Consider the following 56,446-nt stretch of genomic DNA (forward strand, 5'->3'; position numbering starts at 1 on the left):
TGCTCGCTCAAACCGCCGTCGACGACTTCGACCCTGTTGCCAGCGCTGCCTTCCGGCGTGCTGTTGTCGAGGGCCAGTTCCAGCCCGAGGGCAAAACGTTCTGCCGCATTTTGCAGCTCGCGCACGTTGCCGGGCCAGGTGTGGCGCAGCAGCAAGGCACGTTGCCCCGGTTGCAGTTCGTGGGGCGGTAAGCCGTGGCGGGCACTGGCTTCATCGGCAAAATACTGGAACAGCATCAGCGCATCTTCGCCCCGTTCGCGCAGCGGTGGAATCCGCAGCGGCGCAACGTTCAGGCGGTAATACAGGTCGGCACGGAAACGCCCTTGATCCGCTGCCTGGCGCAGGTCTTCCTTGGTGGCGGCGATGATGCGGATGTCCAGCGGGATCAGTTGATTGCCACCCAGGCGTTCGACTACCCGCTCTTGCAGCAAACGCAGCAATTTGACCTGCACATCCAGGCTCATGCTTTCGATTTCATCGAGGAACAGCGTGCCGCCATTGGCGAATTCGAACTTGCCGATGCGGCGTTTCTGCGCGCCGGTGAAGGCGCCGGGCTCGTGGCCGAACAACTCGCTTTCGACCACTGATTCGGCCAGTGCACCGGCGTTGATCGCCACGAACGGACCGTTGCGACGGCTGGATAAATCGTGCAGCGCCCGGGCCACGACTTCTTTGCCGGCGCCGGTTTCGCCGAGGATCAGCACGTCGGCCCTGGTTGCCGCCAGGGCACCGATCTGCTCGCGCAGGCGCAGCATCGAAGGTGAGTGGCCAACCAGCCGCGTGCTTAGCTCGTTGCGGTCGCTCAAGGCCAATCGCAGGCTGCGGTTGTCCAGCACCAGCTGGCGCAGGGCCAATGCGCGGCGCACGCTTTCGAGCAGGGCGTCGCTGGCGAAGGGTTTCTCCAGAAAGTCATAGGCTCCGGCGCGCATGGCCTGCACCGCCAGCGGCACATCGCCATGGCCGGTGATCAACAGCACCGGTAGCTCAGGGTCCTGGGCGTGCAGTTCGGTCAACAGCTCAAGACCGTCCATGCCGGGCATGCGGATGTCACTGACCACCACCCCTGGCCAATCACGTTCAAGTTGCGCGGCCAGGCCCTTGGCTTCGGCCAGCGGCAGGATTTTCAGGCCGGCCAGATCCAGCGTCTGGCTCAAGGCCTGGCGCAAATGAGGGTCGTCGTCGATCAACACGACCTGAATGCGGTTGTCGATGGTCATGCACTTCGGTCCTCGGACGGTTGCAGGCTCACGCCCGGTGCGCCTGCGCGCAGCTTCAGGGTAATCAGGGCGCCGCCCTCCTTGTGGTTGGCGAACGACAGTTCACCGCCGAAGGCGCGCATCAGGGTTTCGCAAATCGCCAGCCCCAAACCGAGGCCCTGGGTGCGGGTCTTGGTGGTGTAGAACGGCTCGCTGGCGCGCCCGAGGGCTTCCATGCAAAAGCCGGGGCCGTTGTCGCGAATGTACAGGTTGACGCCATCGGCCGTGGATTGGGCACTGAGCCAGAGTTTACGTGGCGGGCCTTTTTCCGTCAGGGCATCCAGGGCGTTGGCCAGCAGATTGCCGAGTACCTGGCGCAGGCGGGTTTCCCCGGCTTCGACCCACAGGGTGGCGGCGGGCAAGTCGCGGATCAGCTCGACTTCCATGCTGCGTCGACGCTTGGCCAGCAAGGCCAGGGCATCGTCCAGCGCCGGTTGCAGGGCGACGCTTTCCGGGGCATGCCGGTCGCGCCGGGCAAAGGCGCGCAGGTGGGCGATGATCGAGGCCATGCGACCGGTCAATTCGCTGATCAGCTTGAGGTTGCCACGGGCATCGTCGGTGCGCTGGTGATCGAGCAACACTTCGGCGTTTTCCGCGTAGCTGCGAATCGCTGCCAGCGGCTGATTGAGTTCGTGGCTGATGCTCGCCGACATGGTGCCCAGTGCCGACAATTTGCCGGCCTGCACCAGATCATCCTGGGCGCGTACCAGCTCCTGCTGGGCCTGTTCGCGTTCCAGCACTTCCTGTTTCAGGCGCCGGTTCAGGCCTTCGAGATCGCTGGTGCGCTCGGCAACCCGGCCTTCCAGTTCGCGGCGGGCCTTGGCTTCGAAAGCAATGCGCTCGAGGTAATGGCGGCGGCGCTGCATCATCAGGCCGAGCAGCAGCATCAACACCAGCAACGCTGCGCCACCGATGGCCACCACCGTACGTACCGGGCGGTCGATCAAGGTGCGCGGGGCGAGGATGCTGACGTCCCAGCCGGTTTCGGCGATCTGCTGGGTCTGGGTCAGCCAGGCGTCCGGGTTGAGCTTCAGCGGTTTTGGATCGCGGGTTGGATAGGGCTGGATCGCAGTGATGGCCTTGCTTTCGTCCTCGCTCAACGGGCGGGTCGAGCGGAATCGCCACTCCGGTCGCGAGGTGAGAATGACGACGCCGTTGTGGTCGGTCAGCAGCAGTTGTTCCGGGGTTTTGCCCCACAGGCTTTCGGTGTGGTCGAGGTCGACCTTGACCACCAGCACACCCACGATTTTTTCACCGTCGCGCACGCCAGCGGCGAAGAAGTAACCGCGCTTGGCAGAGGTCGTGCCCAGGCCGAAAAAGCGCCCGAGCCGCCCGGCCATGGCTTCGCTGAAATACGGCCGGAAGGAAAAATTGCGCCCGACGAAACTGTCGTGTTTGTCCCAGTTGGAGGCGGCCAGGGTCTTGCCGGTGGTGTCCATCAGGTACATGACTTCGGCACCGGTCTGGGCGGCGATGTTTTTCAGCAGGCGGTTGGCGTTGCCTTGGGTGACGCCATCGTCCGGTGCGCCGAGCACGGCGCGCAGGGCCGGCAGGTCGCCGAGGATCTGCGGCAACACTTCATAGCGATGCAGGGTACCCAGCAGGTTGGCGACGTAGAGGTCGAGGGTCTGACGATTCTGACTGGCCAGCTCGCTGCGGTAGTAACGCTCGGCGAGATGTTCCAGCGGCCACAGTAGCGGCGCCAGGCACAGTGCCAGCAGGGCCAGGCTGCGCCAACGGGGTCTGGGAGGGAGGGTCGGTTTCATGAGCAGCATGCGCCTGTGGGTACAGGCGCATTATGCCTAGGCTTGCCCGCCTTGGGTCAGCTGCATCTTGATCGGCGAGCTTCAGTCGACCTTTCAGGCAAAGACGTCGGCATCCTTGAAAAATACCCCGGCCTGATCTTTCGCCGACAGCTGCGGCGTGCCTTGCAGTTGCCAGTCGATGGCCAGGTCCGGGTCATCCCAGCGAATGCTGCGCTCGGCGGAGGGCGTGTAGTAGTCGGTGGTTTTGTAAAGGAACTCGGCAAACTCGCTCAAGACCACGAACCCGTGGGCGAAACCTTCCGGAACCCAGAGTTGGCGATGATTGTCGGCAGACAGGCGCACAGCGACCCATTTACCGAAGTGCGGTGAGCTGCGACGGATGTCTACGGCGACGTCCAGCACTTCACCGACCGTGACGCGAACCAGTTTTCCCTGGGTATTTTCCAGTTGGTAATGCAGACCGCGCAGCACGCCCTTCTGCGAACGGGAGTGGTTGTCTTGAACGAATTCAGTGTCCAGTCCGGTGGCCTCTTTGAAAGCCCTGGCGTTGAAGCTCTCATAGAAGAAACCACGTTCGTCACCAAAGACCTTGGGTTCGAGGATCAGAACACCGGGCAGGTCGGTGGTCACTACATTCATGGCGGCTCTCCAGCATCGTGCGTTTAATGGCCGCCATTCTTGCGCAAAGCGCCGACCGGGGCGAGTGCTCAAGTAAAAATCTACCGGCCTGTTCCAGCCCCTGCAAATGACCATTACCGGTTCCTGGGGGGTTGCGTATCGCCCGAACCAGTGGCGATATAGGCGCCTAATAAAATTTCAGGGGTTGTTGTATGCCGCTCGCCACGTTGATTCATCGCGCCAGTTTGCCCAGCCCGCAGGTGTCTGCGGAGCAAGCGCTAGAGCTGCTGGAAGAATATTACGGGTTCAGCGGCAGGTTGCAGGCCCTTGGCAGCCAACAAGACCTGAACTACCGCGTCGACAGCGAGCAGGGACGTTTCGTCTTGAAAATCTGCCGTGGCGACTACTCGGTACTGGAGCTTCAGGCACAACATGCCGGGCTCAAGCATCTGGGGGAGCACCCCGATGTACAGGTGCCGCGTGTTATCGAGGCGAAAAACGGTGCAGACCTGCTGTCGCTGGACGTGGGTGGCCAGGCGGTGCACGTGCGCTTGCTCGACTACATCGAAGGCCAGCCACTGACGAGCCTGGGCCATTTCAACCCGACGGTGGTGTCCGGCTTCGGCCGCCTGTGCGGTGAAATGGACCTGGCCCTGGCGGATTTCGATCATCCGGGGCTGGTGCGAACCCTGCAATGGGACGCCCGCCATGCCCACGCCCTGATCGCGCATTTGCTGCCGGTGATCAAGGATGAAGCCCAGCGCAAACTGATCGTCGAAGCGTCCGGGCAAGCCGAGCGGCATTTGCAGCCACTGCAGGACAAACTGCCGGTGCAGGCCATTCACATGGACATCACCGATGACAACGTGGTGTGGCAGCGCGATGCGCAGCGCCATTGGCAGCTGCAAGGCGTGATCGATTTCGGCGACCTGGTGCGCACCTGGCGCATTACCGATCTGTCGGTGACCTGTGCCGCGCTGCTGCATCATGGCGAGGGCGATCCGTTCTGCATTTTGCCGGCAATCCAGGCGTATCACGCGGTCAACCCGTTGCAACACGAAGAGCTGCTGGCGTTGTGGCCGCTGATCGTCGCCCGCGCGGCGGTGTTGGTGCTCAGCGGCGAACAGCAGGTCAGCATAGATCCGGGCAATGCCTACAGCCGCGACAACCTTGTCCATGAATGGGAAATCTTCCGTGTGGCCACGTCGGTGCCGTTGGCGCTGATGGAAGCAGCGATCCTCACCGCCGTCGGCCAGAACCTGCCCATCATCGGCAGCGAAGGCTTCGCGCCGCTGTTACCGAGCCTGGTCGGGCGTGAGTTCGCCTTGATCGACCTCGGTGTGCTCAGCCCGCATTTCGAGGCCGGGAACTGGGAGCAGGAGGGTGTCGATCAGCGCCTGCTGGATGAAGCGGCCGCGGCACATGGCCTGGCGGCCAGTCGTTACGGGCAATACCGCCTGTCCCACACCCGCCCGGACAGCGCCGCTGAACCGGACACGTGCCCGCTGCACGTCGAGTTGCGTGTGCCTCAAGGCACGGCGGTCGAAGCGCCGTTTGCCGGGGTGGTGCACCAGCCATCGGCGGGCGTGCTGCAACTGGATGGCCCGCAACTGAGTGTGCGGCTATGGGGTGTCACGCCGTCGCTGCACAGCGGCGCGGCCCTGGTCAAAGGCCAAGTGCTGGGTTCGGTCAGCGGGCCATTGATCGTGCAGTTGTGCCGTGGCGCGTCGATCGATGCGCCGTTGTTCTGCACGCCATCGCGCGCCGCCGCCTGGCAGGCGTTGTGCCCGTCACCTGCGGCGCTGCTGGGGCTGGCCTGTGATGCCGAAGCCGAGCTCGACGGAGCGACCTTGCTGGCCCGGCGCGATGCCAGCTTCGCCCGCACACAAAAACACTATTACGTTGATCCACCGCGCATCGAACGCGGCTGGCGCAACCATTTGATCGACATGCAGGGCCGCTCCTACCTCGACATGCTCAACAACGTAGCGGTATTGGGCCACGGCCATCCACGCATGGCGGCAGTCGCCAGCCGCCAGTGGTCGTTGCTCAATACCAACTCGCGCTTCAACTACGCAGCCGTGGCCGAGTTCTCCGAACGTTTGTTGAAGCTGTCCCCTGACGGCATGGACCGGGTGTTCCTGGTCAACAGCGGCAGCGAGGCCAACGACCTGGCGATTCGCCTGGCGTGGGCCTACAGCGGCGGTCGCGACATGCTCAGCGTGCTGGAGGCCTATCACGGCTGGACGGTGGGCGCGGATTCGGTGTCGACCTCGATCGCTGACAATCCCAAGGCCTTGAGCAGCCGCCCGGACTGGGTGCACCCGGTGACCGCGCCAAACACCTATCGCGGTGAGTTCCGTGGCCCAGACAGTGCGCCGGATTATGTACGCAGCGTCGAACACAACCTGGCGAAAATCGCCGAGCAGAAACGCCAACTGGCCGGTTTCATCTGCGAACCGGTGTACGGCAATGCCGGCGGTATCTCGCTGCCACCAGGTTATTTGAAACAAGTCTATGCCATGGTCCGGGCCAGGGGCGGTGTGTGCATCGCCGACGAAGTGCAGGTCGGCTACGGGCGCATGGGCGATTTCTTCTGGGGCTTCGAAGAGCAGGGCGTCGTGCCGGACATCATCACCATGGCCAAGGGCATGGGCAACGGCCAGCCACTGGGCGCGGTCATCACCCGCCGGGAGATTGCCGAGGCGCTGGAGGCCGAGGGTTATTTCTTCTCTTCCGCCGGCGGCAGCCCGGTCAGTTGCCAGGTCGGCATGGCCGTGCTGGATGTGATGCAAGAGGAAAAACTCTGGGAGAACGCCCAGGTCGTTGGCGGGCACTTCAAGGAGCGACTCGAAGCGTTGATCGATATTCATCCGTTAGTGGGCGCGGTGCACGGTTCCGGTTTCTACCTGGGCGTCGAGTTGATCCGCAACCGCGAAACCCTGGAGCCGGCCACCGAAGAAACCACCGCACTGTGCGATCGCTTGCGTGAGCTGGGGATCTTCATGCAACCGACCGGCGATTACCTGAACATCCTCAAGATCAAGCCGCCGATGGTCACTTCGCGCCAGAGCGTGGATTTCTTCGTGGACATGCTGTCGAAGGTGCTCGCAGAAGGGCTGTAAACACATCCCCCTGTGGAAGAATTTTAGTTCGATTGATATCGGCTTTTAATCGATTGTTTTTGTAACGGTGGATGTAAGGTGCTTTAAAAGCCGATATTTATCGGATATAAAGTCGCCACAGCCCACGGCGTTTACACATACGCTTCCATTTCTGTCAGGTATCAATGTCACTCCGGAGTCCTGAGCCATGACCACGTTGAACAGCACCCCTCGCGCCGACGGCTTCTATATGCCAGCCGAATGGGCACCTCAAACCCAGACCTGGATGATCTGGCCCGAGCGCCCGGACAACTGGCGCCTGGGTGGCAAACCGGCACAAGCCGCTCACGTGGCAGTGGCCAAGGCCATCGCCCGTTTCGAACCGGTGACCGTGGCGGTTTCCGCCGGCCAGTACGAAAACGCCCGTGCCCGTCTGGACGTGCCGAATATTCGTGTGGTGGAAATGTCCAGCGACGACGCCTGGGTTCGCGACTCCGGTCCTACCTTCGTCATCAACAACAGTGGCGAAGTCCGTGGCGTGAACTGGGACTTCAATGCCTGGGGCGGTTTTGACGGCGGCCTGTATTCGCCGTGGAACCGTGACTCGCAGGTTGGTGGCAAGATCCTCGAGATCGAGCGCAGCCCCCGCTATCGCACCGAAGGCTTCGTGCTGGAAGGCGGTTCGATTCACGTCGACGGCGAAGGCACCCTGATCACCACCGAAGAATGCCTGCTCAACCGCAATCGCAACCCGCACATGAATCGAGCGGAAATCGAAGCGGTCCTGAGTGCAAACCTGGCTGTGGATAAGATCATCTGGCTGCCGGATGGCTTGTTCAACGACGAAACCGACGGCCATGTGGATAACTTCTGCTGCTACGTGCGCCCGGGTGAAGTGCTGCTGGCCTGGACCGATGATCCGCAGGACCCGAACTACCCGCGCTGTCAGGCGGCGATGAAAGCGCTGCAAAGCAGCACCGATGCCAAGGGGCGCCCGTTCACGGTGCACAAGATGCCGATCCCGGGTCCGCTGTTTGCGACCGAGGAAGAGTGTGCCGGTGTCGATCCGGTTGATGGTACGCAGGAACGTAATCCTACTGTTCGTCTGGCCGGTTCCTACGTGAACTTCCTGATCGTCAACGGCGGCATCATCGCGCCGAGCTTTGACGACCCGCAGGATGGTCCGGCAAAGGAAATCTTGCAGAACCTGTTCCCACAGCATGAAGTGGTAATGGTGCCTGGTCGCGAACTGTTACTGGGGGGCGGCAATATTCACTGTCTTACCCAGCAACAACCCGCGCCACACAAGGAGTGAGTGAGGTCGTAACAGCTTGAGTTGATTACGAAATCCCTCAGGCTGTCGATCAGCCTCCCGCAATGCACGGAGCCCGCGGCCCTACAGGCCTGCGGGCTTTTTTGTATCTGCCAGGCCACATTCAGAAACCTTGGCACAGCTCTTGTATCTCCGCTGTTGTAACTCGGGGGAGGGAGGACTTCTATGTTCTGTCATAAACCTTGGATAAGTTAGCCGCTCACAAACCGGGAGAGAGCGCTGAAATGAACGCCGAAGTGAACGTAGTGAGCGACAAGGCGTTGCATCCCCTGGCAGTAAATAGCGAATCGCTCCAGATCCTGGCGCACTGGTTCAAGTCCAATGGAATGCGTCAGATCAGCGATACTGATCCGCGCCGGACAATGATCGAGCGTTACCCTGCTGGTTTATTCAGCGAAGCGGAACTGGATGCGTTGTGGGATGTGATGGAAGGATAAGAAGAACAACAACGGATTGAACAAAAAAAGCGCTGCCGGGATGGCAGCGTTTTTTTTTGCGCGCAGATTCATGCAATCACCGCGATCCCCTGTGGGAGCGAGCTTGCTCGCGATGGCGCCCGACCAGTCAGCATTTATATTGACTGACCCACCGCTATCGCGAGCAAGCTCGCTCCCACAAGGGAATGGTGTGAACCAGTGTTATTGGTTCACACCGGGATAAGTGGTGTTTAGAAACTGTAGGTGCCCGTCACCACCAGGCTACGCGGTGCCCCCGGCTGGATCTGGAATGCACTGGTTGCCGATTCGTAATACGTCTTGTCGCTGATATTGTTCAGCGCCGCGCGCAAATCCCAATCCTTCTGGCGGAAGCCTGCCAAGGCGTCCCAGCGGCCATAACCCGGCAACACAGTGGTGTTGAGGTTATCGGCATAGCGGTCGCCAACCAAGGTCAAGCCGGTTTCGGCGTACCAGCCCATTTCCGGTTTCCAGGTCAGGAACAGGCTGCCGTTGTGCTTGGCCACGTTGTTGATGCGCTTGCCTTCCAGGCCGTTGTTGTCCTTTTCGATGGTTGCGTCCTGCAGACCCACGCCACCGCGCATGTACCAGTTGCCGGTAATCCTGCCAGCGGCGGTCAGCTCGACCCCGCGAGAGCGTTGCAGCCCTGAAAGCAGGGTAATGGTCGGGTTGTTCGGGTCGCTGGTGCGACGGTTGTAGAGCTCCAGCTCATAGATGGCCAGCGTGGTGCTCAGGCGATCGTCGAGCCAGTCGCTCTTCACCCCGATTTCTTTCTGCCTGGTCCGCTCCGGGCTCAGGTCATTGCTGTTACCTGCCGCGCCCGGGGTGATGCCGATCAAGCCACCGCCGACCGGCGAGAACGTCTTGCTCCAGGAGGCGTAGAAGGAGTGATTTTGCAGCGGCGTCCAGACCACGCCAACGCGAGGGCTGGTGCTATGACTGTCACTGTCTTCGGAAATGTTGCGCACCTTGTTGGTCGACTCGATATCGAACGTGTCGTAACGCAGGCCGGCGAGCAATTGCCATTGATCGTTCAGGCGCAATTGATCCTGCACATACACCGCACGGCTCTCGACCTCGGTGTGGGTGTTGCTCGACACCACCATGCGCCCGGTATGACGCAAATTGCGGTCCGGGTTGTTCAGGTCCAGCGCCGGCACCGGTGAACTGCCCGGGCCGGAAGTGGCGGCGGTGTACAGCAGTGGGTCGCGGCGCTGGCTGCCGATTTCGATGCCGGTGAGCAAGCGGTGCTCCAGGCCGAAGGTATCGAAACCACCTTCCAGCTCGACGTTGTTGTAGACATTGCGAGTGTTCAGGTCCTGCTGCCAGTGCTGGCGCGTAACCTTGTTGGTGGCCGGGACATAGCCGGTCAAGTAAGTATTGTCGAAATCGCTGTCGAGCTTGAAAACACCCAGGGTCTGGCGCAGTTGCCAGTTGTCGCTCAGTTCATACGTGAGTTTCGAGCGCAGGGACTGCGCCTTGTCGTCGATGAAATCGTTTTCGCTGCCGTAGGTCGTATCGCGTCCCACGTCTGCCGGGCGACCGTTTACGCCGGGGATGCCACGATCCGGCGTGCGGTTGTAGCGGCTGTATTCGTACTGCACCAACCAGTTCAGGTCGGGTGTCAGCTGCCAGCTCATCGAGGGCGCGAACAACTGGCGATTGCCACTCACACCATCACGAAAGCTGTTCTCGTCCATGTTGCCCATGTTCAGGCGCAGGCTGATGTTCTCGGAAGGGTCGGTGCTGAGGTCGGCATAGAGGCTGCGCAAGTCCTCGCTACCGCCCTGGGCTTCAATGGTCGAGCGGCGACCGAACTCGGGCAGTTTGCTCACCCGGTTGACGATGCCGCCCTGGCTGCCACGGCCATACAACACGGCAGCGGGGCCTTTTAACACGTCGATGCGTTCAATGTTGTGCAGGTCGCGAACGTACTGGCTGTCGTCGCGGATGCCATCGAGATAGAAGTCGTTGCTGGCGTCGAAACCGCGGATGCGCAGGCTGTCGAAACGAGTATCGGCGCCGCTGCTGACGTTGGGGATACCGCTGAGCGCCGTGCCCAGATCGTTGGTGCCGTAATCCATGACGTTCGAGGTTTTGATCGAGTCGATGGCTTGTGGCACGTAGCGCACCGGTGTCGCGGTCCGGGTTGCTGTACTGGTTTGGGTTACGCGCGGGTCGTCGGCTTCAGCTTCGGCGCTGATCGATGTGGCAGGCAAGGTAGTCGGTGCAGCGTAGGAAAAACCGGCAGACAACAAGGCAGAAAGCCCAAGGCTGTAGGGCGCAAGGCGAAAAGGGGCAGACATTGAAAAGCGCATCCGTAGAATTTTCAGGTTGAAGCGTGCAAGGGGCGCGAATAGTAATGCTTGTCATTTGCTGCCGTTAGATGTAATTGAGAATCTATATCATTCGATTGTTTCGAGTTGTGTCTGAGTTAATACAAATGCCGACGCATTCATTCGACCGATTCAAGCAACAGACTGAAAGCCAATCCGGCGTTTTTCCGGAGCCGCTGCGGCACTAACCTGCCGACATCGAATTTTCCTGAATTTCTGTCGGAGCCTTCCCATGATCCTGCATTACATCTACGACCCATTGTGCGGCTGGTGCTACGGCGCCAAACCGCTGGTGCAGGCCGCCCAGGCTGTGCTGCCCGTGATTGCCCACGGCGGCGGCATGATGACGGGTGCCAATCGGCAAAAGGTATCGCCACAACTGCGCAGTTACGTCATGCCCCATGATCGGCGCATTGCCGAATACAGCGGACAGCCGTTCGGTGAAGGCTATTTCGAAGGTTTGTTGCGTGATCACACCGCCGTGTTCGACTCGGCGCCACCCATCGCTGCGGTGCTGGCTGCCGAGCAAATGGGAGGTCGCGGGCTGGAGTTGTTGGGGCGTTTGCAAAGTGCTCACTACGTGGAGGGGCGCCGCATCGCCGACGAATCGGTACTGTTTGAACTGGCCCACGGCATGGGGCTGGCCCCTCAAACCTTCGAAAGAGCCTTCAGGACGGCCGACACCGAAGGCCATATCAGGAACAGCCGGGCGCTTTTGGCCAAGGTTGGCGGGCAGGGCTTTCCGACCCTGGCGCTTGAGCACAATGACCAATTCACCCTGATCGATATCGGGCCGTGGCTGGGCAAACCCCAGGCATTTGCGCAGTGGCTGAGTCAGTCGCTGCCCGATCAGGGATCATCCATTTCCGTGGCAGCCTGCGGCCTCGATGGCTGCAGCGATTGAATATTCCTGCTGCGTGAAGCAATTTCTTAGACGTTTTTCGCCTAATTTTAGAAGATTCATGAAATTGACACATCGTTAAGGGCGCAGCTACGATTCGGCCCAACGCCTGTGGCCAACCGCCACGATCAAAAATTATAAAAAGGCCCGCCGCGAGAAATCGTGGGCGGGCCTTTTTGTTTTCGTCATGAAAAAAGAGCGCGATAGCGCCGTTTCGGCCGTTCGGCACAGCGCGTATCAACCGGAAATAAGGAAAAGAACAAAATGTTGAACAAGCGAATCAGCCTGATCGCTCTGGGGATGTTGAGTGCGACACAGGCCATGGCGAACGACCAGGCCGAATCCAAGGGTTTTGTTGAAGACAGCAGCCTCAAAGTGCTGCTGCGCAATGCTTACATCAATCGTGACTACAAAGACGGCAACCCGGACAAATCCGAGTGGGGCCAGGCGGCCATCGGCACGTTCTCGTCCGGCTTCACCCAAGGCACCGTGGGTGTGGGTGTGGACGCTTTCGGGTTATACGCTCTGAACCTGGAGCGCAACGAAGACCGTAGCGGCGCGCAAGGCATCGATTTCTTCAAAAAGGGCGACAGCGGCCAGCCGGCTGACGATCTGTCCAAGGGCGGCGCGGCGATCAAGTTCCGTCTGTCCAGCACCACCCTGACCTACGGCGACCAGATGCCGGCCCTGCCGGTGCTGAACTACGACAATTCGCGCCTGCTGCCGGAAAGCTACACCGGCACTCTGATCACCTCCAAGGAGATCAAAGGCCTGCAACTGGACGCCGGCCGCTTCACCGCCGAATCGCGCAAAAGCGCCGAAGGCCGTGACAGCGGTGGCTTGAAGTCGATCAACGTCTTGGGCGGTAGCTACCAGTTCACCGAGCAATTCAAGGCCGCGCTCTACGCTTCCGACGTCGAAGACGTGCTGAAGAAACAATACGTGAACGCCAACTACGTGTTCCCGATCGACAAGGACCAGTCCCTGACCCTGGACTTCAACGGCTACCGCACCAAGCTGGAAGACTCCTACGTCCGCGAAAACGGTATCACTGGCGACGACAACAAGATCTGGAGCCTGGCGGCCACCTTCATCACCGGTCCGCACTCGTTCACCCTCGCACACCAGCGCAGCACCGGCGACAGCAACCTGGGCTACGCCTACGGCGGTTACCAGAAAGATCAAAGTCGCGTCGGCGACGGTGGCAACACCATCTACCTGGCGAACTCCTACTGGTCCGACTTCAACGCCGAAGACGAACGCAGCTGGCAAGTGGGCTACGGCCTGGACTTCAGCACCTTCGGTGTACCGGGCCTGAGCTACAACGTGGCCTATGTGCGCGGTGACAACATCACCACCTCCACCAGCGAAGGCGGCACCGAGCGCGAGATCTTCAACCAGATCAAATACGTCGTCCAAAGCGGCCCGGCCAAAGACCTCAGCGTGAAACTGCGCAGCTCGGTCCTGCGTGTGTCGCAGAAGTCGAGCGAGTACAACGTCAGTGGCAACGAAGTGCGTGTGTTTGTGGATTACCCGATCAACATCTTCTGATGAGCGGTTGCGGTTTCGAGGCCTGATGAAGGGCTGAGAAAGGAAAAGCCCCGACTGGTTCGGGGCTTTTTCACAGCACAATCATTACACCACGTAACGAATGAAGTTCCCGCTCCCACCTTTATCCCTTCCAGCAAACTCCATAAATTGAGCTCCAACGCCTCTCCCATCATCCCGACGGGAAGGTCACTGGAGTTTCCCTCATGCCTTTCGTAACCGTACGCATCACCCGCGATGGCGTTACCTCTGAGCAGAAAGCTCAGGTGATTGCCGAGATCACTGAAACACTGGAACGCGTCCTCAACAAACGCCCTGACCTGACCCACATCGTGATCGAGGAAGTCGACACCGATAACTGGGGTTACGCCGGCATCACCACCACCCAGTACCGCAAGCAACTGGCCGAGGCGGAAGGGCAGTCATGACGTCCTCCGTCACCATCGATTTCATCTCCGATGTGGTGTGCCCCTGGTGCGCGCTGGGGGCGACGGCGCTGGAGCAGGCGATCGAGAACGTGGCCGGGGAAGTCTCGGTCGAGCTGACCTACAAGCCGTTCGAGTTGAACCCGGACATGCCGGCCGAAGGTGAGCAAGCGGTCGAGCACCTGATGCGCAAGTACGGGAGAACAGCCGACGACGTCGCTGTCGGCAAGGCCATGCAGATCGCTCGCGGCGAGGCCATCGGCTTCAAGTTCGATCTGGAGAAGCGCACGCATTTTTACAACACCTTCGATGCGCACCGTTTGTTGCTGTGGGCGTTGCAGGAAGGGCGACAAGTCGAGTTGAAGAAGGTGCTGCTACGGGCCTACTTCAGCGAAGGCCAGAACCCGAGCGATCACTCGACGCTGGTGCGTCTGGCGACTGAAGCGGGGCTGGATGCGACAGGGGCGAGAGAGGTGCTGGCGTCCGACGCATTCGCCAGCGACGTGCGTGAGCTTGAAATCTATTACCGCCAGCACGGCATCAACTCGGTCCCGGCCATGGTGCTGAACGGTCGCCACCTGGTGTCCGGTTCGCAATCGGTCGAGTACTACGAACAGATGTTGAGACAAATGGCGAACGCCCCGGCCGAAGCCTGATTACAGATTTCTACCCCACTTTTAATTGTCAGAGGTCTTCATCATGAGCATTTCGAAAAAAGTCATCGTTATCACCGGCGCATCCCAGGGTCTCGGCGACGGTATGGTCAAAGCCTTTCGTGAACTCGGTTACCGGATCGTCGCCACTTCGCGTTCGATCAAGCCGTCCACCGATCCGGACATTCTCACCGTGGCCGGTGACATCGGCGAGCCGGAAACCGCCCAGCGCGTCATCCGTGAAGCGATCTCCCGTTTCGGTCGCATCGATACTCTGGTCAACAACGCCGGGATCTTCATCGCCAAGCCGTTCACCGCGTACACCGCAGAAGACTACGCCAATGTGCTGTCGGTGAACGTCAATGGCTTCTTCTACATCACCCAACTCGCCATCGCCGAGATGGAAAAGCAGGGCAGCGGCCACGTCGTCAACATCACCACCAGCCTGGTGGACCACGCCATCGACGGCGTGCCATCGGTGTTGGCTTCACTGACCAAGGGCGGCCTCAACGCGGCAACCAAATCCCTGGCCATCGAATACGCCAAGCGCGGGATCCGGGTGAACGCGGTCAGCCCCGGCATCATCAAGACCCCCATGCACGGCGAAGAAACCCACGCAGCACTGGGCAATCTGCACCCGGTCGGACACATGGGCGAGATCGATGATATTGCGCAAGCGGTCGTGTATCTGGACGGCGCCAAGTTCGTCACTGGCGAAATCCTGCACGTGGACGGTGGTCAGAGCGCGGGACACTAAAGGCGCGTTTTCAAACCCCGGAAACAACAAAGCCCCTGCATTTCTGCAGGGGCTTTGTTTTGTATGGTGCAGCACTAGGAATCGACCCCGGGAACTACTGATTACAAGAATCAGGCCTTCAATGTGAGAGCACCGCAGGGGTGTGAGTTTCGCCAACACCCGCCCACGACTGAAAAAGCACGGTGAATCAATTCGCCCTCTACGAGGAGCGCTTCACCAGACCGTACATCTAGATTATGATCGCGCTGCCGCCTGACCGTAATCCTCTATACCACGGGCCATTCCCCCGATCGCTACCCGATTCTACCTCGTTTGGCAGCAAATGCCGCGTTGGGCCTCCCGTACTGGCACCAATTATCCCAAGCGTATTGCGAATACTAGAAAAGATGATCTTTATAAAAAATAATAAACTTTTCTCCTGCTTATACTTGCTGGCAGTCATCATAACCATCGGCGTGGTGTACTCACTGGGCTTCCGGGAAGCGGCAAGCCAGATTGCGATCGCGCCCGAGCGCCTGAGAAACTTCACGTTCCCCATCTGGGAGCAACACGCTTTTTCGCAGCACGGTTTCCTCGTCTTCTATTCGATGGAGGACTATGCAAATAAGATCGCGTATTCCAACCACTCCACTGCTTATCTGTTCTACATGTACGCCCTCTATAAAGTGGAAATGTATGTGCAGGCATTACCGATGAGAGTGACAGGGGCTTTCCTGAACATCATTTCATTGGCAGGCGTTACGTTCTTTTTTCTGTCCCGCCTGGTGGAAAAGCGCCTGGCATTCGGTCAGGGCCTGCTGATTCTGTTATCGGTCGTATTCATGGTGTCGATGCCGGGATTCTGGATTTCTTCGGCCAGATTCAACGTCGACAATACGTTCCCATTGATATTTGCGTTCCAGGCGCTGGCTGCGTTCTTGATCTGGAAAAATCGGGAACGATCCGGAGCGGTCATGACAGTGATCGTGTTGTTTGCCGTGTTTTCTCCGATCTCGGCGGCGTTGCTGGGCGCCGCCTTACTGGTTTGGGCATGCCGCAGCGACGGTCTCGACAGACGGATGTGTCGTCTGGCATTGGTGGCCCTCGTTGCGGCCGTTGCCTTCTATCTGCCGTCCCCACTGATATCGAAGGCACTGGGTTTCACCTCGTCCAACAGCGGCTGGCTGTTTCGCGCTGGTCTGGATGGCGACACCACTTATTTCACCAACATCGTGAAGTCGGTACTTGTTCCGCAGTTCCCACGGCCATTTCCGACCATTGCCGTGCCGATCCTGTTCCTGGTAGCCCAGTTGGCCTGTTTGCGCATGATCAAACGGCGTGAACCTGCCGGCGTTGCGGCACCGGCGGGGACCTCCCCGTTGGTCGGCGTCAGCATGTTCTACTACCTGCTTTTTTCGCAATACGTGATGACCAGCCTGCTGTGGCCGCAGGCCGTTGCCATTCATCCGTACCTGTATGACTACCTGCTGATGGCACCGGTTTTCGTCGCGATTGTTCTGAATTTTGCGTTCAAGCCCTCACCGGCTGCGTTGCGTTTCTGGGCGCTGGTGCTGTTGTTCTGCATTTCCTTCCATCTCCAGCAGGTCGCGCAGGCAAAATGCCAGGGGTGTTACTACCCGGGCGCCTGGGACGCGAGCATCAAGCAGCCATGAAGACCGTCGCCATTCTTCAGTCGAACTACATACCCTGGAAGGGCTATTTCGACATGATCGCTGCGGTCGATGAGTTCATCCTCTACGACGACATGCAGTTCACCAAGAACGACTGGCGCAATCGCAACCTGATCAAGACGCCGCAAGGCGTCCAGTGGCTCAGCGTGCCTGTCGGGCAAGGCATCAGTCGCCGCATTCGCGATGTCGAGCTGGCCCCTGCCTGGCAGGCCAAGCACTGGAAAACGCTGCAGAGCAACTATCGGCGAGCGCCTTTCTTCGATGAGGTCGCCCAGTGGCTCGAGCCGCTCTATCTGGTGGAGACCCACACGGGTCTGTCGTCGATGAACCGGAAGTTCATGGAAGCGATTTGCCGATACATCGGTATTGAAACCCGCATTACGAATTGCTGGGACTATGTGTCTGCCGGCGACAAAACCCGGACTGCCCGCCTGGTGGACCTTTGTCAGCAGGCCGGTGCGACGCACTACCTGTCGGGGCCGGCGGCAAAAGACTACATTGAGGCGCCGCTGTTCGACGCCGCCGGCATTGCGCTGCAATGGTTCGATTACGCCGGCTTCCCCGAGTATCCACAACTCTGGGGGGAATTCACCCATGGCGTCACCGTCCTGGATCTGCTGTTCAATGGCGGCAAGGACGCGCGCCGTTACATGAGGCATGTCAAAGCATGAGGCTGTCCATCGTCGCCACGCTTTACCGCTCGGCCAAGTTCGTCGAGGAGTTCCATCTCCGTGCTAGCCAGGCGGCACAACAACTGGTCGGAGACGATTACGAGATCGTACTGGTCAACGACGGCTCGCCCGATTCAAGCCTGGAACTGGCCGTCCAGTTGAGCGAAGCCGATCACCACGTGGTGGTCGTCGATCTCTCGCGCAACTTCGGCCACCACAAGGCCATGATGACGGGCCTGCGACATGCCCGCGGTGAACGTGTCTTCCTGCTCGATAGCGACCTGGAGGAAGATCCGGCATGGTTGCTCTCGTTCAGCGAGCAGATGGAGCGCGAAAAGGCCGATGTGGTCTACGGTGTCCAGCAGCAGCGAAAAGGCAAGCACTTCGAACGCTGGACCGGGCAGGTGTTCTACAAACTCTTCCGTTTCCTCAGCGGGCTGGATATGCCCGACAATATCGTCGTCGCCAGGCTGATGTCGCGCCGCTATGTGGATGCGCTGATTCAGCACGACGAACGCGAGTTGTTCATGGCGGGTCTGTGGGTCATCACCGGTTTCGATCAGCGCGCGCAGGCCATCGACAAGCGCAGTCGTGACGAGACGACCTACACGCTGGGAAAGAAAGTGGCGCAACTGGTCAATTCGATTACTGCCTTCAGCAGTGCACCGCTGGTGGGCATCTTCGGCGTGGGCTGCGCGATCTTCCTGCTGTCGGCCGCCTACACGAGCTTTCTCGTCGTCAACTGGCTGCTCCTGGCGAACCCACCCAGCGGCTATACGTCGCTTATGGCTTCGATCTGGCTGCTCGGCGGCCTGATCATCGCATTCGTCGGCGTGGTCGGGATTTATCTCGCCAAGATCTATTCCGAAGTCAAGCAGAGACCCTACACTATCGTCCGGCACGTCTACCGTCAGGCTGAGGCGCGGAGCATCGAATGAAAAAACTCATTATTTTTGGTCTCACCGACGCCGCCGAGCTCGCACTCTATTATTTTTCCAACGACTCCGGCTATCAGGTCGAGGCGTTTGCCGTCGATCCCGCCTACATGCCGACCGACAAGAGCTTCAAGGGGTTTCCGGTGGTGGCATTCGATGAAGTCACCCAGATCTACCCGCCAGACCGGTATGTCTTTTTCGTCGCGCTCGGCTATTCCAAGCTCAACCAGATCCGCAAGGAAAAATATCTGGCAGTCAAGGCGCTGGGCTACGAAATGGTCAGCTACATCAGTTCGCGAGCCTCGGTGCTGACAGAGGACATCGGCGAGAACTGCTTCATCCTGGAAGACAATACCGTTCAGCCCTTCGTGCGCATCGGCAACAACGTGACCATGTGGAGCGGCAATCACATCGGACATCATTCGCGTATCGAGGACCACTGTTTCCTGGCCTCGCACATCGTCGTATCCGGCCGTGTGACGATCGGGGAAAGCTGTTTTCTCGGCGTCAACGCAACCCTTCGCGATCACGTCACCATCGGCGAGAAATGCATCATCGGCGCCGGCGCGCTGATTCTTGGAGATGTCGCTGCCGAAGGCGTGTACGTTGGACAAGCCACCGAACGGTCGCGCGTGCCGAGTACCCGCGTCAGGAACATCTGAAGAACCTCATAATTGGCGTGAAGACATCCCATGTGGAAAAAACTAGGAAAGATATTCTGCGCAGAAGGGCAGAGCGATTGGTTGTATTCTCACGCGATGATTCCCATTGCCGAGCAGGTGGATGGCGACCTGTATCGCATCTATTTCTCATCGCGCGACAAGACTAATCGCGGACACGGCGGCTTCCTCGAGATCGACATGCGGGACCCGACCAAGGTCTTGCGCGTCCATCCGGATCCGGTCCTCGAACCGGGCGACCTCGGATGTTTCGACGACAGTGGCGCCTTGCCCAATTCGATCGTCAACGTCGGTGGCCGCAAGCTGCTGTACTACACCGGGATCAACCTGGGCGTGACGGTGAAGATCCGCAATTCCATCGGCCTGGCCGAATGGAACGAGGCCACCCAGCGCTTCGAGAGGCTGTTCCGCGGCCCCGTCATCGACCGCACCCGCGATCTTCCTCACTTTGTCGCCACCCCCGAGGTGCAGTTCGAGGCCGGACGATTCAGGGCTTGGTTCACCTCCTGTGTGCGCTGGGAGCAAGGCCCTTCGGAAGCGAAGCACTTCTATCATCTCGAGTATGCTGAGTCCGCCGACGGGATCGAGTGGGAGCGCAACGGCACGGTTGCCATCGGGTTCCGTGACGAACACGAGTACGCCCTGGGTGTGCCGCGCGTGCTCAAGGATGCGGACATGTACCGGATGTGGTTCTGCTCCCGGGCCACGAAGGACTGCCCCACCTACCGGATCCGCTACGCGACCTCGTCCGATGGCGTGCAATGGACGCGACACGATGAGCAGGTGGGAATCGACGTATCGGAATCGGGTTGGGATTCGGAGATGATCTGTTACCCGTTCGTCTTCGATCATGCCGGTCGACGCTACATGCTTTATAACGGCAACGGCTATGGCAAGACGGGTTTCGGGATTGCTGTCTGGGGAGACGAGTGATTCTAATGCAGCGCTGGCGGCCCGTGATCAGGCCCATTCTCCGTTACGCAGTCGTCGGCGTCGCCTGCAATGCCATCGGTTATGCGGCCTACCTGGCATTGACGTGGCTGGGCATCCCATTCAAGCTGGCCATGAGCTTCCTGTACGTGCTTGGCATCTGCATCAGCTTCCTGGGCAACCGCAACTGGGCGTTCGAGCATCGCGGCAATGTCGTGGGGACGGCATGGCGCTTCGGCCTGGCGCACGCTGCCGGCTACTTGCTCAACCTGGCCTTGCTAACCGTGTTTGTCGACAAGCTGGGATATCCTCATCAGTGGGTCCAGGCCGCTGCCATTTTCGTTGTAGGAGGTTTCTTGTTCGTCGTCTTCAAGCTATTCGTCTTTCGTCATGATCAACCGGATGGGAACCAAGCGTGAAGATCTGTTCTGAATGCGAGACGCCGTACGCCTCGGAGCAATGGACATGCGTCCAGTGTGGACATCAGGTGGCTCGAAAGAACGGTTTTGCCGCGTTTGCGCCAGAACTCGAGGACAAGCAGGAGGGCTTCAAGGCCGACTTCTACGAGACCTACGCGCATCTTGAAAGCGGCCATTTCTGGTTCCGGGCGCGTGGCAGGTTGATTACATGGGCGCTGACGAAATATGCGCCGCGCATGCGTTCATTTCTGGAAATCGGGTGCGGTACCGGCTTCGTTCTGAGTCGGGTCGCCGTGGCGTTTCCGAAGGCCAGATTGCTTGGCAGCGAGATGTTCTCGACCGGGCTGAAGTTTGCCTCCTCTCGCTTGCCCGGTGCGGAGTTCGTGCAGATGGATGCGCGCGATATCCCTTACATCGACGAGTTCGAAGCGATTGGCGCGTTCGATGTCATCGAGCACATCGAGGCGGATACCGTGGTGCTCCAGCAGATGCACCGTGCCCTGAAGCCCGGGGGAATCATGCTGTTGACCGTGCCCCAGCATCAGTGGCTGTGGAGCCAGGTGGATGAATATTCCTGCCACGTGCGGCGCTACGATGCCGCCGACCTGCATCGCAAGGTGGAAGAGGCGGGGTTTTCCGTCGTGCGCAGCACATCGTTCGTCTCGTTACTGCTGCCGGCGATGATGATTTCACGCGGCGCCAAGAAGCAACAGCGGGGCGATACGAGCGAGACCGCCGAATTAGCGGTACCCAAGGCGCTCAATGTGCTGTTTGGTTTCGTGATGTGGCTGGAGTGTTTGCTCATCAAGGTGGGAGTGAGTTTTCCGGTCGGTGCTTCCAGGCTGCTTGTCGTCCGGAAAAAGAGTTGATGCCCCCCGACTTTGCATAACGACGTGAGTCTAGTTCGACCCGATTAAAATTTGCGTGCGAAGGCTCAAATGATGGAAGACAAAACGATCCAGTTCAATCGCCCCTACATGACGGGGAAAGAACTTTATTACATCGCTGAAGCCAAGTTCGGCAATATCCTCGCCGGTGATGGCCCGTTCACCAAGCGGTGCCATGAGTGGATGATCGAACGTACCGGTTCGAGCAAGGCCTTGCTGACCCACTCGTGCACGGCAGCGCTGGAAATGTCCGCGTTGTTGTTGGACATCCAGTCGGGCGACGAGGTCATCATGCCCTCGTTCACGTTCGTTTCCACGGCCAATGCCTTCGTTTTGCGCGGCGGCGTTCCCGTGTTCGTCGATATCCGTCCGGATACCCTGAACCTGGATGAGACGCTGATCGAGGCGGCCATCACGCCGCGCACCAAGGCAATCGTGCCGGTTCATTATGCGGGCGTGAGTTGCGAGATGGATACGATCATGGAGATCGCCCAGCGTCACAACCTGAAGGTGGTCGAGGATGCGGCGCAGGGGGTCATGGCCGCTTACAAGGGGCGGGCTCTGGGCAGTATCGGGGACTTCGGCGCCTTCAGCTTCCATGAGACCAAGAACGTCATTTCGGGCGAGGGCGGCGCATTGCTCGTCAATGATCCTGCGTATGTGTTGCGCGCAGAAGTCATCCGCGAAAAAGGCACTGACCGTAGCCGTTTCTTCCGCGGCGAGGTCGACAAATACACTTGGCAGGAAGTCGGGTCGTCATTCCTTCCAGGGGACGTGACTGCCGCGTTTCTCTGGGCGCAGTTGGAAGAGGCCGAACACATCACGCAGGCGCGGCTTGCCATCTGGCAGCGGTATCACGAATTGCTGGCGCCGCTGGAAACCAGCGGGGCGCTGCGCCGTCCTATCGTGCCAGCCGACTGCCAGCACAACGCGCACATGTACTACGTGCTGCTGCCCGCAGACGTGCCGCGACAACCGGTGCTCGATGGCCTCAAGCGAGAGGGAATCAATTCGGTCTTCCATTACGTGCCCCTGCACTCCTCGCCGGCTGGCCAGCGTTACGGCCGTGTCCATGGCGCCATGGACAACACGGTGAACCTCTCGGAGCGCTTGCTGCGACTGCCGTTGTGGGTAGGTATGTCGGTCGAGCAGCAGGAACGTGTGGTGGAAGTCTTGCGGGACGAACTGTGTCGCTGATTCGACAAGCACTCTTGCCGGAGTTCGGCACGATCCCGAGTCCGGGTTTTATCGCAGCAGCTTTCGGCTCGGCGCGTTCTTTGTAGCCCAGGAAGGCCAAGCACTGCGCCAGTGTGTGTGCTTGTCGCGTGGGAAACCGCCTCGGGCAAGTTGCTTTTCGTTCAGTTTGAACAGCAGGGAGGGTGCAGCGAGGTGCCAGTCAAAAAGGCTGCCGCCACCTCCAGTCAACTGAGAAGCTGTGACCAAATCCGGTGTGAAACCCCAGAAACGAAAAAGGCCCACCGTAAGGTGAGCCTAAGTCGTTGTTCTGTATGGTGCCGGCACCAGGAATCGAACCCGGGACCTACTGATTACAAGTCAGATATATTTAATAGTAAAATCAATAAGTTATGATGATTTGTCTTGCGTCATACCTAGGCCTGAGACCCTATAAGCAGCAGGCCGGTATGACCTTATTACGCTTGCTGCTCAAAGTCATAGGTGCAAGATAGGGGTCAATGTTCTTCAGCAATTTTCTCTAGGATTTCTTTTTGTAGCTGAATGATGGCGCGTTCGTCATCGTCCGAAACGGCGCCTGTCAGGTACTCAGTTCTACTATGAAATCTGGTCAGTACCTGTCTGTAAAATGCGAGTTCTTCGCCGATTGCTGACTGCATAGGGATACAGATTTCGAAAAATTGCTGTCTTGCATACGTAAGCTGCTCGTTGAAATCCCCTGGGAACCCAAAAAAAATTTCACATCCCGTATGTGTCACTTCACCGCCGTGCTCGGCTATGCGAATGGCTGCGGCATTTAGAGTGAGCAGTAGCGCATAACCTGAAGATCTTAATTTATCATTTGCGGTCGCTGGATATACATGGAGGAGTGGGCTGTAGTTCATGGATCTTATATGCCCAGACACTCTTTGATCAGCTAACGAAATCGGTTGCCAGCTGTGCGCAAAATAATTTCTAATTTTGCGCAACTGCTCTAAATCGCTGAACTGCTCCTTGGTGATAAGGCCGAGCGAGTAAACTGCTTTGATGCGTGATGAAAAATTACCCAGTGGAGCATTGAAGCCGTCCACTAGCTGATTTGATGTAGCAGTCGGAAGCATGAACGCTTTAAGCAAAGTACCAAGGGCTTCCTCTGCGAAAGCTGCTAAGGATAAAACTAATCCACGATCATCTAAGTTGTGAAGAGTATTCCCCAACGAATTCAGATCTCGGAAGATGTCGTCTTCCATCGCTTCCAATCTTTCTTCTTCCTTGCCTTCCATCAAAACAAGCTCCTGGTTGTGCTGTCATTTAACTGAGTCCGCAGAAGTGATCGGACTCGTGTATTCAATCGGCTGCTGGGGACACTATCGAAATACTTAGGTCATAGACGTCCATCATTTTCGGATCCCTGTGGCCGCTGGCTTCCTGTTTGTTTGCCCTGGTGCCGGTCGTGTCAGCGATGCCTCGCCGCTTCAAATCATGTAACGCGAAGCGATCCTCAGGATCAATGTTCCCATCCGCAATCGCCAAAGTGATGAATCGCTGTCATGCAGTGTCGAGGCTCGTTTTTCGAAGGGGGCCACCGTGGTTGGCCACGATGATAAAGCGCTTCGACGGCGCGATTGGGATTGGCGTTTTCCGACGTTCCCAAGTTCTGGCGCGTAAGGCCATTGCGCCATCCCACACCGCACGTAGGCTCGGTGTCCATCGGACAATATTGTCTAGACTGCCCTTGCGCCGGTTAGTCAGTATTCCTTCTTCCAGCTCTCTGGAGTCCGTGAGTGTCACGACCTCGATGCCACGTAGTCTGCATAGGTAGGCCAGTTCCATTGCGCTGGCCAGATACTCGGGACAACCACCTGGCTCGTTGCGGGCCAATCGCCCGCGTGCTGTGGCGCGATCAATCAGGATATGGATATGACTCGGCGCGCGCAGTCGTCCCCCCCACCACGTCTGCGGGCTAAATGTGTCGTTTTTTCTGCGTACCTGCACCCAGCCCAAACCGGCTCAGGCTGGGGGCTGTGTCCGCGAATGTGGGGTGGAAAAAGCCTGCGGATCCCTGCACGAGTGGGATGAATGCCAAGGCTTGTCACGGCGGTCTCAGGTGGCGATTTTCAGAGGTCGCTCGGGAAAGTGGTTAGTTTTTCAAAATGGGGCGGGAGGCATTCTGCAGACCCTGTATTTACTGGGGTTGCGGGATAACTTTGGGGGGGGGGTTATGGTTAGGTTGAGGGTTAGCAAATTTTAAGTTATTGATACATAAGGAATTTATTTACTGTATTTTAACATCTATAAAGGTTAGGAAATAACCCAGTGCTAACCAAAACCTAACCTACGGCACTCGTCGCAAAGCCAAGCAACACAAGGCTTTCAGGGCAGTCAGTCAAAAACTAACCGTCCTAACCGTTTTCCGATGGGTCAACATGAAAAGCCGAAAGCGCCTAGGGGGTGGGCGCTGGCACAGGTCCGTCAGATGTTGTGCACTCATGCTGGTGCGCAAACACTTCCGGACTTCAGTCACTGTCACCAAAACTGTCACCAGTTCTACGCAACGTCACCTCGATACCGCTGGAAGCCTTGAAAATAGTGGAGTGGGTGATGGGAGTCGAACCCTCGTTATCAGCTTGGGAAACTTGGGGTGGTGGGCAACAGCTCAGGTTCAAAATAATCTAGGTTGTTTCTCTTTCTGCGAAACACCTTGGAATTTCGGCTCGGGCGGCGCGCTCAGCCCAATCGCACCAATTTCAACAATCATAGGAGCCAAGCTCCTATTCTGAAAAATTGTGTGATCCTTTCCCCAGTGGATCGAAATAACGCGTGCGCCAGGCGGTGCTTTTAGTTCATCTGGTGCTGGTTGGATTCTGGTCGACCCTGCCGCTGTATAAACAATAATCCAGTCGCCTTCGTTCACATGTTCATAGCCGAACCAAAGCATGTGATCTTTAACTGGTGTCGTCTGACCTTCCAAGCCTGTTAGGCCGATAATTAGGAGAAAATCTGCAAGGTTGCAATTTTGTTCTACGAAGATCGCAATGTGCTCTTCGTTCGGAATTCCATGGTCGGCCACATGAACGATATCAAGGCTTTCAACCTGTCCAATACTCATTCTGATTTACCTCGAAATCCGAAAAAATTGACTGCGAGCAGAGCAGTTGCAGCAATGGCGATAACAACCGAAAAGTTTAGGTTGCCTTTATAGAGATCAATCGCTACTGAGAAGAGAATGGGACTCAAAAACGCGCAGGTCTGTTTAATCTTGCTTGTACTGCGCAGGCTTTCCAGTCGTTCGTCAAGCTGAACTTTCTGAATTTTGAGAGCGTTGAGTTCTTCTGTCACCGCTTCAAATTTAATCTGGATTGCAGACGCGGAAGACTTTGCCTGTTCTTTTTCATGCGAAAGATGATTCACCATCGCAGTGAACATTGGAGCGCCCAGTTCACCTCCGAACTTGTTCGGTCTAGCAGCTGCTAGACCGATCATTGCCCGTTCCATGTACTGCCCAGTTAAGGGGGGGGTCGCAGATTCCCCGATATCCTCAACGCGGCCGGCTTTTTGGGTGCCACTTACACCATTATCGGAAGCGATCGGCGCTAGGTCACTGCTGTCCATGCATTCACCTGAAAGGTTGCGGACCTGCCTATATAAATGCAGGAGGATCGAAGAAGATCTCTGACCGTGCACCCTAATGCTAATGGAAGGTGATGGGCCGTTTAGACAAGCTTATTACGTAGCTTGTTACGTTATCCACAAACGACAAGGGCCTGCATTTCTGCAAGCCCTTGTTTTGTATGGTGCCGGCACCAGGAATCGAACCCGGGACCTACTGATTACAAGTCAGTTGCTCTACCATCTGAGCTATACCGGCGTGTCAGGGCGACGATTATAGCGATTGGTTGGCTTCTGTAAACCCCTGAATTATGACTATTTTTGCGCTGGCTTCAGGTCAGGCGCGCAGCAGGGTTTTCTTGAGTTTCTGGATGGCTTGCCAGGTTCGACTGTTTTGCATCGCGCGCAGCTGTGCTTCGGCCTGTTCGGCGCGTTGCAGGGCGGCGGCGAGTTGGTGTTCGATGTCGCCGACAGGGTGGCTGAAGTTGTGGCCTTTGCAGAACTGGAACTCGTCCAGGTTGCACGGCGGGATGTCGAAGGCGGGTTTGAGGTTCAGGTGTTCTTCGGCGAGGTAGTAGGTGTTGATGCCGTCGAACAGGATGGAGTGGTAGCCGGCGTCGGTGACGAGGGTTTCCCAGGCCTGGTCGCGGGCCCAGGGGGTTTCGATAAGGATCACCCATGGCCGCCATTGGCTGAAGTCCATGCCGCGCAGGACGGTTTCTTCGTGGCCTTCGACATCGATTTTCAGGAAGTGAATGGCGCGGCCCTGGGCGTGTTCTTCGCAGATGGAGGCCAGGGTGCGGGACTTGATCGTTTGGCTGCGCACGTCCATGCCGGCGTCTCGGTGCAGTTTGGCCATGGCCGGGTCCAGGGTCGAAAGGCCGGTGCCGGCGATGCCGTAGAAGGTCAGTTCGTCAGCACTTTCCCCGGCCGCGCACTGCAGGTTGGTGTCTTTGGGGCGTTGCTGGCTCAGGGCTTCGAAATAGTTGGGCATCGGTTCGACGTTGATGCCGGTCCAGCCGTTGTCGTAGAACGCCTTGGTGACGGAGTCATGGGTGGGATCGTTTGCCCCGACGTCGATGTAGAAGCCGTTCTCGACGGTTTTGAGGGCGCGCCACAGGCGTATGTCTTCGAAATTCTGTGCGTAGGAAATGAACGTCACTGGCGCATCCTGTCGGAGGAATGTTCTTGTTCGTGGCCGCGCTGCCGGCGCCCTTGCGTGTGTGTATATCAAGAGTAATGAAAGGGTGCAATTTCCTCTGTCTGCGATCCGGGATTAGGCATTTATGTCGTTTTGATTAAATGCTTATGCACAATGCCATTGGCAGCGCACTGGGTTTAGGTCGAAATTGTGGATCCGTTCTCGTTTGTTCGCAAATACCTGTTTTTTCGATTTTTTATGCGAGTGTATAAAAAATGAACAGTGTGGATTTAGCCCTGAAACAGGCGTGGATATTGGATCCACGATTATTTCATCAACAGAGTTATCCACAGGTCGGATGTATTTAAGCGCGTTCGGCCAGGAGCAGGAAATTACGCGGCGTGAGCGGAGTTTCGCAGAAGGTGCCGACACGGGCGCTGTAGCCCTGCTCGGTGAGGAAAAGTGCCCGGTCAAGGACCAGCCAAAGCTCCAGTGGGCGTCGGAAAAGTCCGCGTAGTAGTTCAAGGTTGCGCACTTCGGCCAGTCGCTGCCAACCGGCGGCTTCGAGGGCTGGCCAATCTTGCGGGCCGATTGTGGATAACTCTTTGAGAGTGGCCAGATGATGGCAGTAATCGGCGAAGGGTTTGTCCAGCCAGGCGCTGGGCAGGGAAGGGGTTGGCAGGTACTCGTCAATGCCGCGTAGTTGCCGTTGCAGCAAGTCGAAGCCCAGGCGCCGGGCCATGGAGGTGTCGCGTTGACGTCGCACGCGGGCACCGGCGGTAACGGTTTCGCTCATGGGCAACGCGAGGTCGTCGAGGGAAAGCTGTAAGCCGGAGCCTTGGGCGGCCGAGGAAATCGGTGAGTATTGGGCAAGACTGATCCGGTTGTAGCAACACGGCGCGATGGCGAGCTGTTTGCAGCCTGTGACGCTGGCGAGTTGAATCAGCCGCACATGCAAATCACCGCAGGCGTGAAGCGCGACGGGCGTGTGATACGCACCCAGTAAACAAGCTGCGTCTGCCGCGAGCACATCTTGTTCGATATGCAGCGCATGCAGGTGATGGCGCTGGCTGAGTGCCTGGCCGCTGGTTACCAGTGCCGGGTCGTATTCCAGGCACGTCAGTTGTTGCCCCGGTTGCAGTAGGCGGCGGCCCAGATGTCCTTTACCCGAGCACCAGTCCATCCAATGCTGCGGTGCTTCAGAAAACTGCAACCGACTGGCGAAGGCTTCGATCTGTTGCCATTTGCGCCCCGGTACATCGACGTTCAACCGATGGCCCGCCGCTTCGAGTGTGCGAGCCGGCAACTCATCCACGGTACTCAAGGCAGCGGACATTGTTGCCAGGGAAGCAAAGGGCTCCGGTGCATTCAGAAGGGCAGGTTGGTTGTGAGCGTTTTCCGCGTCTTCCAGCGACCGCTTGCGTAGCCATGCGGCCAGCTCCGGGTAGGACGCTTCCCAGGGAAGATGCCGATGAGTGAACGGTCGGGGTTTCCACAGTGCCTGATGCTCTGTCAGAAAAGCATCCAGCGCAGTGAAACGGGCGAGCAGGGCCTCGCCCGTCAACACGCCGGTATCAACGCCCTTGGCAGGCATCGACGCGCAACCAGCGCTCCAGCAGCTTGAAGCCACGCACCAGCACGTAAGCCATTACCAGATAGAACATGCCCGCGGCGAAGAAGATCTCCACCGGCAGGTAGGTCCGGGCAATGATGGTGCGGGCCATGCCGGTCAATTCCAGCAGGGTCACGGTGCTGGCCAGGGCGCTGGCCTTGAGCATCAGGATCACTTCGTTGCTGTAGGCCGGCAGGCCGATGCGCGCGGCGCGCGGCAGCATGATGTAGAACAGCGCTTTTGGTTTGGACATGCCCAGTGCCCGTGCCGCTTCGATCTCGCCCGGTGGAATCGCCTGGATGGCGCCCCGCAGGATTTCCGCAATGTAGGCCGCGGTGTGCAAGGTCATGGTCGCCGTGGCGCACCAGAACGGATCGCGCAGGTACGGCCACATCGAACTGTTACGGATCGCGTCGAACTGCGCCAGGCCGTAGTAGACCAGGAACAGCTGAACCAGCAACGGCGTGCCACGGAAAAAGAAGATGTAGCCGTAGGGAAATGCCCGCACCCACCACAGGCGCGACGAGCGGGCGATGCCCAGTGGAATGGCCAGCAGCAAACCGGCGATCACGGCGATGGCCACCAGTTCCAGGGTCAGGGTTGCGCCCTGGGCCAGTTTCGGCAGCCACTTGATGATGACTTCCCAGTTCATTGGGTGCTCCTCGCGAAGCCGCGAGCGGCACGTTTTTCCAGGAAGTGCATGCCGGTCATCGCCAGCACCGTCAGGCTCAAGTACATGAACGCGGCCACCATATAGAAGGTGAACGGTTGCTTGGAGACGGTCACGCCGATTTGCGCATGACGCATGATTTCTTCCAGGCCGATCACCGACACCAGCGCGGTGTCCTTCATCAGGATCATGAACAGGTTGCCCAGGCCGGGCAGGGCGATGCGCCACATCTGCGGCATGATCAGCCTGGTGAAGATGCGCCATTTCGACAGGCCCAGGGCCACGCCGGCTTCACGATGGCCTTTGGGGATGGCGAGGATCGCACCGCGAAACACTTCCGTGGCGTAGGCGCCGAAGCACAGGCCCAACGCAATCACGCCAGCGGCGAAGGCGTTGAGTTCAAGGTCGGGGTTGCCGAAGAACTCGCCCAGGGCACGCATCAGGTTGACCGTGCCGAAGTAGATCAACAGCACCCAGAGCAATTCCGGGATACCGCGAACCAGGGTCGAATAAGTGCCGCCAAGCCATTGCAGCGGCTTGTACGGGGAAGTCTTGGCCAAGGCGCCGAGCAGACCGAGTACCAGCCCCAGGCACAAGGCCGAGAGTGCCAGTTTCACAGTCATCAGCGCGCCAGCGGCGAGCGCCGGGCCGAATCCGTAGAGGTCGATAATCATGGATTTCTTTTCAAATCGCGGCAGGCAAGGCCGAGAACCGGCGCCATCAGGCGCCGGTCAGGCAGGTCAGTATCAATAGATGCTGAACGGGAAGTACTTGTCGTTGATCTTCTTGTAGGTGCCGTCAGCGACGATTTCTTTCAGCGCGGTGTTCAGCTTCTCGCGGATCGGGTCTTTCTTGCGCACGGCAATACCGATCTTGTCGCTCTCTTCCACCGGGTCACCCTTGAACTCGTAGCTACGGCCAGCGTCGCTTTTCAGCCATTCGTAGTTGACGTACTTGTCGGCCAGGATGCCGTCCAGGCGGCCGGAAGTCAGGTCGAGGTAGGCGTTTTCCTGGGTGTCGTAGAGCTTGATGGTGATGTCGTCACCATAGTTGTCTTCCAGGAAGGTGCCGGCCAGGGTCGCGCGCTGGGCGCCGATGATCTTGCCTTTGAGCGCGGCCTTGTCGGTTTTGAAGTCGATGTCTTTCTTGGCGATGAACTGCAGCTTGTTGGAGTAGTACGGGTCGGTGAAGTCCACCGCTTGCTTGCGCTCGTCGGTGATCGACATCGAGGAGATCAGGAAGTCGAACTTCTTGGCGTTCAGGGCCGGGATGATGCCGTCCCAGTCGGAGGTCACGACGGTGCACTCGACTTTCATCTTGGCGCACAGGGCGTCGCCGATCTCTTTGTCGAAGCCGACGACATTGCCACTGGCATCTTTATTGTTGAACGGCGGGTAAGCCGCTTCGATGCCCATCTTCAGGGTTTCGGCCATGGCACCGGCGCTGAACGCCAGGGTGACGGCGGCAGCCAGGAAGACCTTTTTGTAGTTCTGCATGTGGGTAGCTCCGTTAGCGGTTGCTGGACATGAATTGTTTGCAGCGCGCCGAAAGCGGGTTTTCGAACACCTGCTGTGGCGATCCTTGCTCTTCTACCAGGCCCTGGTGGAGGAACACCACTTCACTGGAGACCTGACGGGCGAAGCCCATTTCGTGGGTCACGAGCAGCATGGTGCGGCCTTCTTCGGCCAGTGCGCGGATGACATTAAGTACTTCCTGGACCATTTCCGGGTCAAGCGCCGAGGTGGGCTCGTCGAACAGGATGACCTTGGGCTGCATGGCCAGGGTGCGGGCGATGGCCGCGCGTTGTTGCTGGCCACCGGACAACTGCGCCGGGTAGGCATGGCGCTTGTCGGCGATGCCGACCTTGGCCAGCAGGGCTTCGGCCACTTCGATGGCTTCGGCCTTGCTCTGGCCGAGCACGCGGCGCGGGGCTTCGATGATGTTGTCGAGCACACTCATGTGCGGCCACAGATTAAAGTTTTGAAATACAAAACCGATTTCGCTGCGCAGGCGATTGATCTGCTTGCCGTCGGCGGCCACCAGTTCACCGTTCTTCGCGGCCTTGAGCTTGAGTTCTTCGCCGGCGACCAGGATCTGGCCCTGGTGCGGGTTCTCCAGCAGGTTGATGCACCGCAGGAACGTGGACTTGCCGGAGCCGGAGGAACCCAGGATCGAGATCACATCGCCGTCGCGGGCGGTCAGCGAGATGCCTTTGAGCACCTCCAGCGAACCGTAGCGTTTGTGCAAGTTGCGGATTTCAAGCGCGGGCGTGGCCTCAGCCATGTGCGTTCCTCATATATGTTGCGCTCCTGCTGTTGGCGGCCTTCCTGGCGAGGCGGCCAACCTAGCATAGCGTTTCAATGGCAGCCAACAGCGCTACGGACGGTAATCGGCTGGTGTGTGGCAGGTTGTCGCATCGACGCAGCAGACTGTCGCCCCATCAACAACCGAACAGCCGTTTGAACCTTGCCTGTCGATAAAAAGCGCGGTGGCTGCCGCAAAAAAAGGCGCGATGTTGCCAGCTTTGACAGGGTGTTGGAAGCGCTATCCGGCCAAATGCACCGCTTGTGCACTTTTAATGTGCGCGGAGCCCTTTCCAGGTGTGTTTCCGGTGCGCTGATGTATTCGCAAAAGTGGGTCGCAGGGTAACGCTTTGGCAAAGTGCCATTAAATTCAAAGGGTTGCGATGACCGTCCGGTCGAGGCGAGATCGCCGGGCTAGAGGGTTTTGAAATATTTTGGCGCAATTATTGCGTGCAGAATCCAGAACGCCCTGTTGGCTTCTTTTTACGAGAAGGTCCGCCGAACGGGATGCACGCATTCGCTTCTCCTTACAAAGGTAGTTTTAATGAGCAGTACCCAAAGCTCTAATGGCCTCGAACAGGGGCTCAAACCGCGCCACGTGACCATGCTGTCGATTGCCGGGGTTATCGGCGCCGGCTTGTTCGTTGGCTCGGGTCACGCCATCGCCGCTGCAGGTCCGGCTGTTCTGTTGGCTTACGCCGCCGCCGGCATGTTGGTGGTGCTGGTGATGCGCATGCTCGGCGAAATGGCCGTTGCCTCGCCGGACACCGGTTCGTTTTCGACTTACGCCGACCGCGCGATCGGTCACTGGGCCGGCTTCACCATCGGCTGGTTGTACTGGTGGTTCTGGGTTCTGGTGATCCCGTTGGAAGCCAACGCTGCCGCGACCATCTTGCATGCCTGGTTCCCTGGCGTGGACATCTGGGCCTTCGCCCTGGTCATCACGATGCTGTTGACCGTGACCAACCTGTTCAGCGTGAAGAACTACGGTGAATTCGAGTTCTGGTTTGCCCTGATCAAAGTGTTGGCCATCATCGGTTTCATTGTTCTGGGCCTCATGGCGATCTTCGGCTTCCTGCCGGGCAGCCAGGTCAGCGGCGTTTCCCATCTGTTCGACACCCAGGGTTTCCTGCCAAACGGCATGGGCGCGGTGTTGGGTGCCATCCTGACCACCATGTTCTCCTTCATGGGCACCGAGATCGTGACCATCGCGGCCGCGGAATCGAAGAACCCTGGCAAGCAAATCTCCAAGGCCACCAACTCGGTTATCTGGCGGATCGGCTTGTTCTACCTCGTGTCGATCTTCATCGTCGTGGCTCTGGTGCCTTGGAACGACCCGGTACTGGCAAGCCTGGGCTCCTACCAGACTGTACTTGAGCGCATGGGCATCCCTAACGCCAAGATGATCGTCGACATCGTGGTGTTGGTCGCTGTGACCAGCTGCCTGAACTCGGCGCTCTACACCTCGTCGCGGATGTTGTTCTCCCTGGGCAAGCGCGGCGATGCGCCGGCCATGTCCACCCGCACCAACAAAAGTGGCACGCCATACTGGGCGGTGATGCTGTCCACTGGTGCCGCGTTCCTGGCAACATTCGCCAACTACGTAGCTCCGGCTGCGGTGTTCGAATTCCTGCTGGCCAGCTCCGGCGCCATCGCATTGCTGGTGTACCTGGTGATTGCGATTTCGCAACTGCGCATGCGCAAGCAGCGTATAGCGCGCGGGGAGAAAATTGCCTTCAGCATGTGGCTGTTCCCGGGCCTGACCTACGCGGTGATCGTCTTCATCGTCGCGGCCCTGACCATCATGCTGTTCCAGGAAGCCCATCGCGTGGAAATTCTCGCGACCGGCTTGCTCAGTGCTCTGGTGGTAGCGGCCGGCTTGCTGGTGGCTCGCCGTCGCAAACTGGAAAAGCGTGGCGCGGTAGTGCTGAACTGATCCATACCGCGTAACGCAAAACGGCCGCTGTCAGTGATGACAAGCGGCCGTTTTTGTTTGAGTCGTAACCCTTACTCGGCTTTTTCTTCCGGCGCTTCCAGCGACTCACGGTAGACATCCAGTGCGTCACCGAAGTCAGCAATGAACTGCGGTTCGCTCAGCCACGCCTGGGCGGTCTCGCGGTCCATGCCGTCGGCCCACATGCGGTAGTCGATCAGCATGTCGGCGGCCAGGTGGGTGGCGGCCATGCCTTCGTCGTCGGCGTTTTCCATGTCCAGCAGTTCTGGATGGTCGATGATGATAAAGGCCAGGTTCGTCAGCAGCACTGAGAGCATTTCGCTGCGGCTGACGGCTTCCGCGTCGCGCATTTTGCTGAACATCGCCAGGGTGTATTCCGGGATCGGCTCGGCGAGGTGGCCAAGATCATCGTCCAGCGCGGCGGGTTTACGGCCGTGGATATTGATCTGCTTGGCTTTGGCTTTTGCGCGCTTGGCGCGTTTCTGTTGCTTGTTCAGGGAGGCCATGGGAACTCAGTTCGGTTTCTGTTGGGTTTGCGCGGCAATGGCGTCGGACGCCGCCACGTAGTCGGCCTGGAAGGCCGGTGATTCGATCCACGCCAGGGCGCCGGCTTCGTCGGTTTCAGTCGACCATTGGCGATATTCGATCAGCGCAGCAAGGATGAAGTCCATCGCGCCTTCCTCGCCTTCCTGCTCATACACCAGTTCCAGCAACGGGTCTTCGAGGAAGGCCGTGCACAGGGCTTGCTGGCTGATCTTTTCGGCGTCGATCATTTTCTTGAACAGTTCGGTCAGGTCCACCGATTCGAAGTCGATGCGATCGTCGTTCGGGTCCAGTTCCACCGGCGCGGCAGCTCGCTGGGTGCGGTTCTGCTTGGCCTTGGCCTTGGCGCGGGAGGCGCGTTTTTGCTGCTTGTTGGCGGAGGCCATGGGCGTCGTTCCGTAATTCGTTGAAAGGGGCGGGTGGCTCAGCTGCGTGGCACCGTTCGCCCGGGTGTGCCGGGGACCAGTTCGCCGTTTTGCAACCAGGCCAATGCAATGGGCCATAGTGTGGCTTGGTATGCGCTGCGAAAAAAGGCGAAATGTCCGACTTCTTCTTCGCCGATGTCTTCAGGATGGATACGCAGGTGAGAGTTTGTGCTGCCGGTGAAGTAGCCGAGCAGGCGTTCGATGGCCGGGACCGTGCCGTAGGGATCGTCGCTGATGCTGATGGCCAGGGTTTGCGCGGTGACGTCGGCAAAGGGCAACTGCCCGGCGGTTTTGCTGATTGTGCGGCCGCTGGAGCGTTTCTCGTAGCGGGCAGTGGAGAGGCTCCAGTCACGGACCACGCCGGCGGGTGTATCTTCCAGCCAGCCGAGCCGTTTGCCCGGAAAGTAGCCGCACAGCATCGTCACCAGCGGCATCACCACATGCCACTTGCCGAACATCCGCCAGCGATGAGCGGGCGCATAGTCGCGCCAGTAGGCGAATTGCGCACCGACCGTCACCAGACGCCGGATCAGGTGCCCGGACGCCCCCAGACCCGCTGCACAGCCGCCAAAGCTGTGGCCGACCACATCGATAGGCTGTTGGTGGAACTCACGCTGTGCGCGCTTGAGCATCGCCTCGAAATCCAGCGTTCCCCAATCGGTCCACGAGGCTTGAAGACCCTTGAGCGATGCCGGCCGCGACTCGCCGATGCCGCGGTAGTCATAGGTGATGACATCGAAGCCGTGGACGAACAGGTAGTCGGCGAAGCGCGAGTAGTGGCGACAACGGACCGAGGTGGCGGCATTGATGATCACGACCGGACGAGCGGCGTCCCGAGAAGGGTGTCGCCAGGTGAAGCCACCGAGGACAAAGCCGTCTGCAGCGGTTTCCTTGAACGGTTCACCGGACGCAACGCGTTGCAATGGCAACTCGATTTGAGTTGGGACGAGTGAAGGCGTTTCCTGCAAATTCATCGGCGTCGGACCTTTGCGGGTAGCTGCCAACAATAGTCTTGATGTTGTTGATGAACAATCCATTGGCCTCAACGCAGTGGTTGGTCGAGCCGTCGTTCTTCAAGTGCCATCCGCTCCCGATCCAGTGCATTACGGAGTTCCTCTTCGCTCGGCAGGACAAGCTTGTACTTGCTGGCGAGCAGTTGCTCGTTTCCTTCCTGCACTGAGTAATGCACCACGGATTCATCCTTTTGCGCACAGAGAATGATGCCGACGGTGGGGCTGTCCTGCGCGCTGCGTTTCAGGTCGTCGTACATACTCACGTACATGTCCATCTGCCCCAGGTCCTGATGGGTCAGTTCACCGCGCTTGATATCGAAGATGACGAAGCACTTGAGCAGGTAGTTGTAGAACACCAGGTCGATGTAGAAGTCTTTGCTGTCGGTGCTGATGCGTTGTTGGCGGGCAATGAATGCGAAACCCTTGCCCAGTTCCAGCAAGAAGCCCTGCAATTGTTCGATCAGCGCTTGTTCGATCTCGCTTTCCTGAAGCTTGCCGGCATTGGGTAAACCAAGAAACTCCAGTACCACCGGATCACGGATGAAATCCCGAGGGCTGGCCTTCATGTTTTGAATGTGGGTGGCGGCCTCCTGCTTGACGCTGCCGCGATCGCGGCTCGCCAGCAGGCGTTCGTAATACAACGTATTGATCTGGCGCTCCAGCGCTCGGCTTGACCAGTTTTGGGTGGCTGATTCGTTCATGTACCAAAGACGAGCGCTGTCGTTGTCGACCCGAAGCAGGTGGCGGTAGTGGGTCCAGCTCAATTCGTGACGCAGTGCGTCACGAATTGGAAAGGCTTGATAGAACAGACGCATGTACCGAAGGTTGGAAGCGTCAAATCCCTTTCCGAACTCCGCAGTTAGCGTTTTGGCCAAGGTCGACGGTAACTCTTTGCCATACCTGACCCGTCGCGCGCCGTTCTGTTCGAACTCAACGATGTGCCGACCAGTTTGCCAACAGGTTTGCACTTGCACGGTGTCGGCCGCCCGAAGCACTTTCTGGCGTGCCTGAAGGATCAATTTGCCAAGGTTGCCAAGCAGTGATGCGAGATAGGGGTCGTGAGTGTCGTTGGGGGTGGGGGCCGTCATGAGGTCTTCCGCAGCAGGTTGAACAGCGAAAGAGAATGACAAGAGAGCACCTTCGAAGATGCCGGGAGTTGCTGAGAAACAGGCAGGAAATACCGGGCTCTTCGGCAGGACGGGTCCAAATCCGGGCGAGGGCTGAGGAACAAATGGCGTAGTACGTTTCGTACTCAGGCCAAATCAATCTAAAACCCCTCCCTGCGACTGGAAATCCAAAGGATGTAACGATTGGGTTCCGCAGAACCCGGGAGTCGTCATCATGAAATACCTCCATACACTCCTGTTGCCCCTCACCGCTGCAGGCATGCTGATGTTTCCAGCGATGACACCTGCCGCCAGCCTTGAGCCCATCGATAGCCAGGGGGTGCAGGTGCAAAGCCAGGAGCAAAACGGCATCACCTACCTGTCCGGCGGTATCGGCGAGGATGAGTCCAAGGCTATCCAGCAGACCACTGGCTACAACCTGCACATGACGTTCTCTGTCGGGACGGGAAATGAATACACTTCTGACGTGAATGTAGTTATTCAGAAAGCCCCGGGGCAGACCGTACTGACGCTCAATGACGCCGGTCCGCTGGTTTACGTGAAGCTGCCTGCCGGTAAATATACGGTCATTGCGACGCGTAACGGCGAAACACGGCAGGACGTTGCCGATGTTGGCAATGGTGCAGCCCGTAACCTGGTTTTCCACTGGAATGATGCGAGTTAACGAGAGGCTCCGAACCCTGAGTCCTGCGACTCAGGGTTTATCGTGATTAACACCCGCATACGCTTGGATGAGTGCAACGCGTAAAGGGTTGGTTTCTACGCTCAGCAGCTTGATGGCCAAGGCGCAGCAGACCACGATCAACATGGGTTTGATCAACCGTGGTCCGACCCGGACAGCGGCCCGTGCACCCAATTGAGCGCCGATGAAGGCCGCCAAAGCCATGGCTATGGCGATCGGCCAGATAATCACACCTTTAGTGATAAAGACCGATAGAGAGCCGAGATTACATGAGGCGTTGGCAAGCTTGGTAAAGCTCATGGCCCGCATCATGCCCAAGCCGCAGAGCAGTACAAATCCGACAATAAAGAAAGAGCCCACACCGGGGCCAAATATACCGTCGTAAAAACCCAGGATCGGCGCAACGCTAAACGAAAAAAACAGAACACTGATTCTCTTGCGTCGATCTTCATTGGCCAGCTTTGGAGAGAGCGCAAAATAGATGGCTACCAGAATCAGCATGATAGGCACGCAAACTTCCAGATAGCGCTTATCAATAGTGCTGACCAGCAAGGCACCACTGGCGCCGCCAACAAATCCGCAGATAACCAGGAAACGGCCTTCGCGCCACTCGATCATTCCTTTGCGAGCAAAGGTTACCGTTGCTGAAACTGTTGCCGAAGCGGCCTGGAACTTGTTCGTGGCAATTGCACTGATCGGATCTACACCTGCCAGGAACAATGCAGGCAAGGTGATCAAACCGCCACCACCGGCAATCGCATCAAAAAAACCGGCGAAAAAAGCGACGAGCGCCAACATGCCAATTACATCCCAAGACATTGCATTCTCTCTTTATGGTTATTGGCCGGTAATCACATGACTGGTCGTTCAACAGCTGGTGATATAAAAAAATCAGCCCTGCAGCACTAGCGGGTCTTCGGAAACAACGATGGGGCAAGAAAATTTTGAAAGTCCGAAAATACGAACCAAGACCCGTCTGTTGTCTTTGATGACATCGCGACAGTGCAGAGCCCGGATGTTATTGATGACCATGGCCGATTCCTGGTTCAGCGTGTACTCGACCGGAGTTGCTTCACCCACACCTTGGCAAAGGGCAGTGTAAGCCGCTTTCACAAAGGTCGAGGCGTTGTCATTGACCGAAAAACGATACGTGTTAAAGCGGGCTGCGAACCCTGCCTTGTCGTCGAACTCCAGAATCGAAACGTTGCGGCCATCTTCCCCTTTGCCACTGAACAAAGGAGTCACTACGAGTGAACTGGAAGTTACCCGTGGTTAGTGCGAGGCAGTTGGTGACGCCAATTTTTTCGAGTATGGGAGGTAGTGGAATGACTCGCGTAGGCTCCAGGCTCGGGTTCCACAAGGCGGAAAGTATGAGCGACGATGGAGAGGGCGAGTGCCCGTCTTTCGCGTTCACGGCGCACCAGTAGGGCGCCTCTGTATGCGGGCCAAGCGCGAGGCCGGAATGGGAACTCAGTTCCTTGATGTCCGGCTCGGCAGGGATTCTGGTCAGTCCGCCGCCCTTGAAGTTGGCTACCAGTCGAACCAGTTTTCCTTCATTGTCCATGTCGTAGGCAAAGGCACTATTACCCACCAGTTTCAACAAGATCTGATTACGGGCGGCCAGGCAAAGGACGTCGTATCGGTTTTCCAGGGATGTCTGGTCTGGTAATGCATCTGGAGGGGTGGCGTCTGAGATTTTTTGCAGCCCTTCAAAGATCAACGTGCAAACAAGGCCTTCGGAATAGGCATCCAGCAGTTCGCATTGGTCTTTCGAAAACAGGAACGTTAATTCGGTGGCTGCCAGAGAGGCTTTGGACCTGGCTCCTGGTGCTTGAGGCCCGCCGATGGCGGTCAGCTCTTTGGCCAACTTGTGCAGCAATGCTGACTGGCGGATATCAAAGCTGAAAGTCCTGATTTCTTGTTCAGTAAAAAACTCAGCAGTTTCGACGTCTGGTTGAATCACCTCAGTCATTGTCTATATCCCTGTTGTGTATCTGCTCCCGGTTATGCGGCAGCTCCTCCCCCGATTCTGCTCAATTTCATTTTCAGCGTATGTCATCCATTTCCGTTAGAGCATACGGAGTGTTCCGACAGACCCGAGAGACTGCCAGGAAGGGCCGATCACCAATGTCTGAAGCTTTTCGGGACTCAGTCACGGCCAAATTGTTCGCCATTGCAACTGATCCTGCTACCGCAAGAAAAACAAAAGGCTACCCAAGGTAGCCTTTTGTTATGCCAGTACGATCACCCTCTATCAGGCAATCAGATCGGCAGTTTGCAGGTTGCTCACCCCCACCAACTGAATTTCGAACTCAGCGGCAGTGTCGGCGTCGGTGCTGCCGTAGAGGATGCCGCCGGCGAACCGTAGCTGCCCTGCGGCATTGCTGCTGAACGCGCTGGAGCCGATGAAGCTGAACGCATCGTTGGCCACCGTCGCCAGGTTGGCGTCCAGGGTCGACAGGTCGATCTTGTCGCCTTCGATGGTCTTGAAGTCGCCAATGACATCGCGCAGGGCGGCGCCCAGGCCCATTTCACTCAAGGCATTGAAGTCGAATTTGTCGGCCCCGGTGCCACCGTAAAGCTTGTCCAGGCCCGTGCCGCCGATCAACAGGTCGTTGCCGGCTCCACCGGTGAGCGTGTCGTTGCCGGCACCGCCGGTGAGGGTGTTGGCAAGCGCATTGCCGGTCAGTTTGTCGTGATAGTTGCTGCCCGTGAGGTTTTCGAAGTTCAACAGGGTGTCGGAACCGGAACCGCCGGTGGCCTGAGCGGTGGTCAGCCCCAGGTTGACCGTGACCGCAGCAGTGGCATAGGCATAGGACAAGGTGTCGATACCGGCGCCGCCATTGAGGATGTTGTTGCCGGCCCCGGCGTCGATGACGTTGTTGAGGCTGTTACCGGTGCCGTTGGCAATGCCGGTTGCCAGCAGGCGCAGGTTCTCGACGTTGTCACCCAGGGTGTAGGCCCCAAGGAAGCTGTAGACGCTATCGGTGCCGCCGGTGCTGGCCGTGGCATTGGTTTCGCTGACGATATCGCCGGCATTGTCGACGTAGTAGCGGTCGGAGCCATCGCCGCCGATCAGACGGTCGGCACCGGCGGCGCCATTGAGTGAGTCATTGCCGACACCGCCGTTCAGATGATCATTGGCGCGGCCACCTGTAAGCGTGTCGTTGCCCGCGCCACCGTCGATGATCACGCTGCCGGCGCTGGTCCAGGTCAGGGTGTTGGCCAAGGCATCGCCTGTCAGGCTGGAAACCTTGTTGCCGCTCGCGTCAAAACGCTGGGTATAAACGTCAACTTGCCCATTGACCACCGTGGATTCCCAGGCAACCACATAGCCGCCATCGGCCAATGCAGTCACCTGGGAGAACAATTGATTGCCGGTGGTGACAGTGTTGATGCGGGTTTCGGTACCCACCTTGACGCCGCTGGCATTGAACAGTTGGCAGAAGATGCCATTTACATCACCGGTGCCTTGGCCTGCCCAGGTCACCAGATAACCGCCATCCGTCATGGCGGTGACGTTAGGTTCTTCCTGATTGCCTGCGGTGGTGGTGTTGACCCGGGTTTCTACACCCACTTTTACGCCAGCGGCATTGAAAAGCTGTGCGTAGATGTCGCCAGGGGCATCGGTTTCGTCGTTGCCATCGCCATCGTCGGGAGCCGATTGCCAGGTGACGACGTAGTTACCGCTACTCAGAACCTTGACGACGGGGTCTGTCTGATCGTCGGCCACCCTGGTATTGATGCGGATTTCTCCGCCCGATTTGCTGCCGTCGGCCTTGAACCGCTGACCGAAGATGCCGGATGTATCGCCTGTTCCGTTACCTTCCCAAACCACCATCATGCCGCCATCGGCAAGGCCGGTGACAGTAGGGCCATCCTGGTCGTACTGAGTGGTGGTAGAGACGCGTGTTTCTACGCCCACCTTTGCCCCGCTGGCGCTGTAGCGTTGCAGGTAACCGCCCCAGCCGCTGCCGTCCTGACCGTACGAAGCCCAGGACACCACAAAACCGCCGTCCTTGAGCGCGGTGATCTGCGCACTGTCCTGCATGCCGTTTCTGGTTGTGTTGACGATTGACTCACTTCCAACCTTGACGCCATTGGCGTTGTAGATCTGGACGGCGATGTCCGACATATCGTCGAAGGTATCCGATTGCCAGGCGACTACGTAGCCGCCGTTGGCCAATGCGGTAATGGTGGGATCTTCCTGTGCGCTGTTTGTAACGCTATTGACGAGGGCTGGCCCGCCTACCTTCACGCCACTGGCGTTATAGCGCTGGGTGTAGATGTAATCGGTGGTGCTTGTTCCCTGATCGCTCCACGCCACGATGTAACCGCCATCTTTCAGAGCCGTGAGGGAGGGCTCGGAATGATAGCCAGTCGTAGGATTGACGCGGATTTCGCCCAGGGTTGGCATTTGCAAATTCCTTTTACGCAAAGAGAAGGCGGGAATGACCGGCAGTTTACAGGGCAAAACGATGGCGTCAAACTGCCATCATTCAGGCGATCAGAGCGGTAGCTTCGGGCTGCTGGCCCCTGCCAGCTGTGTTTCGAACCAGGCGGCCGAGTCGGCGTCGCTGGATGTGGCTTGGGCGAGTTCTCGGCGATAGCTTCAAGAATCTCGAAAGCTGTTTTTTTGAGAGGAGGGTGTGGGAAAGGCTGGGAGGATGGGTCTGGGAAAGTATTAAGGAGACTGGTCCGGAAATGGTCCGGCGGCCATCAAATCGCAGGCAATAAAAAACCCCAAGGAATCATCTTCGCTTGGGGTTTTTCGGTATTTTGGTGCCCAGAGACGGAATCGAACCGCCGACACGGGGATTTTCAATCCCCTGCTCTACCGACTGAGCTATCTGGGCAACGGGGCGCATTAAACGGGTTTTTCAGGGGGTCGTCAAGCAAGTTTTCAAAAAAATTTTAATTATTACCGTCGCTTACGTTCCGACCCCCGATAAATCGGGGTTATTCCGACGGCGGCACGTAGCCTTCGGCCTTGGCGTAATCTTCGCCGGAGAAGTACTTGTCCATCTCGCCCTGAAGATATTTGCGATCTTCGGCGTTCATCATGTTCAGGCGTTTTTCGTTGATCAGCAGGGTCTGATGCTTTTGCCAATCTGCCCAGGCCTTGGCCGAGACGTGGTCAAAAATGTCCTGGCCTTTGGCGCCCGGGAACGGTGCGCGCTCCAGGGCAGGCAATTCTTCTTTGTACTTGCGGCACATGATGGTGCGGGTCATGACGACTCTCCTGCGTTCAATACGGCGGCCGCGCGTTCGAGCAATGTTTTGACCGGGGCGGCAAGGCCCAGGCGCGGCGGGGTGGCGAGGTTATACCAGAGCCAGTCAGCCTCGGCCACGTGATGGCCGCTCTCCTGGACCTGAACCAGCCAGGGTTCGATGGATAACTGAAAATGGCTGAAGGTGTGCACCAGGCTTGGCAATGCCTGTTGTGTGCCCAGTTCCAGCGAGTGCTGCGATGCCAGGTGCGGCAGGTCATCGAGGTCGTCGAGTTCCGGCAGGCTCCATAAACCGCCCCACAGGCCCGTGGATGGGCGACGGTAAAGCAGGATCGCGCCTTCGGCGTTGGCGAGCATCGGCATCAGTGTGCGCTTCTGCGGGATGGCTTTGCGCGGCTTGGGGATCGGGTAGCGGGTTTCCAGGCCGAGCATGTGCGCCTCGCAGCCCTTTTCCAGCGGGCACAGCAGGCAACTCGGTTTGCTGCGGGTGCAGAGCGTCGCCCCCAGGTCCATCATCGCTTGGGTGTAGGCGTTGACGCGGGTCTGCGGCGTAAAGCGCTCAGCGTTGGCCCAGAGCTGTTTGGCGACCTTCGGCTCGCCGGGGTAGCCCTCTTGCGCGGTAAAGCGCGCCAGCACCCGTTTGACGTTGCCGTCGAGGATCGGTGCGCGCAGGCCCATGCTGATGCTGGCAATGGCGCCGGCGGTGGACAGGCCGATCCCCGGCAGATCAGTGAGTTTTTCCACGTCCCGGGGAAATTCGCCGCCGTACTGCTCGACGACGATCTTCGCGGTCTTCTGCAAATTGCGCGCGCGGGTGTAGTAACCAAGGCCCGTCCACAGGTGCAGCACTTCGTCTTCCGGCGCGCACGCCAGCGCCTGGACCGTCGGCAACGAGGCCATGAAGCGGTCGAAGTAATTCAGCACGGTGCTGACCTGGGTCTGCTGCAACATGATTTCCGAGACCCACACCCGATACGGGTTGATGTCCTGCTGCCAGGGCAAATCATGACGGCCGTGGCGGTCGAACCAGTCCAGCACCGCCGTTGAAAACTGCTCGGCTCTCATCGCTTGAACATTTCCTTGAGCGCGTCTTTCAGTTTCGGGTCGACTTTGTCGCCCCATTTCTCCTCGATTTTTTCGCTGATCCTGTCGCCAGCCTGTTTGGCCGCGACCTGGCCCATGCGGTCGTTATCCAAACGGCAAGCCTTGGCGCCCAGCTCCAGCGGGCCGCGGCAGCGCAGCGGCCACTCGATGCCGACAAACTTGTCGCCCACCTGGCAAGCAGGGTCCGGCATGGCGCTGGTATCGCCTTCGACGATGATGCCGACGCGGTAGTCCATGCCCAACACCCGCAGATCGATGTCACCGTCACCGTTGACGGTCATGCCCGGGATGCGCACTTTCAGGTCCGGGTTGCTGGCCACGCCGTTACGCAAGGTCAGGTTGCCCTTGAGCTCCTGGAACGGTGTGTCCTTGCCCCGGGGCTCGCCGCTGAGAGTTTTGCGGTTGAGCGTGGCGATGCCTTTGCACAGCTGTTGCTCAAGGTTGGCGTTGAGCAGCACGCCATTGTTGATGATGAAACTGGCATTGCCGTTGAGGGTATCGATCAACGCTTTCTGGCTGTTGCCGCTGCCGGTCAGGCTGCTGTTGAGCGTGACCAGACCTTTGACGGGCGGGTTCTTGCCCTGGCTTTCGAGGATTTTTTCCGCCGGTACCCGGCTGATCTTCGTCTGCAGGTTCAGCGCCGGCACTGGTTGGCGCACATCGAGCGTGCCGGTGGTTTCGAAGTTGCCTTCGTACAGATCGCCGCGCAGGTTGGCCAGTGTCAGCAGGCCACCCTGGCCGGTGGCCTTGAGCGCAGCGTTATGAATCGGCAATTTTTGCAGGGTCAACTGGCCGAAGGTCAGGTCGGCGTCCACATCGAGCTTGCTCAAGCGTTCCACGGGCAACAGGCGGTCGCTGCTCCAGGCGTCCTTGGTCGGCGCGGGTGGCAACGGAGTGCTGCCGGCGCCGGCCATGGCATCGGCTTCAGTGCTGGCGACTTCGGCCTGGCGTACCTGCGTGGTGCTACTGGCCTCGGCGGATTTCGGCGGCAGGTAGCGGTCGACGTTGAAGGTGTCGGCCTTGAGTGCTGCGCGCAGCGATTGCTTGGCGAAATCTTCGACGGCAATGCGACCGCTGAAGGTGCTGTCGTCGACTTTCAGGTTGATGTTGTCGAGCGCCAGGCTGGTGGGTGTTGCTGCCAGACGGCTGACCAGTTCGACCTTGCTCAGGCTGCCTTCGGCCATGGCGGGGAGTTTCTGGCCGATGCTATCGACGAATTTCGCCAGGTCGAACTGGGCGATCGAGATGCCGCCACTGACTTGTGGGGTCTTGTCGAGGTCGTTGACCTTCAGTTCACCCAGTGCCCGCAGCTGGTTGGCGGAGATCTTGATGCCGGTCCACTCGGCGACATTGGCGGCCTTGTCCAGCACCAGCTGGCCCTGGGCGGAGAACGTCATGGTCTTGCCTTGCAGCGGGTCGCCGGTCACTTCACCGGACAATTTCATGTCTTCGAGCTGATAGCGCTGCAGAGCGCGTGCGATACGCACCTCACCATTGAGCTCGGTGCGCACTCGCAATGCCGGCTGGTTGGCTGACAGGAAAGCCGTGAGCTTGAGCGGAATGTTGACGGAGTCGTGAACCGCACCGGTGCTCAGCTGAATGCTTTCGGCGCTGAAGCTCTTGCCGGTACGTTCGTCGGTGTACTCGACCCGTGCGTTGTTCACGGTCAGGCTGTCGATGTCCAGGCGGATCGGCTGAGGCGGTTTTTCCGCCGAGACGCTGGCTTCGGGCGCCGGTTCGCCAGCGGCTGGCGGGGTGCTGGTCGCGCCGGTGTTGGCCGGTGCCGGCAGCTTGCCGACGTCTTCCCAATTGCCGTGGCCGTCCTTGTCACGGTTCAGGCGCAGGTTCAGGCCCTCGACACGTACGTCGCTCATCTGCACTTCACGGCGCAGCAGCGGCAGTACGCGTACCGACAGGCCTAGCATCTGCAAGTCGGCAAACGGTTCGGTCGGTTTGACCATGGTCGCGACACTGGCGTCGTGCAGTTCCAGGCCCAGCCACGGGAACAGGCTCCAGCCGATATCGCCATTGAGCGTCAGCTCGATGTGGGCCTTGTCGCGGGCAATCTGGCGGATCTCGTCTTTGTAGTCGTTGGGATCGAAGAGGTGGGTCAGGGCAAAGCCCAGCGCCACAATGATCAGCAACAGCCCGAGAAGTACCAGACCCAGGATTTTGCCGAACGCTTTCATGGGCGAGTCCTTGTAATTAGTCGAATTCAAAATTTAGCCGAGGAGTATAGCGCCCCCGAACAGACGACCGGTCAGTGATCACGCCGGCAGCACATCCAGTGGCAGTTTCAGCTTGGCGGCCAGCGCCTGAGCCTCCAGATGCCCGGCAGGCGCCAGCAGGCGCAGGGGCATGCCCGATTGCGCGGCCATTTTCTGGGCTTCGGCAACCAGACGCTCGGCAACACCACGGCGACGGGTAATTTTTCGAACACATATTTGGGACAAGTGCCAGGCGTCTTGGTGCCTTTGCAACCGGGCCGCGCCCAGCAGGCGATCGTTGAAGCGTCCGGCGATCAGTGTGCCGTCGCGCAAACAGTCTTCGATCAACTGCGCGGCCCCGGAAAAAGGGGCGAACAGCCAGTCCGGGGCGTCGCAGTAGATCTTCTGCAGATCCTGTCGATCCTGGGCAGTGGCTTGGTTCAGCGGCTCGACAATGATCGGCATGGTGATTCCTGTGAGGTCATGAAGCGATAGAGATCAGATGACGTACAAAAGGTGATGTCAGTTTGGTTTTTCTGTCACTTGCAAATGGTAACCTTTGCCCGTTCGTCCGTCCTTCTGCGACCTGTTGTCGCACAACAAGGTGCTCTACAAAAAACGGTCATGCCTGCGTGCATAAAGGCCGGGAGTGAGCTGTGGCTGGCGAACCATACAAATAATTGGGGGATACACAATGACCACGAGCATCACGGCGGACGGCTTCAGCGCCGACCAGCCTGCGTTCCTGTCCAAGGAGCGGATCATCGCCAAGCCCGGTTTCAACCGTTGGCTGGTGCCACCGGCCGCGTTGGCCATCCACTTGTGCATCGGCATGGCCTACGGTTTTTCGGTGTTCTGGTTGCCGCTGTCCAAGGCGCTGGGCATCTCCTCTCCAGTGGCCTGCGCACCGGACATGAGTTTTATCGCACAAGTCTTTTCGTCCCAGTGTGACTGGCCGATCTCGATGCTCGGCTGGATCTACACCCTGTTCTTCATCTTCCTGGGTTGCTCGGCCGCCATCTGGGGTGGCTGGCTGGAGCATGCCGGACCGCGCAAGGCCGGTGTCGTATCGGCACTGTGCTGGTGTGGCGGCCTGCTGATTTCGGCGCTGGGGGTGTATACCCACCAGATCTGGCTGATGTGGATCGGCTCCGGGGTCATTGGCGGTATCGGCCTGGGTCTTGGCTACATTTCGCCGGTGTCGACCCTGATCAAATGGTTCCCGGACAAGCGTGGAATGGCGACCGGCATGGCGATCATGGGCTTCGGCGGCGGCGCAATGGTCGGCGCCCCGCTGGCGGCGGCTCTGATGGGGCATTTCGCCTCGCCAACCAGCGTCGGCGTCTGGCAGAGCTTCCTGGTGATGGCCGCGATCTACTTCGTGTTCATGATCGGTGGCGCTCTGTCCTACCGCGTTCCGCCAACCGGCTGGAAGCCTGAAGGCTGGACGGCCCCGGCGAAAAAAGCCTCGAACGCGATGATCACTCATCGTCATGTTCACGTGAATGTGGCCTGGAAGACGCCGCAGTTCCGTCTGGTGTGGCTGGTGCTGTGTCTGAACGTATCGGCTGGTATCGGCATCCTCGGCATGGCGTCGCCGCTGTTGCAGGAAGTGTTCGCTGGCAAGTTGCTGGGCAATGACCTGGCGTTCGGCCAACTCGACGCTTCGCAACTGGCTTCGATCGCCGCCATCGCTGCCGGCTTCACCGGTTTGCTCAGCCTGTTCAACATCGGTGGGCGCTTCTTCTGGGCTTCGTTCTCGGATTACCTGGGCCGCAAAAACACTTACTTCGTGTTCTTCGCCCTGGGCTTTGCCCTGTACGGACTGATTCCGAACCTGGGTCACCTGGGCAGCATCGCGCTGTTCGTGGCGGCGTTCTGCATCATCCTGTCGATGTATGGCGGTGGCTTCGCGACTGTTCCGGCGTATCTGGCGGACCTGTTCGGTACGCAAATGGTCGGTGCGATTCACGGTCGTCTGCTGACGGCGTGGGCTGCTGCCGGTGTGCTCGGTCCGGTGCTGGTGAACTATCTGCGTGAATATCAACTAAGCATCGGCGTCGAGCGTGCGGCGGCTTATGACATCACCCTGTACATCCTCGCCGGCCTGCTGGTGCTGGGTTTCCTGTGCAACCTGCTGGTGCGTCCGGTGGCGGACAAGTACTTCATGACCGACGCCGAACTGGCCGCCGAACAGGCGCTGGGCCATGACAAAGGCGCCGACAGCAGCACCGTGCTGGAGTGGAAAGCCGCGCCGGGCACCAAACCGCTGGCGATTGCGGCGTGGCTGGTGGTGGGCATTCCGCTGGCGTGGGGTGTCTGGGTGACCTTGCAGAAGACGGCGGTGCTGTTTCACTAACACCAGTTTCAACCCGAAACCTGTGGGAGCGAGCTTGCTCGCGATAGCGGTCTGACAGTCAGCAAAAATGTTGAATGTGATGGCCCTATCGCGAGCAAGCTCGCTCCCACATTTTTTTGTGGTGTGCCAAATGGCTTGTATGGACATGTACATCGCCGGCACCCCCGAATTCATTCCGTCAGCGATATCACCTCTCGTGTTTCTGTTTCGGCCCCGCACGCCTATAATGGCTGCCTTTTTCGCCCAATGATTTTGCGGAGCTGGTGATGGCCGAACGTAAGGCGTCTGTCGAGCGCGACACTCTGGAAACCCAGATCAAAGCCTCGATCAACCTCGATGGCACCGGAAAGGCCCGATTCGATATCGGTGTTCCTTTTCTTGAGCACATGCTGGACCAGATCGCCCGTCACGGGCTGATCGACCTGGATATTGTCAGCAAGGGCGACCTGCATATCGATGACCACCACACGGTGGAAGACGTCGGTATCACCCTCGGCCAGGCGTTTGCCAAAGCCATCGGCGACAAAAAAGGCATCCGTCGCTACGGCCACGCCTACGTGCCGCTCGATGAAGCGCTGTCGCGGGTTGTGATCGACTTCTCCGGCCGTCCAGGCCTGCAGATGCATGTTCCGTACACCCGCGCCACCGTCGGCGGCTTCGACGTTGACCTGTTCCAGGAATTCTTCCAGGGCTTCGTCAACCATGCATTGGTCAGCCTGCACATCGACAACCTGCGTGGCACCAACACCCACCACCAGATCGAAACCGTGTTCAAGGCTTTCGGCCGCGCTCTGCGCATGGCCGTCGAGCTCGATGACCGCATGGCCGGGCAAATGCCATCGACCAAGGGCGTTCTGTAATGCAGACAGTCGCGGTAATCGATTACGGCATGGGCAACCTGCACTCGGTGGCCAAGGCCCTCGAGCACGTCGGTGCCGGCAAGGTGCTGATCACCAGTGATGCCAACGTGATTCGCGAAGCCGATCGGGTGGTTTTCCCCGGTGTCGGCGCGATTCGCGATTGCATGGCGGAGATCCGTCGCCTCGGCTTCGATTCACTGGTGCGTGAAGTCAGCCAGGACCGTCCGTTCCTTGGCATCTGCGTGGGCATGCAAGCCTTGCTCGACACCAGCGAAGAGAACGACGGTGTCGACTGCATCGGGCTGTTCCCGGGCGCGGTGAAGTTCTTCGGCAAAGACCTGCATGAAGACGGCGAACACCTGAAAGTCCCGCACATGGGCTGGAACGAAGTGAAGCAGAAGGTCAGTCACCCGCTGTGGCACGACATTCCGGACCTGGCGCGGTTCTACTTCGTGCACAGCTACTACATCGCTGCCGCCAACGCGCGGCAGGTGGTGGGGGGCGGTCACTACGGTGTCGATTTCGCCGCAGCGCTGGCCGAAGGTTCGCGTTTCGCCGTGCAGTTCCACCCGGAGAAAAGCCATACCCATGGCCTGCAGTTGCTGCAGAACTTCGCCGCGTGGGACGGTCGCTGGTAAATGGCCGTCAAGAAGAAGCCGCCGATTCTGACCCTCACTCCCGAACAGGAGAGCGAGGCCAATCGCAAGATCAAGCGTTTCATGGAAGACCGCTTTGAGCTCGACCTCGGCTCGTTCGAGGCGGCGGAGATTCTTGAGCTGTTTACCCGTGAAATTGCTCCGCACTATTACAACAGGGCGATTTTCGATGTGCAGGCGCACCTCAAAGAGAGGTTCGAAAGCATCGAAAGCGACCTGTGGGCGCTCGAGAAAAACTGATTTCCGAGCCAAGCTGAACATTCGAATTTGAAGGTTTGCCAGATGCTGATTATTCCCGCTATCGATCTTAAAGACGGTGCCTGTGTCCGTCTGCGCCAGGGCCGCATGGAAGATTCCACAGTGTTCTCCGATGACCCGGTGAGCATGGCTGCCAAGTGGGTGGAGGGCGGTTGCCGTCGTCTGCATCTGGTCGACCTGAACGGCGCCTTCGAAGGCCAGCCGGTCAACGGCGAAGTGGTCACTGCCATCGCCAAGCGTTATCCGAACCTGCCGATCCAGATCGGCGGCGGTATCCGCTCCCTGGAAACCATCGAACACTACGTGAAAGCGGGCGTTAGCTACGTGATCATTGGCACCAAGGCCGTGAAAGATCCGGCCTTTGTTGCAGAAGCCTGCCGCGCGTTCCCGGGCAAAATCATCGTGGGCCTGGATGCCAAAGACGGTTTTGTCGCCACTGACGGCTGGGCTGAAATCAGCACCATCCAGGTGATCGACCTGGCCAAGCAGTTTGAAGCCGACGGCGTGTCTTCGATCGTTTATACCGACATCGCCAAAGACGGCATGATGCAGGGCTGCAACGTACCGTTCACCGCGGCACTGGCTGCTGCAACAAAGATCCCGGTGATCGCTTCCGGCGGCATCCACAACCTGGGTGACATCAAGACCCTGCTCGACGCCAAGGCGCCAGGCATCATCGGTGCGATCACAGGCCGTGCGATCTACGAAGGCACCCTCGATGTCGCTGAAGCGCAAGCTTTCTGCGATTCGTACAAAGGCTGAGGACTGATCATGGCGCTGGCCAAACGCATCATCCCTTGCCTGGACGTGGACAACGGCCGGGTGGTCAAGGGTGTGAAATTCGAAAACATCCGCGACGCCGGTGACCCGGTGGAAATTGCTCGACGCTACGACGAGCAGGGCGCCGACGAGATTACCTTTCTCGACATCACCGCCAGCGTCGATGGCCGCGACACTACGCTGCACACCGTCGAGCGCATGGCCAGCCAGGTGTTCATCCCGCTGACCGTGGGCGGCGGCGTGCGCACCGTGCAGGACATCCGCAACCTGCTCAATGCCGGCGCGGACAAGGTCTCGATAAACACCGCAGCGGTGTTCAACCCGGAATTTGTCGGCGAAGCCGCGCAGCATTTCGGTTCGCAATGCATCGTGGTGGCTATCGACGCGAAGAAGGTTTCCGGACCGGGCGAAACCCCGCGCTGGGAAATCTTCACCCATGGCGGTCGCAAACCAACCGGTCTCGACGCCGTTGAGTGGGCGAAGAAAATGGAAGGCCTGGGCGCCGGCGAAATCCTGCTGACCAGCATGGATCAGGACGGCATGAAAAACGGCTTTGACCTGGGCGTCACCCGCGCCATCAGTGATGCACTGGGCATTCCGGTGATCGCCTCTGGCGGTGTCGGTAACCTGCAACACCTGGCCGACGGCATTATCGAAGGCCACGCCAGCGCGGTACTGGCGGCGAGTATTTTCCACTTCGGCGAATACACCGTGCAGGAAGCCAAGGCCTATATGGCAAAACGCGGCATCGTGATGCGCTAAGCACCAAAAACGATACAGGCCAGTGGACACCATGGCGTACCCAAGGCACTCTTGGGTACGCCATGGATTTCGGTAGCCAGACATGCTTAAACGCTTTCTTCTCGTCCTTGCCAGCGCCTCTCTGTTGTTGATCAACGGAGCAAACGCTAAAGACAGCCCCGATACCGACCTGGTGTTGCTGACGGAAAACTTCCCGCCGTACAACATGGCGAAGAACGGCAAGAACTTCGCTCAGGACGAGAACATCGATGGCATCGCCACCGATATCGTCCGCGAGATATTCAAGCGCGCCGACATTACCTACAGCCTGACGCTGCGTTTCCCTTGGGAGCGAATCTACAAACTCACCCTGGAAAAACCCGGTTACGGCGTATTCGTCATGGCGCGCCTGCCCGATCGCGAAAAACTCTTCAAATGGGTCGGCCCGATTGGCCCGGACGACTGGATCATGCTGGCCAAGGCTGACAGCAAGATCACCCTCGAAACCTTGAATGACGCGCGCAAATACAAGATCGGCGCCTACAAGGGCGACGCCATTGCCGAGACGCTGGCCAAGCAGGGACTCAATCCGATTGTTGTACTGCGCGACCAGGACAACGCGAAAAAACTGGTCAACGGGCAGATCGACCTGTGGGCCACTGGTGACCCGGCCGGGCGCTATCTGGCGCGCCAGGAAGGGGTTAACGGGTTGAAAACCGTATTGCGTTTCAACAGTGCCGAACTGTACCTGGCACTGAACAAGGACGTGCCGGACGAGACGGTTGCCAAGCTCCAGGCGGCGCTGGATCAGATGCGCAAGGAAGGTCGGGTGGACGAGATAATGGCGCAGTATCTGTAGGATTCAATACCAACCCGTTAGCCATGCCCGGACCACTGTGGGAGCGAGCTTGCTCGCGATGACGGTCTGCCAGTCGATAGAGATGTTGAATTTGATGGCGCCATCGCGAGCAAGCTCGCTCCCACAGTAGTTTTGTGGTGCCGCAGACTCAGCGGTACACCCCATCCTTGCCATGCGCCGCCGTCGCCCGGTTTCCGCGCACGCTGATCATCTGCCGGATATCAATCCACTCGATCCCCTGAGCCTTGAGCTTGGGTAGTTCGCGTTCCAGTACCGCCAGCGTCTGTGGATACGGATGCCCGATCATCACCGCCGAACCCTGCTTGCGCGCGAGGCTGATCGCGGTTTGCAACTGGGTCAAAATCGCTGCTTCAGTACGCTCATCGTCGAGAAATACATCCCGTGAAACGCTCGCCAAACCGATCTTCTGCGCTTGGGCAGCGGCTACGGTCTGCGCGCTGGTGCGGCTGTCGACAAAGAACTTGTGCCGTCGCTGCAAGGCCGCCATCAGCCAGGCCATGGCCGTTGGTTGTGCGGTCATGCGGCTGCCCATGTGGTTGTTGATGCCGCTGGTGTACGGGACCATTTTGAACGCGGCGTTCAGGCGTTTTTCCAGCTCATCGACGGGCAGTTCGGGATGCCAGGCGAACGGTCCTGTGGCCGGATCCATGGGCATGTGCAGAATGACGATCTTGCCGGCGCGATGGGCTTCGCGGGCGAATTTGGTGGCGTGGGGTGTATCGGGCATGATCGCCGCAGTCACCGGGCCGGGCAGGGCCAGCACGCGGCGATCCCGGGGCAGGTTCTGCCCCAGGTCATCGATGATCAGGCTCAGGTAGGCTTTGTGGGACGTCGATCCGGCGGGTTCTGCATGAACAACACCCGCCAGACAACACAGCAGACCGATCAGCAACCGCAGAAACATCTCAACGGCCGGACGTGATGCTCAGCCCTTTGAGCAGGCTCAGGGCCTGGGCCAGTTGGTAATCATCGTCCTGCGGCATCGGCTTGGCTTTGCCGCTGGAACCGGTCGGTTTGTCGACACCGCCGTTGCCGTTGCCCAGGTGACCCTGCAAGTCCGCTTCCTTGAAGTAATCGCTGTCCTGCTCGCTGGTGATCTTGGCCTTGCGCACTTCGATGTCCGGGACGATGCCCTGGGCTTGGATGGAGCGGCCGTTCGGCGTGTAATACAACGCTGTGGTGATCTTCAATGCGCGTTCATTGTTCAGCGGCAGCACGGTTTGCACCGAGCCCTTGCCGAAACTGGTGGTGCCCATCAGCACGGCGCGTTTCTGGTCCTGCAGGGCGCCGGCGACAATTTCCGAAGCCGAGGCGCTGCCGCCGTTGATCAACACGACCATTGGCACGGCTTCGCTTTCGTCCTTGCCGGTGGCAGAGAAACGCAGCTCGGAGTTGGCGATACGGCCCTTGGTGTAAACGATCAGGCCCTTGGTGATGAAGTGGTCGACCACCTCCACCGCTGCCTGCAACACCCCACCCGGGTTGTTGCGCAGGTCGAGAATGATGCCCTTGAGCTTCTTGCCGTTGTCTTTGCGCAGCTTGGCCAGGGCCTTGGAAACCTCTTCACCGGTCTTGACCTGGAACTGGGTGATGCGGATGTAGCCGTAGCCCGACTCCAGCAGCTGGCTCTTCACGCTCTTGACCTGGATGACGGCGCGGGTCAGGGTCACGTCGAACGGCGTGCCGCCATCGCGCACCAGAGTCAGGGTGATTTTCTGGCCGATCTTGCCGCGCATCTTGTCCACGGCTTCGGTCATGCTCTGGCCGCGAGTCGGCTGGCCGTCGATCTTGACGATGAAGTCGCCGGCCTGAATACCGGCCTTGGAGGCCGGAGTGTCGTCAATCGGTGACACCACCTTGATGAAGCCGTCTTCGGCGCCGACTTCAATGCCCAGGCCGCCGAATTCACCGCTGGTGCTTTCCTGCAGCTCGGCGAAATCTTCAGGACCCAGGTAGGCGGAATGCGGATCGAGGTTGCTGAGCATGCCCTTGATGGCGTTTTCCAGCAGGGTCTTGTCGTCCACCGGTTCGACATAAGCGGCCTTGATCCGGTCCATCACCTCGGCAAAGGTGCGCAACTCATCCAGCGGCAGCGGCGCCTTGGTGGTCGCGGCAGTGCCCGCAGGCGCAACCACCGGCGCTGGTTGAGCGGCAAACGCCAGAGGCGCGCCGATCACCAGGGCGATCGTCAGGGCCAGCGAGGTAAGGCGGGACAAATGCAGCATGTCGAACGAACTCCTAATGTAGGTGACTCTACGCCTATCCTTGCGCGTGGCACCATTGCGCAGGGTCACTCGGGTGACCCTGCTGACGAATTGCGAAATACAGCGCTGGTGTGTCCTGCCCGCCACTGCTACCGACAGTGGAAATAGGCTCACCGGCTTTTACAACGTCACCGGCAGACTTGAGCAGCGTCTGGTTGTGACCGTACAGACTCAAATAACCATTGCCGTGGTCGAGGATCACCAGCAGCCCGGCGCCGCGCAACCAGTCGGCGAACACCACGCGACCACCGTGTACGGCACGCACCGCACTGCCGGCAGACGCGCCGATCATCACGCCATCCCACTTGGTCCGGGCATCGTCGCCTCGGCTTTCACCGTAGCGCGCCAGCAGTCGACCATCGACAGGCCAGGGAAGTTTGCCGCGGGTTGACGCAAACGGACCGCCAAAGGTTTCGCCGGAACTGGAAACCAGTGCGCCAGGTGTCGATCTGACCGGTTTGCGTGGGGCATCGTCGCTGGCATCTGCCTGCGCCTGGGCCTCACGTAAACGCTTTTTTTCGGCTTCCTGCTGGGCAATCAGCGCTTTTTGTCGCGCTTCTTCTGCCTCACGGGCCTGGCGTGCCAGAGTTTCTTCAATGGTTTTAAGGACTTTAGACAGGTCTGCCTGATCCTGCTCGCGCGCCGCCAGTTTCTGATCGCGGGCCTTTACGTCGTCATTGAGCTTGGCCAGGACTTGCTGGCGCTCCTTGCGGACTTTCTCGAGCTCATCACGCTGGGTGTCGAGGCTGCTTTGCTGCACCAGCAGTTGCGCCTGCTGCATGGCGATGTCTTTCTCGACATTGGACAGTTGGCGCAGGGTTTCGTTGAAATTCTTCAACTGCTCCAGGCGAGCCTGGCTCAGGTAATCGTAATAGGTGAGGGTACGGGCAAATCTTTCAGGATTCTGCTGGTTGAGCAGCAGCTTGAGGTATTCCTGGCGACCGTTCTGATAGGCCGCCCGGGCCTGAATGGCGATCAGTCGTTGCTGTTCAATGCGCGCGCTCTGGAGTTTTTTTTTCTCTGCATCGAGTCGCTGCAGCTCGGCTTCGCTTTTCTTCAGCTCTTTTTGCAGGGCTTCGACCTGCTTCTCGAGCTTGCCCATTTCGGTTTCGGTGCCCTTGAGCTCTTTCTGCACACCGGACTTTTCTTCCTGCAGCTTGCCCAGCAGCTTCTTCAGCTCGGCAATGTCCTGACGCGTGGCGTCCAACTGTTGTTGGGTATCTGCGCGCTCGTCAGCAAAGGCCGGTTGGAGCAGGCATGTCAGAGCTAGGGCTATCAGGACGCGAAGCATAGGGGCGGGCGGCACCAGGGAAAGGGACGGCCTAGTATGCCCGCCATGGGCAGCAAAAAAAATGCCCATTTCTGACTGTGTGATGACTGGAGCGAGCGACAGACTGAATTCCATTTCGAAAACTCCATAAACCATTGTGGGAGCGAGCTTGCTCGCGATGGCGTCCGATCATTCAACATAGATGTTGGCTGTCAGATTGCTATCGCGAGCAAGCTCGCT

The 56,446-nt window shown here is 58.8% G+C and carries 53 protein-coding genes, 3 tRNA genes and 1 pseudogene (1 of these 57 only partly in view); 25 read left to right on the top strand and 32 right to left on the bottom strand.

What is annotated here, in order from left to right; all coding sequences use genetic code 11:
- The 3 genes from PSJE_RS20910 to rfbC form a co-directional block, all read right to left on the bottom strand.
- A protein-coding gene (locus PSJE_RS20910; RefSeq protein ID WP_090452545.1) for a sigma-54-dependent transcriptional regulator crosses the window boundary here: on the bottom strand, positions 1–1,217 show its 5' portion. 178 nt of this gene lie to the left of the window's left edge; the window shows 1,217 of its 1,395 coding nt (coding positions 1–1,217); the start codon lies at positions 1,215–1,217; the stop codon falls past the left edge of the window.
- A complete protein-coding gene (locus PSJE_RS20915) occupies positions 1,214–3,022 on the bottom strand; it encodes a sensor histidine kinase (protein WP_090457724.1) in 1,809 nt (602 codons plus the stop codon). Before PSJE_RS20915 ends, PSJE_RS20910 begins: the two co-directional genes overlap by 4 nt.
- Positions 3,023–3,115: 93 nt before the next feature.
- Positions 3,116–3,661 (bottom strand): dTDP-4-dehydrorhamnose 3,5-epimerase, encoded by a 546-nt coding sequence (gene rfbC / locus PSJE_RS20920; protein ID WP_090452547.1) that lies wholly within the window; start codon positions 3,659–3,661, stop codon positions 3,116–3,118.
- Positions 3,662–3,852: 191 nt separating this feature from the next.
- Between rfbC and PSJE_RS20925 the strand changes: the two genes are divergently transcribed.
- From PSJE_RS20925 to PSJE_RS20935, 3 genes are all read left to right on the top strand, one after another.
- Positions 3,853–6,765: an aminotransferase gene (locus PSJE_RS20925; RefSeq protein ID WP_090452549.1), complete on the top strand. Its 2,913-nt coding sequence runs from the start codon at positions 3,853–3,855 to the stop codon at positions 6,763–6,765.
- A gap of 187 nt (positions 6,766–6,952) precedes the next feature.
- Positions 6,953–8,059 carry an agmatine deiminase gene (gene aguA / locus PSJE_RS20930; RefSeq protein WP_057712442.1) on the top strand — a complete coding sequence of 369 codons (1,107 nt, stop codon included), beginning with the start codon at positions 6,953–6,955 and terminating at the stop codon, positions 8,057–8,059.
- A 242-nt stretch (positions 8,060–8,301) separates the two neighbouring features.
- Positions 8,302–8,514, top strand: coding sequence for a hypothetical protein (locus PSJE_RS20935; protein ID WP_057712441.1), 213 nt, complete (start codon positions 8,302–8,304; stop codon positions 8,512–8,514).
- A gap of 230 nt (positions 8,515–8,744) precedes the next feature.
- Here the strand turns inward: PSJE_RS20935 and PSJE_RS20940 are convergent, their stop codons facing one another.
- Positions 8,745–10,838 carry a TonB-dependent receptor gene (locus PSJE_RS20940; RefSeq protein WP_090452551.1) on the bottom strand — a complete coding sequence of 698 codons (2,094 nt, stop codon included), beginning with the start codon at positions 10,836–10,838 and terminating at the stop codon, positions 8,745–8,747.
- 262 nt (positions 10,839–11,100) lie between these two features.
- Here PSJE_RS20940 and PSJE_RS20945 point away from each other — a divergent pair, with 262 nt between their 5' ends.
- The 13 genes from PSJE_RS20945 to rffA all read left to right on the top strand — a co-directional run bounded on the left by PSJE_RS20945 (position 11,101) and on the right by rffA (position 22,541).
- On the top strand, positions 11,101–11,772 hold the full coding sequence (locus tag PSJE_RS20945) for a DsbA family protein (protein ID WP_090452553.1): 672 nt from the start codon (positions 11,101–11,103) through the stop codon (positions 11,770–11,772).
- Positions 11,773–12,033: 261 nt separating this feature from the next.
- A complete protein-coding gene (locus PSJE_RS20950) occupies positions 12,034–13,320 on the top strand; it encodes an OprD family porin (protein WP_090452555.1) in 1,287 nt (428 codons plus the stop codon).
- Between the two features lie 203 nt (positions 13,321–13,523).
- The gene (locus PSJE_RS20955; protein WP_090452556.1) at positions 13,524–13,745 is read left to right on the top strand and encodes a tautomerase family protein; all 222 of its coding nucleotides are present in this window, start codon (positions 13,524–13,526) and stop codon (positions 13,743–13,745) included.
- On the top strand, positions 13,742–14,398 hold the full coding sequence (locus tag PSJE_RS20960; protein ID WP_090452557.1) for a DsbA family oxidoreductase: 657 nt from the start codon (positions 13,742–13,744) through the stop codon (positions 14,396–14,398). The genes PSJE_RS20955 and PSJE_RS20960 overlap by 4 nt, the downstream gene beginning before the upstream one ends.
- Positions 14,399–14,441: 43 nt before the next feature.
- Positions 14,442–15,152, top strand: a complete 711-nt coding sequence (locus PSJE_RS20965; RefSeq protein WP_057712436.1) for an SDR family NAD(P)-dependent oxidoreductase — start codon at positions 14,442–14,444, stop codon at positions 15,150–15,152.
- Between the two features lie 428 nt (positions 15,153–15,580).
- A complete protein-coding gene (locus PSJE_RS20970; RefSeq protein ID WP_090452559.1) occupies positions 15,581–16,804 on the top strand; it encodes a hypothetical protein in 1,224 nt (407 codons plus the stop codon).
- On the top strand, positions 16,801–17,493 hold the full coding sequence (locus PSJE_RS20975) for a WbqC family protein (RefSeq protein ID WP_090452561.1): 693 nt from the start codon (positions 16,801–16,803) through the stop codon (positions 17,491–17,493). Before PSJE_RS20970 ends, PSJE_RS20975 begins: the two co-directional genes overlap by 4 nt.
- The gene (locus tag PSJE_RS20980) at positions 17,490–18,431 is read left to right on the top strand and encodes a glycosyltransferase family 2 protein (protein ID WP_090452563.1); all 942 of its coding nucleotides are present in this window, start codon (positions 17,490–17,492) and stop codon (positions 18,429–18,431) included. Before PSJE_RS20975 ends, PSJE_RS20980 begins: the two co-directional genes overlap by 4 nt.
- Positions 18,428–19,090 carry an acetyltransferase gene (locus PSJE_RS20985; RefSeq protein WP_090452564.1) on the top strand — a complete coding sequence of 221 codons (663 nt, stop codon included), beginning with the start codon at positions 18,428–18,430 and terminating at the stop codon, positions 19,088–19,090. Before PSJE_RS20980 ends, PSJE_RS20985 begins: the two co-directional genes overlap by 4 nt.
- Positions 19,091–19,120: 30 nt before the next feature.
- A complete protein-coding gene (locus tag PSJE_RS20990) occupies positions 19,121–20,041 on the top strand; it encodes a glycoside hydrolase family protein (protein WP_090452566.1) in 921 nt (306 codons plus the stop codon).
- Between the two features lie 5 nt (positions 20,042–20,046).
- Positions 20,047–20,457: a GtrA family protein gene (locus tag PSJE_RS20995; RefSeq protein WP_090452568.1), complete on the top strand. Its 411-nt coding sequence runs from the start codon at positions 20,047–20,049 to the stop codon at positions 20,455–20,457.
- A gap of 68 nt (positions 20,458–20,525) precedes the next feature.
- The gene (locus tag PSJE_RS21000; protein ID WP_224795443.1) at positions 20,526–21,326 is read left to right on the top strand and encodes a class I SAM-dependent methyltransferase; all 801 of its coding nucleotides are present in this window, start codon (positions 20,526–20,528) and stop codon (positions 21,324–21,326) included.
- 72 nt (positions 21,327–21,398) lie between these two features.
- The gene (gene rffA, locus PSJE_RS21005) at positions 21,399–22,541 is read left to right on the top strand and encodes a dTDP-4-amino-4,6-dideoxygalactose transaminase (RefSeq protein WP_090452572.1); all 1,143 of its coding nucleotides are present in this window, start codon (positions 21,399–21,401) and stop codon (positions 22,539–22,541) included.
- A 312-nt stretch (positions 22,542–22,853) separates the two neighbouring features.
- Here the strand turns inward: rffA and PSJE_RS31325 are convergent.
- From PSJE_RS31325 to PSJE_RS21060, 12 genes and pseudogenes are all read right to left on the bottom strand, one after another.
- Positions 22,854–23,006, bottom strand: a tRNA-Thr gene (locus PSJE_RS31325).
- A gap of 29 nt (positions 23,007–23,035) precedes the next feature.
- Complete coding sequence (locus PSJE_RS21010) at positions 23,036–23,800, bottom strand: MltR family transcriptional regulator (RefSeq protein WP_090452574.1); 765 nt, start codon at positions 23,798–23,800, stop codon at positions 23,036–23,038.
- A 64-nt stretch (positions 23,801–23,864) separates the two neighbouring features.
- Positions 23,865–24,458, bottom strand: a pseudogene (locus PSJE_RS31705) (site-specific integrase); the annotation flags it as partial.
- A gap of 721 nt (positions 24,459–25,179) precedes the next feature.
- Positions 25,180–25,626 (bottom strand): hypothetical protein, encoded by a 447-nt coding sequence (locus PSJE_RS21020; RefSeq protein ID WP_090452576.1) that lies wholly within the window; start codon positions 25,624–25,626, stop codon positions 25,180–25,182.
- Positions 25,623–26,129, bottom strand: coding sequence for a hypothetical protein (locus tag PSJE_RS21025; RefSeq protein WP_090452578.1), 507 nt, complete (start codon positions 26,127–26,129; stop codon positions 25,623–25,625). Before PSJE_RS21025 ends, PSJE_RS21020 begins: the two co-directional genes overlap by 4 nt.
- 180 nt (positions 26,130–26,309) lie before the next feature.
- Positions 26,310–26,385 (bottom strand) — tRNA-Thr (locus PSJE_RS21030).
- Between the two features lie 78 nt (positions 26,386–26,463).
- Positions 26,464–27,288, bottom strand: coding sequence for an FkbM family methyltransferase (locus PSJE_RS21035; protein ID WP_090452580.1), 825 nt, complete (start codon positions 27,286–27,288; stop codon positions 26,464–26,466).
- A gap of 343 nt (positions 27,289–27,631) precedes the next feature.
- A complete protein-coding gene (locus tag PSJE_RS21040) occupies positions 27,632–28,861 on the bottom strand; it encodes a methyltransferase (RefSeq protein ID WP_090452582.1) in 1,230 nt (409 codons plus the stop codon).
- Positions 28,842–29,531 carry an ABC transporter permease gene (locus tag PSJE_RS21045; RefSeq protein ID WP_057712426.1) on the bottom strand — a complete coding sequence of 230 codons (690 nt, stop codon included), beginning with the start codon at positions 29,529–29,531 and terminating at the stop codon, positions 28,842–28,844. The genes PSJE_RS21040 and PSJE_RS21045 overlap by 20 nt, the downstream gene beginning before the upstream one ends.
- A complete protein-coding gene (locus PSJE_RS21050; protein ID WP_015093060.1) occupies positions 29,528–30,223 on the bottom strand; it encodes an ABC transporter permease in 696 nt (231 codons plus the stop codon). Before PSJE_RS21050 ends, PSJE_RS21045 begins: the two co-directional genes overlap by 4 nt.
- 72 nt (positions 30,224–30,295) lie before the next feature.
- On the bottom strand, positions 30,296–31,045 hold the full coding sequence (locus PSJE_RS21055; protein ID WP_015093061.1) for an ABC transporter substrate-binding protein: 750 nt from the start codon (positions 31,043–31,045) through the stop codon (positions 30,296–30,298).
- A 13-nt stretch (positions 31,046–31,058) separates the two neighbouring features.
- Positions 31,059–31,832 (bottom strand): ABC transporter ATP-binding protein, encoded by a 774-nt coding sequence (locus tag PSJE_RS21060; protein WP_007972784.1) that lies wholly within the window; start codon positions 31,830–31,832, stop codon positions 31,059–31,061.
- Between the two features lie 564 nt (positions 31,833–32,396).
- Here PSJE_RS21060 and gabP point away from each other — a divergent pair.
- Positions 32,397–33,788, top strand: coding sequence for a GABA permease (gene gabP / locus PSJE_RS21065; protein ID WP_057712424.1), 1,392 nt, complete (start codon positions 32,397–32,399; stop codon positions 33,786–33,788).
- A gap of 71 nt (positions 33,789–33,859) precedes the next feature.
- On the opposite strand, the gene PSJE_RS21070 is transcribed toward gabP, so the two are convergent.
- The 4 genes from PSJE_RS21070 to PSJE_RS21085 form a co-directional block, all read right to left on the bottom strand.
- Positions 33,860–34,312, bottom strand: a complete 453-nt coding sequence (locus PSJE_RS21070) for a hypothetical protein (protein WP_057712423.1) — start codon at positions 34,310–34,312, stop codon at positions 33,860–33,862.
- A 6-nt stretch (positions 34,313–34,318) separates the two neighbouring features.
- Entirely contained in the window at positions 34,319–34,735 is a 417-nt protein-coding gene (locus PSJE_RS21075; protein WP_090452584.1) for a hypothetical protein, read from the bottom strand.
- Positions 34,736–34,773: 38 nt separating this feature from the next.
- A complete protein-coding gene (locus PSJE_RS21080) occupies positions 34,774–35,748 on the bottom strand; it encodes an alpha/beta hydrolase family protein (RefSeq protein ID WP_090452585.1) in 975 nt (324 codons plus the stop codon).
- Between the two features lie 68 nt (positions 35,749–35,816).
- Entirely contained in the window at positions 35,817–36,875 is a 1,059-nt protein-coding gene (locus PSJE_RS21085) for a PDDEXK nuclease domain-containing protein (protein ID WP_057712420.1), read from the bottom strand.
- 253 nt (positions 36,876–37,128) lie between these two features.
- Here PSJE_RS21085 and PSJE_RS21090 point away from each other — a divergent pair, with 253 nt between their 5' ends.
- A complete protein-coding gene (locus tag PSJE_RS21090; RefSeq protein ID WP_057712419.1) occupies positions 37,129–37,578 on the top strand; it encodes a hypothetical protein in 450 nt (149 codons plus the stop codon).
- A gap of 30 nt (positions 37,579–37,608) precedes the next feature.
- On the opposite strand, the gene PSJE_RS21095 is transcribed toward PSJE_RS21090, so the two are convergent.
- From PSJE_RS21095 to PSJE_RS21130, 9 genes are all read right to left on the bottom strand, one after another.
- A complete protein-coding gene (locus tag PSJE_RS21095) occupies positions 37,609–38,415 on the bottom strand; it encodes a TSUP family transporter (protein WP_057712418.1) in 807 nt (268 codons plus the stop codon).
- 72 nt (positions 38,416–38,487) lie between these two features.
- A complete protein-coding gene (locus PSJE_RS31710) occupies positions 38,488–38,628 on the bottom strand; it encodes a hypothetical protein (protein WP_235863927.1) in 141 nt (46 codons plus the stop codon).
- A gap of 121 nt (positions 38,629–38,749) precedes the next feature.
- Positions 38,750–39,568 carry a hypothetical protein gene (locus PSJE_RS21100; RefSeq protein WP_235863928.1) on the bottom strand — a complete coding sequence of 273 codons (819 nt, stop codon included), beginning with the start codon at positions 39,566–39,568 and terminating at the stop codon, positions 38,750–38,752.
- Positions 39,569–39,850: 282 nt separating this feature from the next.
- Complete coding sequence (locus tag PSJE_RS32065; protein WP_090452587.1) at positions 39,851–42,013, bottom strand: calcium-binding protein; 2,163 nt, start codon at positions 42,011–42,013, stop codon at positions 39,851–39,853.
- 363 nt (positions 42,014–42,376) lie between these two features.
- A tRNA-Phe gene (locus tag PSJE_RS21110) sits at positions 42,377–42,452 on the bottom strand.
- A gap of 103 nt (positions 42,453–42,555) precedes the next feature.
- Positions 42,556–42,828: an oxidative damage protection protein gene (locus tag PSJE_RS21115; RefSeq protein ID WP_057397205.1), complete on the bottom strand. Its 273-nt coding sequence runs from the start codon at positions 42,826–42,828 to the stop codon at positions 42,556–42,558.
- Positions 42,825–43,892, bottom strand: a complete 1,068-nt coding sequence (gene mutY / locus PSJE_RS21120; protein ID WP_057712416.1) for an A/G-specific adenine glycosylase — start codon at positions 43,890–43,892, stop codon at positions 42,825–42,827. The genes PSJE_RS21115 and mutY overlap by 4 nt, the downstream gene beginning before the upstream one ends.
- Positions 43,889–46,120 (bottom strand): AsmA family protein, encoded by a 2,232-nt coding sequence (locus tag PSJE_RS21125; protein WP_090452589.1) that lies wholly within the window; start codon positions 46,118–46,120, stop codon positions 43,889–43,891. Before PSJE_RS21125 ends, mutY begins: the two co-directional genes overlap by 4 nt.
- 78 nt (positions 46,121–46,198) lie before the next feature.
- Complete coding sequence (locus PSJE_RS21130) at positions 46,199–46,603, bottom strand: acetyl-CoA sensor PanZ family protein (RefSeq protein ID WP_057712414.1); 405 nt, start codon at positions 46,601–46,603, stop codon at positions 46,199–46,201.
- 229 nt (positions 46,604–46,832) lie between these two features.
- Between PSJE_RS21130 and PSJE_RS21135 the strand changes: the two genes are divergently transcribed.
- The 7 genes from PSJE_RS21135 (at position 46,833) to PSJE_RS21170 (ending at position 52,651) form a co-directional block, all read left to right on the top strand.
- The gene (locus PSJE_RS21135) at positions 46,833–48,497 is read left to right on the top strand and encodes an OFA family MFS transporter (protein WP_090452591.1); all 1,665 of its coding nucleotides are present in this window, start codon (positions 46,833–46,835) and stop codon (positions 48,495–48,497) included.
- 266 nt (positions 48,498–48,763) lie between these two features.
- A complete protein-coding gene (gene hisB, locus PSJE_RS21145) occupies positions 48,764–49,357 on the top strand; it encodes an imidazoleglycerol-phosphate dehydratase HisB (RefSeq protein WP_003218037.1) in 594 nt (197 codons plus the stop codon).
- Positions 49,357–49,995: an imidazole glycerol phosphate synthase subunit HisH gene (gene hisH, locus PSJE_RS21150; protein WP_057712412.1), complete on the top strand. Its 639-nt coding sequence runs from the start codon at positions 49,357–49,359 to the stop codon at positions 49,993–49,995. The genes hisB and hisH overlap by 1 nt, the downstream gene beginning before the upstream one ends.
- A complete protein-coding gene (locus PSJE_RS21155; protein WP_007989200.1) occupies positions 49,996–50,253 on the top strand; it encodes a DUF2164 domain-containing protein in 258 nt (85 codons plus the stop codon). It begins immediately after the preceding gene.
- Positions 50,254–50,295: 42 nt separating this feature from the next.
- Positions 50,296–51,033 (top strand): 1-(5-phosphoribosyl)-5-[(5-phosphoribosylamino)methylideneamino]imidazole-4-carboxamide isomerase, encoded by a 738-nt coding sequence (gene hisA / locus PSJE_RS21160; RefSeq protein ID WP_027617356.1) that lies wholly within the window; start codon positions 50,296–50,298, stop codon positions 51,031–51,033.
- 9 nt (positions 51,034–51,042) lie between these two features.
- The gene (gene hisF, locus PSJE_RS21165; protein WP_090452593.1) at positions 51,043–51,813 is read left to right on the top strand and encodes an imidazole glycerol phosphate synthase subunit HisF; all 771 of its coding nucleotides are present in this window, start codon (positions 51,043–51,045) and stop codon (positions 51,811–51,813) included.
- 82 nt (positions 51,814–51,895) lie between these two features.
- The gene (locus tag PSJE_RS21170; protein WP_090452595.1) at positions 51,896–52,651 is read left to right on the top strand and encodes a substrate-binding periplasmic protein; all 756 of its coding nucleotides are present in this window, start codon (positions 51,896–51,898) and stop codon (positions 52,649–52,651) included.
- A gap of 148 nt (positions 52,652–52,799) precedes the next feature.
- On the opposite strand, the gene PSJE_RS21175 is transcribed toward PSJE_RS21170, so the two are convergent.
- From PSJE_RS21175 to PSJE_RS21185, 3 genes are read right to left on the bottom strand one after another with little or no spacing between them, the layout of a single operon-like run.
- Positions 52,800–53,576: a divergent polysaccharide deacetylase family protein gene (locus tag PSJE_RS21175; RefSeq protein WP_090452597.1), complete on the bottom strand. Its 777-nt coding sequence runs from the start codon at positions 53,574–53,576 to the stop codon at positions 52,800–52,802.
- A gap of 1 nt (position 53,577) precedes the next feature.
- Positions 53,578–54,897 (bottom strand): S41 family peptidase, encoded by a 1,320-nt coding sequence (locus PSJE_RS21180; protein ID WP_057712409.1) that lies wholly within the window; start codon positions 54,895–54,897, stop codon positions 53,578–53,580.
- Between the two features lie 34 nt (positions 54,898–54,931).
- Positions 54,932–56,227, bottom strand: a complete 1,296-nt coding sequence (locus PSJE_RS21185; RefSeq protein ID WP_057712408.1) for a murein hydrolase activator EnvC family protein — start codon at positions 56,225–56,227, stop codon at positions 54,932–54,934.
- Positions 56,228–56,446: the final 219 nt, after the last annotated feature.

It is taken from the genome of Pseudomonas jessenii, assembly GCF_002236115.1.
Classification (GTDB): Bacteria; Pseudomonadota; Gammaproteobacteria; order Pseudomonadales; family Pseudomonadaceae; genus Aquipseudomonas; species Aquipseudomonas jessenii.

Coding starts and splice junctions, on each gene's coding strand:
- PSJE_RS20915 (WP_090457724.1), bottom strand. CDS start 3,022: ATGAAACCGACCCTCCCTCCCAGACCCCGTTGGCGCAGCCTGGCCCTG.
- rfbC (WP_090452547.1), bottom strand. CDS start 3,661: ATGAATGTAGTGACCACCGACCTGCCCGGTGTTCTGATCCTCGAACCC.
- PSJE_RS20925 (WP_090452549.1), top strand. CDS start 3,853: ATGCCGCTCGCCACGTTGATTCATCGCGCCAGTTTGCCCAGCCCGCAG.
- aguA (WP_057712442.1), top strand. CDS start 6,953: ATGACCACGTTGAACAGCACCCCTCGCGCCGACGGCTTCTATATGCCA.
- PSJE_RS20935 (WP_057712441.1), top strand. CDS start 8,302: ATGAACGCCGAAGTGAACGTAGTGAGCGACAAGGCGTTGCATCCCCTG.
- PSJE_RS20940 (WP_090452551.1), bottom strand. CDS start 10,838: ATGTCTGCCCCTTTTCGCCTTGCGCCCTACAGCCTTGGGCTTTCTGCC.
- PSJE_RS20945 (WP_090452553.1), top strand. CDS start 11,101: ATGATCCTGCATTACATCTACGACCCATTGTGCGGCTGGTGCTACGGC.
- PSJE_RS20950 (WP_090452555.1), top strand. CDS start 12,034: ATGTTGAACAAGCGAATCAGCCTGATCGCTCTGGGGATGTTGAGTGCG.
- PSJE_RS20955 (WP_090452556.1), top strand. CDS start 13,524: ATGCCTTTCGTAACCGTACGCATCACCCGCGATGGCGTTACCTCTGAG.
- PSJE_RS20960 (WP_090452557.1), top strand. CDS start 13,742: ATGACGTCCTCCGTCACCATCGATTTCATCTCCGATGTGGTGTGCCCC.
- PSJE_RS20965 (WP_057712436.1), top strand. CDS start 14,442: ATGAGCATTTCGAAAAAAGTCATCGTTATCACCGGCGCATCCCAGGGT.
- PSJE_RS20975 (WP_090452561.1), top strand. CDS start 16,801: ATGAAGACCGTCGCCATTCTTCAGTCGAACTACATACCCTGGAAGGGC.
- PSJE_RS20980 (WP_090452563.1), top strand. CDS start 17,490: ATGAGGCTGTCCATCGTCGCCACGCTTTACCGCTCGGCCAAGTTCGTC.
- PSJE_RS20985 (WP_090452564.1), top strand. CDS start 18,428: ATGAAAAAACTCATTATTTTTGGTCTCACCGACGCCGCCGAGCTCGCA.
- PSJE_RS20990 (WP_090452566.1), top strand. CDS start 19,121: ATGTGGAAAAAACTAGGAAAGATATTCTGCGCAGAAGGGCAGAGCGAT.
- PSJE_RS20995 (WP_090452568.1), top strand. CDS start 20,047: ATGCAGCGCTGGCGGCCCGTGATCAGGCCCATTCTCCGTTACGCAGTC.
- rffA (WP_090452572.1), top strand. CDS start 21,399: ATGGAAGACAAAACGATCCAGTTCAATCGCCCCTACATGACGGGGAAA.
- PSJE_RS21010 (WP_090452574.1), bottom strand. CDS start 23,800: ATGGAAGGCAAGGAAGAAGAAAGATTGGAAGCGATGGAAGACGACATC.
- PSJE_RS21020 (WP_090452576.1), bottom strand. CDS start 25,626: ATGAGTATTGGACAGGTTGAAAGCCTTGATATCGTTCATGTGGCCGAC.
- PSJE_RS21025 (WP_090452578.1), bottom strand. CDS start 26,129: ATGGACAGCAGTGACCTAGCGCCGATCGCTTCCGATAATGGTGTAAGT.
- PSJE_RS21040 (WP_090452582.1), bottom strand. CDS start 28,861: ATGCCTGCCAAGGGCGTTGATACCGGCGTGTTGACGGGCGAGGCCCTG.
- PSJE_RS21045 (WP_057712426.1), bottom strand. CDS start 29,531: ATGAACTGGGAAGTCATCATCAAGTGGCTGCCGAAACTGGCCCAGGGC.
- PSJE_RS21050 (WP_015093060.1), bottom strand. CDS start 30,223: ATGATTATCGACCTCTACGGATTCGGCCCGGCGCTCGCCGCTGGCGCG.
- PSJE_RS21055 (WP_015093061.1), bottom strand. CDS start 31,045: ATGCAGAACTACAAAAAGGTCTTCCTGGCTGCCGCCGTCACCCTGGCG.
- PSJE_RS21060 (WP_007972784.1), bottom strand. CDS start 31,832: ATGGCTGAGGCCACGCCCGCGCTTGAAATCCGCAACTTGCACAAACGC.
- gabP (WP_057712424.1), top strand. CDS start 32,397: ATGAGCAGTACCCAAAGCTCTAATGGCCTCGAACAGGGGCTCAAACCG.
- PSJE_RS21070 (WP_057712423.1), bottom strand. CDS start 34,312: ATGGCCTCCCTGAACAAGCAACAGAAACGCGCCAAGCGCGCAAAAGCC.
- PSJE_RS21075 (WP_090452584.1), bottom strand. CDS start 34,735: ATGGCCTCCGCCAACAAGCAGCAAAAACGCGCCTCCCGCGCCAAGGCC.
- PSJE_RS21080 (WP_090452585.1), bottom strand. CDS start 35,748: ATGAATTTGCAGGAAACGCCTTCACTCGTCCCAACTCAAATCGAGTTG.
- PSJE_RS21085 (WP_057712420.1), bottom strand. CDS start 36,875: ATGACGGCCCCCACCCCCAACGACACTCACGACCCCTATCTCGCATCA.
- PSJE_RS21090 (WP_057712419.1), top strand. CDS start 37,129: ATGAAATACCTCCATACACTCCTGTTGCCCCTCACCGCTGCAGGCATG.
- PSJE_RS21095 (WP_057712418.1), bottom strand. CDS start 38,415: ATGTCTTGGGATGTAATTGGCATGTTGGCGCTCGTCGCTTTTTTCGCC.
- PSJE_RS31710 (WP_235863927.1), bottom strand. CDS start 38,628: ATGGTCATCAATAACATCCGGGCTCTGCACTGTCGCGATGTCATCAAA.
- PSJE_RS21100 (WP_235863928.1), bottom strand. CDS start 39,568: ATGACTGAGGTGATTCAACCAGACGTCGAAACTGCTGAGTTTTTTACT.
- PSJE_RS32065 (WP_090452587.1), bottom strand. CDS start 42,013: ATGCCAACCCTGGGCGAAATCCGCGTCAATCCTACGACTGGCTATCAT.
- PSJE_RS21115 (WP_057397205.1), bottom strand. CDS start 42,828: ATGACCCGCACCATCATGTGCCGCAAGTACAAAGAAGAATTGCCTGCC.
- mutY (WP_057712416.1), bottom strand. CDS start 43,892: ATGAGAGCCGAGCAGTTTTCAACGGCGGTGCTGGACTGGTTCGACCGC.
- PSJE_RS21125 (WP_090452589.1), bottom strand. CDS start 46,120: ATGAAAGCGTTCGGCAAAATCCTGGGTCTGGTACTTCTCGGGCTGTTG.
- PSJE_RS21130 (WP_057712414.1), bottom strand. CDS start 46,603: ATGCCGATCATTGTCGAGCCGCTGAACCAAGCCACTGCCCAGGATCGA.
- PSJE_RS21135 (WP_090452591.1), top strand. CDS start 46,833: ATGACCACGAGCATCACGGCGGACGGCTTCAGCGCCGACCAGCCTGCG.
- hisB (WP_003218037.1), top strand. CDS start 48,764: ATGGCCGAACGTAAGGCGTCTGTCGAGCGCGACACTCTGGAAACCCAG.
- hisH (WP_057712412.1), top strand. CDS start 49,357: ATGCAGACAGTCGCGGTAATCGATTACGGCATGGGCAACCTGCACTCG.
- PSJE_RS21155 (WP_007989200.1), top strand. CDS start 49,996: ATGGCCGTCAAGAAGAAGCCGCCGATTCTGACCCTCACTCCCGAACAG.
- hisA (WP_027617356.1), top strand. CDS start 50,296: ATGCTGATTATTCCCGCTATCGATCTTAAAGACGGTGCCTGTGTCCGT.
- hisF (WP_090452593.1), top strand. CDS start 51,043: ATGGCGCTGGCCAAACGCATCATCCCTTGCCTGGACGTGGACAACGGC.
- PSJE_RS21170 (WP_090452595.1), top strand. CDS start 51,896: ATGCTTAAACGCTTTCTTCTCGTCCTTGCCAGCGCCTCTCTGTTGTTG.
- PSJE_RS21175 (WP_090452597.1), bottom strand. CDS start 53,576: ATGTTTCTGCGGTTGCTGATCGGTCTGCTGTGTTGTCTGGCGGGTGTT.
- PSJE_RS21180 (WP_057712409.1), bottom strand. CDS start 54,897: ATGCTGCATTTGTCCCGCCTTACCTCGCTGGCCCTGACGATCGCCCTG.
- PSJE_RS21185 (WP_057712408.1), bottom strand. CDS start 56,227: ATGCTTCGCGTCCTGATAGCCCTAGCTCTGACATGCCTGCTCCAACCG.